55 protein-coding genes and 1 tRNA gene (1 of these 56 only partly in view) are annotated in these 56,442 nt (G+C 56.5%); 25 read left to right on the top strand and 31 right to left on the bottom strand.

The annotated features are described in order from the left end of the window. Window positions 1-2,861, bottom strand: partial view of an ABC transporter transmembrane domain-containing protein gene (locus ACR0JE_RS13240; RefSeq protein ID WP_480864485.1) — the 5' portion only. It extends 247 nt beyond the left edge of the window; 2,861 of the gene's 3,108 nt are visible here — the first part of the coding sequence; the start codon lies at window positions 2,859-2,861; its stop codon lies off the left edge, out of view. A gap of 248 nt (window positions 2,862-3,109) precedes the next feature. Between ACR0JE_RS13240 and ACR0JE_RS13235 the strand changes: the two genes are divergently transcribed. From ACR0JE_RS13235 to ACR0JE_RS13225, 3 genes are all read left to right on the top strand, one after another. Further along, entirely contained in the window at window positions 3,110-3,871 is a 762-nt protein-coding gene (locus tag ACR0JE_RS13235) for a DUF6478 family protein (RefSeq protein WP_480543994.1), read from the top strand. Between the two features lie 11 nt (window positions 3,872-3,882). Then, on the top strand, window positions 3,883-4,242 hold the full coding sequence (locus tag ACR0JE_RS13230) for a hypothetical protein (protein WP_480543993.1): 360 nt from the start codon (window positions 3,883-3,885) through the stop codon (window positions 4,240-4,242). A 78-nt stretch (window positions 4,243-4,320) separates the two neighbouring features. Then, on the top strand, window positions 4,321-5,847 hold the full coding sequence (locus ACR0JE_RS13225) for an MFS transporter (protein WP_480864484.1): 1,527 nt from the start codon (window positions 4,321-4,323) through the stop codon (window positions 5,845-5,847). 48 nt (window positions 5,848-5,895) lie between these two features. Here the strand turns inward: ACR0JE_RS13225 and ACR0JE_RS13220 are convergent, their stop codons facing one another. From ACR0JE_RS13220 to gpmI, 3 genes are read right to left on the bottom strand one after another with little or no spacing between them, the layout of a single operon-like run. Beyond that, window positions 5,896-7,236 carry a S41 family peptidase gene (locus ACR0JE_RS13220; protein ID WP_353011140.1) on the bottom strand — a complete coding sequence of 447 codons (1,341 nt, stop codon included), beginning with the start codon at window positions 7,234-7,236 and terminating at the stop codon, window positions 5,896-5,898. 6 nt (window positions 7,237-7,242) lie between these two features. Then, window positions 7,243-8,370 carry a murein hydrolase activator EnvC family protein gene (locus ACR0JE_RS13215; RefSeq protein ID WP_480864483.1) on the bottom strand — a complete coding sequence of 376 codons (1,128 nt, stop codon included), beginning with the start codon at window positions 8,368-8,370 and terminating at the stop codon, window positions 7,243-7,245. Continuing rightward, a complete protein-coding gene (gene gpmI / locus ACR0JE_RS13210; protein WP_480864482.1) occupies window positions 8,367-9,881 on the bottom strand; it encodes a 2,3-bisphosphoglycerate-independent phosphoglycerate mutase in 1,515 nt (504 codons plus the stop codon). The genes ACR0JE_RS13215 and gpmI overlap by 4 nt, the downstream gene beginning before the upstream one ends. A 182-nt stretch (window positions 9,882-10,063) precedes the next feature. Here gpmI and ACR0JE_RS13205 point away from each other — a divergent pair, with 182 nt between their 5' ends. Together ACR0JE_RS13205 and ACR0JE_RS13200 are read left to right on the top strand one after the other, a co-directional pair. Next, window positions 10,064-11,197 carry a DUF819 family protein gene (locus tag ACR0JE_RS13205; protein ID WP_480864481.1) on the top strand — a complete coding sequence of 378 codons (1,134 nt, stop codon included), beginning with the start codon at window positions 10,064-10,066 and terminating at the stop codon, window positions 11,195-11,197. 3 nt (window positions 11,198-11,200) lie between these two features. After that, entirely contained in the window at window positions 11,201-12,622 is a 1,422-nt protein-coding gene (locus tag ACR0JE_RS13200) for a pyridoxal phosphate-dependent decarboxylase family protein (RefSeq protein ID WP_480864480.1), read from the top strand. Window positions 12,623-12,632: 10 nt separating this feature from the next. On the opposite strand, the gene nqrM is transcribed toward ACR0JE_RS13200, so the two are convergent. The 3 genes from nqrM to ACR0JE_RS13185 all read right to left on the bottom strand — a co-directional run bounded on the left by nqrM (window position 12,633) and on the right by ACR0JE_RS13185 (window position 14,162). Beyond that, window positions 12,633-12,869: a (Na+)-NQR maturation NqrM gene (gene nqrM, locus ACR0JE_RS13195; protein WP_480864479.1), complete on the bottom strand. Its 237-nt coding sequence runs from the start codon at window positions 12,867-12,869 to the stop codon at window positions 12,633-12,635. 15 nt (window positions 12,870-12,884) lie between these two features. Then, window positions 12,885-13,910, bottom strand: a complete 1,026-nt coding sequence (locus ACR0JE_RS13190; protein ID WP_480864478.1) for an FAD:protein FMN transferase — start codon at window positions 13,908-13,910, stop codon at window positions 12,885-12,887. Window positions 13,911-13,976: 66 nt separating this feature from the next. Continuing rightward, window positions 13,977-14,162: a hypothetical protein gene (locus tag ACR0JE_RS13185; RefSeq protein ID WP_480543984.1), complete on the bottom strand. Its 186-nt coding sequence runs from the start codon at window positions 14,160-14,162 to the stop codon at window positions 13,977-13,979. Between the two features lie 122 nt (window positions 14,163-14,284). On the opposite strand from ACR0JE_RS13185, the gene ACR0JE_RS13180 reads away from it, so the two are divergent. After that, window positions 14,285-14,809, top strand: coding sequence for a CBS domain-containing protein (locus ACR0JE_RS13180; RefSeq protein ID WP_170534749.1), 525 nt, complete (start codon window positions 14,285-14,287; stop codon window positions 14,807-14,809). A 6-nt stretch (window positions 14,810-14,815) separates the two neighbouring features. Here the strand turns inward: ACR0JE_RS13180 and ACR0JE_RS13175 are convergent, their stop codons facing one another. Continuing rightward, window positions 14,816-15,577: a metallophosphoesterase gene (locus ACR0JE_RS13175; protein WP_480864477.1), complete on the bottom strand. Its 762-nt coding sequence runs from the start codon at window positions 15,575-15,577 to the stop codon at window positions 14,816-14,818. A gap of 177 nt (window positions 15,578-15,754) precedes the next feature. On the opposite strand from ACR0JE_RS13175, the gene ACR0JE_RS13170 reads away from it, so the two are divergent. Then, window positions 15,755-16,768: an SDR family NAD(P)-dependent oxidoreductase gene (locus tag ACR0JE_RS13170; RefSeq protein WP_480864476.1), complete on the top strand. Its 1,014-nt coding sequence runs from the start codon at window positions 15,755-15,757 to the stop codon at window positions 16,766-16,768. A gap of 14 nt (window positions 16,769-16,782) precedes the next feature. After that, window positions 16,783-18,066 (top strand): Vi polysaccharide biosynthesis UDP-N-acetylglucosamine C-6 dehydrogenase TviB, encoded by a 1,284-nt coding sequence (gene tviB / locus ACR0JE_RS13165; protein ID WP_480543981.1) that lies wholly within the window; start codon window positions 16,783-16,785, stop codon window positions 18,064-18,066. Between the two features lie 52 nt (window positions 18,067-18,118). On the opposite strand, the gene nqrF is transcribed toward tviB, so the two are convergent. Genes nqrF through ACR0JE_RS13135 form a run of 6 tightly spaced genes read right to left on the bottom strand, consistent with a single transcriptional unit; the run spans window position 18,119 to window position 23,979 of the window. After that, complete coding sequence (gene nqrF / locus ACR0JE_RS13160) at window positions 18,119-19,342, bottom strand: NADH:ubiquinone reductase (Na(+)-transporting) subunit F (RefSeq protein ID WP_480864475.1); 1,224 nt, start codon at window positions 19,340-19,342, stop codon at window positions 18,119-18,121. Window positions 19,343-19,352: 10 nt separating this feature from the next. Continuing rightward, window positions 19,353-19,961, bottom strand: coding sequence for an NADH:ubiquinone reductase (Na(+)-transporting) subunit E (nqrE, locus tag ACR0JE_RS13155; protein ID WP_039526851.1), 609 nt, complete (start codon window positions 19,959-19,961; stop codon window positions 19,353-19,355). Beyond that, a complete protein-coding gene (locus tag ACR0JE_RS13150) occupies window positions 19,961-20,614 on the bottom strand; it encodes an NADH:ubiquinone reductase (Na(+)-transporting) subunit D (protein WP_152460184.1) in 654 nt (217 codons plus the stop codon). Before ACR0JE_RS13150 ends, nqrE begins: the two co-directional genes overlap by 1 nt. Continuing rightward, on the bottom strand, window positions 20,614-21,429 hold the full coding sequence (locus tag ACR0JE_RS13145) for a Na(+)-translocating NADH-quinone reductase subunit C (RefSeq protein WP_480864474.1): 816 nt from the start codon (window positions 21,427-21,429) through the stop codon (window positions 20,614-20,616). Before ACR0JE_RS13145 ends, ACR0JE_RS13150 begins: the two co-directional genes overlap by 1 nt. Further along, window positions 21,422-22,630: an NADH:ubiquinone reductase (Na(+)-transporting) subunit B gene (locus ACR0JE_RS13140; protein WP_480864473.1), complete on the bottom strand. Its 1,209-nt coding sequence runs from the start codon at window positions 22,628-22,630 to the stop codon at window positions 21,422-21,424. Before ACR0JE_RS13140 ends, ACR0JE_RS13145 begins: the two co-directional genes overlap by 8 nt. Before the next feature lie 5 nt (window positions 22,631-22,635). Continuing rightward, window positions 22,636-23,979 carry a Na(+)-translocating NADH-quinone reductase subunit A gene (locus ACR0JE_RS13135; RefSeq protein WP_480864472.1) on the bottom strand — a complete coding sequence of 448 codons (1,344 nt, stop codon included), beginning with the start codon at window positions 23,977-23,979 and terminating at the stop codon, window positions 22,636-22,638. A 297-nt stretch (window positions 23,980-24,276) separates the two neighbouring features. Between ACR0JE_RS13135 and ACR0JE_RS13130 the strand changes: the two genes are divergently transcribed. Further along, window positions 24,277-25,392, top strand: coding sequence for a THUMP domain-containing class I SAM-dependent RNA methyltransferase (locus ACR0JE_RS13130; protein WP_480864471.1), 1,116 nt, complete (start codon window positions 24,277-24,279; stop codon window positions 25,390-25,392). Window positions 25,393-25,465: 73 nt separating this feature from the next. Then, window positions 25,466-25,542, top strand: a tRNA-Pro gene (locus ACR0JE_RS13125). Window positions 25,543-26,232: 690 nt separating this feature from the next. Here the strand turns inward: ACR0JE_RS13125 and ACR0JE_RS13120 are convergent. The 4 genes from ACR0JE_RS13120 to ACR0JE_RS13105 form a co-directional block, all read right to left on the bottom strand. After that, the gene (locus ACR0JE_RS13120) at window positions 26,233-27,129 is read right to left on the bottom strand and encodes an EamA family transporter (RefSeq protein WP_480545123.1); all 897 of its coding nucleotides are present in this window, start codon (window positions 27,127-27,129) and stop codon (window positions 26,233-26,235) included. 58 nt (window positions 27,130-27,187) lie between these two features. After that, window positions 27,188-27,811, bottom strand: coding sequence for an NAD(P)H:quinone oxidoreductase (gene wrbA, locus ACR0JE_RS13115; protein WP_480545124.1), 624 nt, complete (start codon window positions 27,809-27,811; stop codon window positions 27,188-27,190). 106 nt (window positions 27,812-27,917) lie between these two features. Beyond that, a complete protein-coding gene (locus tag ACR0JE_RS13110) occupies window positions 27,918-28,805 on the bottom strand; it encodes a LysR family transcriptional regulator (RefSeq protein WP_480864470.1) in 888 nt (295 codons plus the stop codon). 1,841 nt (window positions 28,806-30,646) lie between these two features. Next, the gene (locus ACR0JE_RS13105; RefSeq protein ID WP_170350138.1) at window positions 30,647-31,102 is read right to left on the bottom strand and encodes an Lrp/AsnC family transcriptional regulator; all 456 of its coding nucleotides are present in this window, start codon (window positions 31,100-31,102) and stop codon (window positions 30,647-30,649) included. Window positions 31,103-31,217: 115 nt separating this feature from the next. Here ACR0JE_RS13105 and ACR0JE_RS13100 point away from each other — a divergent pair, with 115 nt between their 5' ends. The 6 genes from ACR0JE_RS13100 to ACR0JE_RS13075 all read left to right on the top strand — a co-directional run bounded on the left by ACR0JE_RS13100 (window position 31,218) and on the right by ACR0JE_RS13075 (window position 39,342). After that, complete coding sequence (locus ACR0JE_RS13100; protein WP_480864469.1) at window positions 31,218-32,417, top strand: methionine gamma-lyase; 1,200 nt, start codon at window positions 31,218-31,220, stop codon at window positions 32,415-32,417. Window positions 32,418-32,431: 14 nt separating this feature from the next. Continuing rightward, window positions 32,432-34,804: a 1-deoxy-D-xylulose-5-phosphate synthase N-terminal domain-containing protein gene (locus ACR0JE_RS13095; protein ID WP_480864468.1), complete on the top strand. Its 2,373-nt coding sequence runs from the start codon at window positions 32,432-32,434 to the stop codon at window positions 34,802-34,804. A gap of 631 nt (window positions 34,805-35,435) precedes the next feature. Continuing rightward, window positions 35,436-36,854 carry a circularly permuted type 2 ATP-grasp protein gene (locus ACR0JE_RS13090; protein WP_480548056.1) on the top strand — a complete coding sequence of 473 codons (1,419 nt, stop codon included), beginning with the start codon at window positions 35,436-35,438 and terminating at the stop codon, window positions 36,852-36,854. Between the two features lie 2 nt (window positions 36,855-36,856). Next, entirely contained in the window at window positions 36,857-37,798 is a 942-nt protein-coding gene (locus tag ACR0JE_RS13085; protein WP_480543940.1) for an alpha-E domain-containing protein, read from the top strand. 3 nt (window positions 37,799-37,801) lie between these two features. Then, complete coding sequence (locus ACR0JE_RS13080; RefSeq protein WP_480864467.1) at window positions 37,802-38,599, top strand: transglutaminase family protein; 798 nt, start codon at window positions 37,802-37,804, stop codon at window positions 38,597-38,599. Window positions 38,600-38,610: 11 nt separating this feature from the next. Next, window positions 38,611-39,342 carry a proteasome-type protease gene (locus ACR0JE_RS13075; RefSeq protein WP_480864466.1) on the top strand — a complete coding sequence of 244 codons (732 nt, stop codon included), beginning with the start codon at window positions 38,611-38,613 and terminating at the stop codon, window positions 39,340-39,342. Window positions 39,343-39,632: 290 nt separating this feature from the next. On the opposite strand, the gene ACR0JE_RS13070 is transcribed toward ACR0JE_RS13075, so the two are convergent. From ACR0JE_RS13070 to ACR0JE_RS13030, 9 genes are all read right to left on the bottom strand, one after another. Beyond that, a complete protein-coding gene (locus tag ACR0JE_RS13070) occupies window positions 39,633-40,025 on the bottom strand; it encodes a hypothetical protein (RefSeq protein WP_480864465.1) in 393 nt (130 codons plus the stop codon). Next, window positions 40,026-40,400: a hypothetical protein gene (locus ACR0JE_RS13065; protein ID WP_480864464.1), complete on the bottom strand. Its 375-nt coding sequence runs from the start codon at window positions 40,398-40,400 to the stop codon at window positions 40,026-40,028. A gap of 13 nt (window positions 40,401-40,413) precedes the next feature. Further along, entirely contained in the window at window positions 40,414-40,848 is a 435-nt protein-coding gene (locus ACR0JE_RS13060; protein WP_480864463.1) for a DUF3995 domain-containing protein, read from the bottom strand. Between the two features lie 476 nt (window positions 40,849-41,324). After that, window positions 41,325-41,615 (bottom strand): putative quinol monooxygenase, encoded by a 291-nt coding sequence (locus ACR0JE_RS13055; RefSeq protein WP_480543934.1) that lies wholly within the window; start codon window positions 41,613-41,615, stop codon window positions 41,325-41,327. Window positions 41,616-41,720: 105 nt separating this feature from the next. Beyond that, complete coding sequence (locus ACR0JE_RS13050) at window positions 41,721-42,617, bottom strand: helix-turn-helix domain-containing protein (RefSeq protein WP_480864462.1); 897 nt, start codon at window positions 42,615-42,617, stop codon at window positions 41,721-41,723. A 326-nt stretch (window positions 42,618-42,943) separates the two neighbouring features. Beyond that, window positions 42,944-43,408 carry a GNAT family N-acetyltransferase gene (locus ACR0JE_RS13045; RefSeq protein ID WP_480864461.1) on the bottom strand — a complete coding sequence of 155 codons (465 nt, stop codon included), beginning with the start codon at window positions 43,406-43,408 and terminating at the stop codon, window positions 42,944-42,946. 710 nt (window positions 43,409-44,118) lie between these two features. Next, window positions 44,119-44,352: a hypothetical protein gene (locus ACR0JE_RS13040; protein WP_480864460.1), complete on the bottom strand. Its 234-nt coding sequence runs from the start codon at window positions 44,350-44,352 to the stop codon at window positions 44,119-44,121. Window positions 44,353-44,363: 11 nt separating this feature from the next. Then, complete coding sequence (locus ACR0JE_RS13035; RefSeq protein ID WP_480864459.1) at window positions 44,364-44,558, bottom strand: hypothetical protein; 195 nt, start codon at window positions 44,556-44,558, stop codon at window positions 44,364-44,366. Between the two features lie 42 nt (window positions 44,559-44,600). Then, window positions 44,601-45,263 (bottom strand): alpha/beta hydrolase, encoded by a 663-nt coding sequence (locus ACR0JE_RS13030; protein ID WP_480864458.1) that lies wholly within the window; start codon window positions 45,261-45,263, stop codon window positions 44,601-44,603. A 102-nt stretch (window positions 45,264-45,365) separates the two neighbouring features. Between ACR0JE_RS13030 and ACR0JE_RS13025 the strand changes: the two genes are divergently transcribed. Then, on the top strand, window positions 45,366-46,268 hold the full coding sequence (locus ACR0JE_RS13025) for a LysR family transcriptional regulator (RefSeq protein ID WP_480864457.1): 903 nt from the start codon (window positions 45,366-45,368) through the stop codon (window positions 46,266-46,268). A 1-nt stretch (window position 46,269) separates the two neighbouring features. Here the strand turns inward: ACR0JE_RS13025 and ACR0JE_RS13020 are convergent, their stop codons facing one another. From ACR0JE_RS13020 to ACR0JE_RS13005, 4 genes are read right to left on the bottom strand one after another with little or no spacing between them, the layout of a single operon-like run. Then, entirely contained in the window at window positions 46,270-47,049 is a 780-nt protein-coding gene (locus ACR0JE_RS13020; protein WP_480864456.1) for a heme ABC transporter ATP-binding protein, read from the bottom strand. A gap of 3 nt (window positions 47,050-47,052) precedes the next feature. Beyond that, the gene (locus ACR0JE_RS13015) at window positions 47,053-48,129 is read right to left on the bottom strand and encodes a FecCD family ABC transporter permease (protein WP_480864455.1); all 1,077 of its coding nucleotides are present in this window, start codon (window positions 48,127-48,129) and stop codon (window positions 47,053-47,055) included. Next, the gene (locus ACR0JE_RS13010; RefSeq protein WP_480864454.1) at window positions 48,126-48,977 is read right to left on the bottom strand and encodes a heme/hemin ABC transporter substrate-binding protein; all 852 of its coding nucleotides are present in this window, start codon (window positions 48,975-48,977) and stop codon (window positions 48,126-48,128) included. Before ACR0JE_RS13010 ends, ACR0JE_RS13015 begins: the two co-directional genes overlap by 4 nt. Beyond that, complete coding sequence (locus tag ACR0JE_RS13005; RefSeq protein ID WP_480864453.1) at window positions 48,974-50,029, bottom strand: hemin-degrading factor; 1,056 nt, start codon at window positions 50,027-50,029, stop codon at window positions 48,974-48,976. Before ACR0JE_RS13005 ends, ACR0JE_RS13010 begins: the two co-directional genes overlap by 4 nt. Window positions 50,030-50,265: 236 nt before the next feature. Here ACR0JE_RS13005 and ACR0JE_RS13000 point away from each other — a divergent pair, with 236 nt between their 5' ends. The 8 genes from ACR0JE_RS13000 to ACR0JE_RS12965 all read left to right on the top strand — a co-directional run bounded on the left by ACR0JE_RS13000 (window position 50,266) and on the right by ACR0JE_RS12965 (window position 56,408). Continuing rightward, entirely contained in the window at window positions 50,266-52,278 is a 2,013-nt protein-coding gene (locus ACR0JE_RS13000; protein WP_480864452.1) for a TonB-dependent receptor domain-containing protein, read from the top strand. A 28-nt stretch (window positions 52,279-52,306) separates the two neighbouring features. Further along, the gene (locus ACR0JE_RS12995; protein ID WP_480864451.1) at window positions 52,307-52,747 is read left to right on the top strand and encodes a hypothetical protein; all 441 of its coding nucleotides are present in this window, start codon (window positions 52,307-52,309) and stop codon (window positions 52,745-52,747) included. A 4-nt stretch (window positions 52,748-52,751) separates the two neighbouring features. Next, the gene (locus ACR0JE_RS12990) at window positions 52,752-53,417 is read left to right on the top strand and encodes a MotA/TolQ/ExbB proton channel family protein (RefSeq protein WP_480548095.1); all 666 of its coding nucleotides are present in this window, start codon (window positions 52,752-52,754) and stop codon (window positions 53,415-53,417) included. Beyond that, on the top strand, window positions 53,407-53,778 hold the full coding sequence (locus ACR0JE_RS12985; RefSeq protein WP_480864450.1) for a biopolymer transporter ExbD: 372 nt from the start codon (window positions 53,407-53,409) through the stop codon (window positions 53,776-53,778). Before ACR0JE_RS12990 ends, ACR0JE_RS12985 begins: the two co-directional genes overlap by 11 nt. After that, window positions 53,775-54,170 (top strand): ExbD/TolR family protein, encoded by a 396-nt coding sequence (locus ACR0JE_RS12980; protein ID WP_480864449.1) that lies wholly within the window; start codon window positions 53,775-53,777, stop codon window positions 54,168-54,170. Before ACR0JE_RS12985 ends, ACR0JE_RS12980 begins: the two co-directional genes overlap by 4 nt. Next, window positions 54,167-54,982: an energy transducer TonB gene (locus tag ACR0JE_RS12975; protein ID WP_480864448.1), complete on the top strand. Its 816-nt coding sequence runs from the start codon at window positions 54,167-54,169 to the stop codon at window positions 54,980-54,982. Before ACR0JE_RS12980 ends, ACR0JE_RS12975 begins: the two co-directional genes overlap by 4 nt. A gap of 105 nt (window positions 54,983-55,087) precedes the next feature. Further along, on the top strand, window positions 55,088-55,303 hold the full coding sequence (locus ACR0JE_RS12970; protein ID WP_170534685.1) for a hypothetical protein: 216 nt from the start codon (window positions 55,088-55,090) through the stop codon (window positions 55,301-55,303). A 91-nt stretch (window positions 55,304-55,394) separates the two neighbouring features. Then, entirely contained in the window at window positions 55,395-56,408 is a 1,014-nt protein-coding gene (locus tag ACR0JE_RS12965; RefSeq protein WP_480864447.1) for an Ldh family oxidoreductase, read from the top strand. Window positions 56,409-56,442 lie beyond the last annotated feature (34 nt).

Raw genomic sequence — 56,442 nt, 5'->3', positions numbered from 1 at the left:
ATGGATAAGTCCCCGATCAGGCGCCCGGATTCAACGACCGAAATGGTACGACTGCCGCCCTCGTCATCGACCCAGTTCAGATTGGCCGTGCCTTTGATGCACAGATAGGCCGCATCAGCGGCCTGCCCGCGCGAGAATATCTGCTGCCCCGCCGCCACATCAAACCATTGCGCGGAAAACGCCAACAGGCGCTGGTTACGCGCATCGATGCCAGAAAACAGCTCGGTCGAAGAGATGATCTCGAGCTTGCGGCTTAGATCCGCCGAGGTGCTTTCTTCATGCTTTGTTTGTGTGCGTGAGACGCCATCAATCCGGCCATCTTTGATCTCGATGAACAGGTCATAGGCTTCGGGATGCGCGAAGTGATCTTCCATGAAGATCATGATCGAGTCGGGCAGCAACTCGCGCAGTTTCAAACGGGTTCGCAGGCGGCTTTCGGAATCGTGGCTGGCCAGCGCCTTGTCGAGGATGAGAACATCCGGCCGCTTGATGCCAGCCCGGGAAAAAGCCGCGCGTTCCTGAAAGACCGTGGCCAGATTGTTGCCGCCCAGACCGGCTGGCAGATCATATATAATCGCAGCAGCACGGCGTCTGAGACCAGCCTCGTTCATGGCTTCTGCAACTACATCCTCAATCTCATCCAGATGCGCGCCCGCCGTTACCGAAACCCGGCCGTATAGCGCATTTACCAACACGGGCAGTATCGGGAAATATGTGTCAGGGGACAGCGGGACAAACATTCCGTTCATCGCCCCACGTAGCTGTTCGGCCTGACCCTGCCGAATTGCAAGAATCTTGTCCTTGTACTCATCCGGGAAATCCGAGCCAATTTGTTCGGCGGTCAACAGGAAGGGAACGGTCAGCAGCAGGGCCTGTTCTTCATCGCTGAGCCCCGCGTCGCCCTTGGCCTTGCGCCGCTCATCTATGTCCAACCAGCGGTGATACATTTCCTTGCTCATACCCAACCGCAGGAACAACGGGTGATCCGTGCCATCCCGGCCGAAGGTCCGGCTGAGCGTATCCAGCACAGCGTTCGATATATTCAGCGCTTCCTCTGCCAGATCATGCGCCCGAAGCATCGACAGAAAATGCCCGTCATTGGCTAGACTTTCGGGTGAAATCTGGCGGGTCGGCGCGGCATAGAGCAGGTTTCCACCCAGCGGAACGGTTGGGTTGAACTGTTCCGGATCAAACCGGTGGACATACTTGTCCAAGCCTTTTTCGCGCAGACGCGTCGCAATCGTATCCCGCAGATTTACAATGTCCTGCGCCAAGTTCGGATGCAGTTTCGGGTCAAAAGACGATCCTAGCGTTCGGCGGAACATGAACTCGTCAATACCCATCGCCTCGACCAGTTGGAACCACCAGTCGCGGATATCGTCGATATCGTCCAGCCCTGCCAAACCGGGATCAATCCACTCATCGCTCAGCAGATCTGTCGGATTGCCCGAGCGCGCAGATTCGATCTGTCGGCGGGTCGGGGCCTTTACACCAGCCTCATCAATCTGCGGATGCGTTCGCAGCGGCATCATCAGGTTGTCGCCCAACGTGCCATCAAACAGATAGGGCCGCGAATAGGCATAGCCGATGCGCGCGGCAATCACCGCCTGATGCAGATTGCGCAGGTCATGCCCGGCCATGATCACCTCACCCTGAACCGGCAGTACCTCTCGCGTCAGCAATTGGCCAAGCGCTGTACGCTCCGCCGAATTGGTCGACTGAATCGCCACGCGCGCGCCTTTCGGGATCTTCAGGTCAAGGTCTTCAAGAACGGTTTTGCCGTCCCCATCCCGCACCGTCACATTGCGCAACTCAATATCGCCATCCAAATGCGGGACCGTCTCGGGTTCACCCTCGAATAGCTCCTCTGGGATCATGTTATCCGGGGCAAATCGCTCAGTCACGATTTCCCAGCGCAGCGACATATCCTGCACCTGGTTGTAATAGGTCAACAGATCCTTCCACGGGCCGCTCAGGTCTTTGTAAGCCCCAAGCGCCGCGACCAGGGCACCTACCGTGATCTCGCCTTTGATCGCCAGATAGCCGCCGACGGAATAAAACAGAAACGGCGTCATCTGAGTGATCAGATTGTTGAGAAACTTCATAAAGAATTTCTTGTTGTAGATCTTGAACCGGATCTCGAACAAGGTGCCCAACCGATGGCTGAATTGCGCCAGACGATAGCGCCAGCCGCCATTGGTCCGCAGATCACTGATCCCCGCGGCACTTTCGCCGATCTCAGAACTCAGGCTGCGCACCTCCTGAATGCGGTCCTTGTTCAGCAGGTTGATCTGGCGTTGCAGCTTGGGGATCAGCCACGCCTGCAACGGGATCAGCGCAATGCTGGCCAGCCCGAACCAGACGCTTTGCATGAACAGGAATGTCACGATGGTCATCATCTGACCAAACTGGAACACGGGCTGGGCAATGGCATCGCCCATCAGTCCGCCCATCGGTTCGGCCTCGGATGTGATCATCGACACCAGCTCTCCCTGGCTGGTGGTCGCGAAATACGATTTGGGAAAGCGCATCGACCTGTTGATCAGAGTGAATCGCAGGCGTCGCAGCATCCGTTCGGCCAGAACCCCCTTCATCGTGTTGATCCGCATTTTCATCACACCGCTGGCGATGACTGTGGCCAGAAAGGCGAAACACAGGATCAGCAGATACTGCACCTGGGTGAATGTGATGCCCCAGACGGCAACCGTATCGCCAGGCGCACCGATGGCATCGTTGATGATCTGCTTGGGCAGCTCAAGCGAAGCATAGAGAAACGGAAAAGACAGAACCGTCAAACCCAACAGCACAAGCTGCTGCTTTTTCGAATATTTCCATATGAATGAAAACAGAGTGGGTTCCATGAACTGGCCTTATCTGTGCTTAATCTGTTGCGCGGAGGTTCCGAGGAAAACCCACCCTCAGCCCGGTGCCAGACGGTAAGCATTGACCCGGCTGATTACAAGAATGCAACGGGTCTTTGTCACGCCGAATTCAGATCCGCACCAACGGGTCTTCAGGATTTTGTGACTATTCACCCCCATACTGCCATTCCGGGTTTGTCCCCTACACCGTCTTTGACTAAAGAGGTGCAACTTGGGACGATAGGACAATGGGCAGGATTCTGGATCGCTACATACACCGCAAGACGTTGCAGCGATGGCGCAAAGTGGCGGAACAGGCGCAAGATGCCCCGCAATCGGCGTTGCGCCTGCAACGCGATCAGGCGCGCGGCTTACGGGCCAGTCTGAACAAGTTGATCCATATTGCAGATAGCCGCCTGACCCGACCTCAGATCGGATCGGCCCAGTTTCCAAAACCCGTTGGCACGGATTGGGCCTGGCGGCCCGATTTGTGGCGTGGACCACTGGCGCAACCCGGGCTTGCCTCAGCTCCGCGCAAGGCGGGTATCGATGGGCAGGTGACCCTGTTTCACGATTGTCCGCGCGCCCAGATCGCCGTGCGCCAAATCCGCAACCGCGACGAAGCCGATCTTGCGCCGTTCAGCCTGTCGGTTGAGGCATTCAGTTTTGCAGGGACCTTCCTGTCCCTGTCGATCGAATTGCCAGCCGACGCCGCGCGCGATCTGACCCTACAGCACCTGCTGCGGCTGGATGCGCTGGTAAACAGCGAGCAGGACACCGGAATTTTCGCGCGACTCAATATCCAGCACGGACCCAACACCGAACAGGTGTTGCGGCAGATCGATCTGTCGAAAACGCCCAGCGCTGTTGATTTTGATCTGGCGCATCTGCCCCTGAATGAACAGCGGATCGAAAAGATCTGGCTGGATGTGATATTTGAAAACCCGCGCATGAACCGCATTCTTCTGCGCGATCTGACCCTGTGCCGCCGCCATCGCGCCGATTTGTGAGACGCCAGACCATGACGCACCCCAGATTGATCCCCCTTCGGTTCGAAAACGGCCTGTGGCAAGGCCATCTTGAGGCCGAAACAAAACCAAATGTTGAGGTGCGCTATCTGGGCAAGCCCCTGCCCCAGGTCACATTGACAGAAGCCCAGGATGGGTGGGCCTTGGCCGTTCCTGTGCCTGCTGCGGCGCTATCCGAAGGCGTACACTGTTTTGTCATCGTTGATACGACGACTACACAAAAACTGGGGAATTTCACCGTGATCGCAGGCGAACCAGCCGCGGATGATCTGCGGACCGAGGTCGAGCTGCTGCGCGCTGAGCTGGAGATGCTCAAACGCGCTTTTCGCCAGATTTGCCGGGGCGACGACTGACCGCCAATAGTCCGTCAACCTATCTTTTTGGCTTCATTCATGCATCATTGACCCATTTGGATCACGAAGGATGCGGATATGGATCGCAGCAGCATTGTAAAAGTTGCCGCATTGATGGTGACGGGATTTGGCATCGGTATCGATTTCACCGGCGCCCTAATGCTGGTGCCCGCAATCGAAAACAGTTTCGACGCTGACATTACCAGCACCCAATGGGTGCTAAACATCTACGCGCTGTTTTTTGCCATGACCATGGTCGCCGGGGGCCGCCTGGGTGATATGTATGGTCATCGAAAGATCATGATCATCGGCCTCACGATCTTTCTGTTTGCATCCGTGGTGTGCTTTGTTGCCCCCAGCCTGGACTTTCTGATTGGCGCGCGGGCCCTGCAGGGGATCGGCGCGGGCTGTGTCTGGCCTTGCACACTGGCGTTTGGGGCCACCAAAGTCTCACGCCCGGAACACCGTGCCCTTGTGATGGGCCTGATCCTGGCCGGCGTAACCACGGGCAATGTCTTTGGCCCCATGATCAGCGGGCTGGCGGTTAGCTTCGGAGAATGGCGGTATTTCTTTCTGGCGAACATCGTCTTTTCCTGCATCTCCATGGCAACCGCGCTGCTGCTGATGCAACGCGAGACCCAGCACAAACAGGGTGAACATATCGACTACGCAGGCATGGCTATCTTGTCTTTTGCCGTGCTGCTGTTGCTATACGGGTTGGATGTTGGTGCCGATTGGGGCTGGACCTCAGTCCCCCTGCTGCTTTTGTTCTTCGTCAGCGCGGTTTTGTTCTTTCTCTTCCCCAAGGTCGAAAAACGCGTGGTCGAACCGCTGCTGCTGCCTCAGATGATGCAGAACAAACAGTTTCGGATCACGCTGGGGCTGAACATGTTCAATGTGTCTGCCGCCTTTGTCGGCCTGCTGTATTTCCCGCAATACATGCAAAAGGTTTTGGGGTGGTCGACCTTTGAATCTGCGCTGGGGCTGGCACCGCTTACCCTGTTGCTGGCTGTTGGGTCAGTGGTCTCGGGCACGCTCTACAATGATTTCGGCCCCAAACGGCTGCTGTTCTGGGGCTATTTGATCGCCACGATTGGCGCGGCCAGTATCGTGGTTCTTCCCGCCAGTTTCGGATATTTTCAAATCCTGCCCGGCATGGCGATGATCGGGCTGGGTGCAACGCTAACGGTTGGCCCATCGGGCACCGCTGCGGTCTGTGCCGTTAAACCCGAACGCGCCGGACTTGTGGGCGGGCTAAGCTTTATGACCCATCTCGTGTATGGCGCCATCTCGGTCGCCTGCGCTACAGCGATCATGTATGTGGTGTCTTTGTCCAGCCTGCGCGACAAGCTGGCGGCGGCCAACATCCCCCTGACTGACGCCGATCAGCGGGCCATCAACGGCGGAACGCTCAACACCGAATCCGCCCACGCCGTATTGGCCAAACTGAATACCGATCAAGTCGAAACCCTGAAATCCGCGATTGCCAGCGCGTTTGACAGCGGAATGAACATGGCCTTTATCTTTTCCACAGTCTCGGTATCCGTGGGCATCCTGCTGGCGTTGATGCTGGACGAAAGCAAGCTGCATAAGATCGAGGAATAAAAAAAGGGTCGCGCCCTGCGCGACCCTCGTTTCCTTTGGGCAAGCGCCTTACTGAGACGGCCCGTTCGGATTGAAGGCGGACAGGCCCTTGAGGATATCGATGGCATAGGCCAGCTGATAGTCCTCTTCCCGCAGCTCGGCTGTTTCTTCGGCCTTGGCGCGATCTTCTTCAATCTGGCGGATTTCATCCTCGCTCAGGCTGTCATTGTCCAGGCTGCCGCGCAGCTGGGCCTCGGACCGAGTGAAGGGGTTCTCCTCGTCCTCCTCGGCTTCGGGCTGCGGGCGCGGTTGTTCCACGATGATGTCCGGGCTGACGCCCAGCGCCTGGATCGAACGACCCGAAGGCGTGTAATAGCGCGATGTGGTCAGTCGCATCGCCCCGTCGCCACGCAACGGCATCACGGTCTGGACCGAGCCTTTGCCAAAGCTCTTGGTGCCCACAACGATCGCACGACGATGATCCTGCAAGGCACCCGCAACGATTTCCGAGGCCGAGGCCGAACCACCATTGATCAGCACCACGATTGGCTTGCCTTCGGCCAGATCGCCGGGGGTGGCGTTGAACCGCTCACCATCTTGTGGATCACGGCCGCGGGTCGAGACGATCTCGCCTTCGTTCAGGAACGCATCCGACACTCGGATCGCTTGAGTGAGCAAACCGCCAGGGTTGTTGCGCAGGTCCAGCACCACGCCGTTGACCTTATCGATCCCGCCCGCTTCGGCGATCTGTTCCTCAAGACCCGCTTGCAGGTTCGGGAAGGTCTGATCATTGAACGTGGTTACACGCAACACGACACTGGTGCCTTCGGTACGAGCACGCACAGCAGTCAGTTTAATCGTGTCACGGATTATGGTGACATCAAAAGGCTCAGGCTCACCTTCGCGAACAACCGTGATGATGATTTCGGAGCCCACAGGCCCGCGCATCAAGTCAACCGCCTTATCCAGCGTCAGGCCCAGAATGCTTTCACCATCCACATGGGTGATGAAATCCCCGGCTTCGATCCCGGCTGCCGCGGCAGGCGTATCATCGATGGGCGAGACGACTTTGACAAAGCCTTCCTCTTGCGTCACCTCGATGCCGAGGCCGCCAAACTCACCCCGTGTCTGCACGCGCATCTGCTCAGCGTCGTCGGGCGACAAATAGCTGGAATGCGGATCAAGCGATGTGAGCATGCCGTCAATCGCAGCCTCGATCAGCTCCTCGGGCTCAACCTCTTCGACATATTGCGCGCGAATGCGTTCGAAAATGTCACCGAACAGGTCCAGTTGCTGATACACATCGGCCTTCTTTTCGGCTTCCTGCGCCAGTAGCGGGCCTGCAATCTGGGTGGTTGCGATAATCCCTGCCACGGTTCCGGCCAGACCGGCCATCACAAATCTCTTCATACTCGTCTATCCATCCTTGTTGGTCCGAAACCACGATTCCGGGTCCACGGGGCTATTGTCTTCTCTTACCTCTATATAGAGCGTTTCTGACCGGTCAGTTCCAGTGCCATCACCACTTGTTGACAAAATAGCGCCGATTTCGGGCGCCGCACCGGGCATTAGCCCAACTGGTGTGCCTTCGGGGATCACCTGTCCGATGTCTCCGTATACCTCCTGCAATCCAGAAAAAACGAACAGAAGTCCGGGCTGGGGTTCCAGAATGATCAGGTTCCCAAGCTCAAGCAAAGGTCCGCGATAGCGGATCGTTGCTGCGGTGGGCGCGGTGACCAAGGCGCGGGGCCGTGTGCCCAAAACCAGTCCGGGGCGGGTCACCCCCGCCGCATCGGTTTCCCCCGCACGGTGCAGCAAGATACCCTGTACCGGAAGCTGTACATCCCCCTTGCGGCTGGCCACGCTTGCGTCGGTCGCGGCAATTTCACCTTCCGAGATTTCGGACAACCCGCTGGCGAACCCATCCAGTGTTTCGGTAGATGAGATCAGGATTGCCGTCTTGATCGGGTCTTCGACGAAACGCATTGGTAGGTCAGTTCGATCAGCAATCGCCTCGCTTAGGCGGGTTCGGGCGGATTGGACGCCGCTCAGGCCCTCGGTCAGGGTCTCAGCAGCATCCTGTTGCAACAGGCGCAGGGTTCGAACCTCTTGCAGATCACGCGCCAGATCTTCTGCCTTGGCGTTCAGGCCCGGCGTGACTTCGGACAGCATCATGCCCGTCCGCGCCGCGCCCAGCGGGCCTGAAGGATGCAGCATCAGAACCGGCGGTGCCGTGGTTTCGATGGTTTGCAAAACCCCCAAGAGCTGCGCCACATCCTTTTCCCGTGTTCGTAATTCTGCCGATAGCTGAGCCTCACGGGTTGCGGCCATGCGCAGGCCATCGCGCATCGCAGACAGGCCCGCCTCATAGGCCTGAATGGTCTGGGTCAAAGCCCGTACCCGATCCCGCGCGCTGTCCGCTTCGGTCAGCGAGATCGAGGCCTGCTCCAGCATCTCCGCTGCGTCAAGCGCCGCCCGCGACGGGTTCTGTGCTATAGCCTGACCTGCCAAAGACAGTGCTATGGCAGCTGCCATTACCCTCATGAGATCAAGCTTTCGCCAGTCATTTCAGGCGGCTTTGGCAGGTTCATGAGATCCAGCAGGGTTGGTGCCAGATCGGACAAGCGCCCGCTACGCAGCACGGCCCCTTCGAGACCCCCAACCAAGGCCACCGGAACCGGGTTCAGCGTATGCGCGGTATGCGGCCCGCCGGTTTCCGGATCGACCATCACCTCGCAATTGCCGTGATCGGCTGTGACGATCATCGCGCCACCGACGGTGTTCAACGCCTCAACTACTTGCGCCAAGCCCTGATCCACCGCCTCACAGGCTTTGATCGCGGCCTGCAGGTCGCCAGTGTGACCCACCATATCCGGATTGGCATAGTTGGTGACGATCAGATCATACCCGGCTTCGATGGCCTCAACGAATTTTGCCGTCACTTCGGGCGAGGACATTTCGGGCTGCAAATCATAGGTCGCGACTTTGGGCGATTTGGGCATGTAACGGTCCTCACCTTCCTCGGGCGCCTCTTTGCCGCCATTAAGGAAGAAGGTCACATGTGGGTATTTCTCAGTCTCGGCAAGCCGGAACTGACGCAAGCCCTGTTTGGCCACCCATTCGCCCAGAGTGTTGACGATTGCGCGTTTCGGGAACACGGTGGTCATATAGGCGGTATGGCTATCCGAGTACTCGACCATCCCCAACAACGCCGACAAAACCGGGCGCGGACCTGTATCGAAATCAGCAAAGCCCGGCTCGCCAATGGCGCGCAGGATTTCCCGCGCGCGGTCGGCACGGAAGTTCAGGCAAAAGAACCCGTCGCCCTCTTTGACACCCTCATACCCATCCAGAACCGTCGGGGTGATGAATTCGTCCGTTTCAGATTGGGTATAGGCCTCATCCACCGCCCCATGCGCCGAGTTAGCCGCACGGCCCTGACCCTTGATCATGGCATCATACGCCTGTGATACCCGCTCCCACCGATTATCGCGGTCCATGGCAAAATACCGCCCGCATATGGTGACAATACGGGCCCCTTCGGGCAAGCGATCTTCAAGCTCGGCGACATAGGTCAAGGCCGACTTCGGGGCTACATCTCGCCCGTCGGTCACAGCGTGCAGCGCGACCGGAACACCGGCATCAGTGATCGCCTTGGCCGCCGCAACGATATGGTTCACATGCCCATGCACGCCGCCGTCCGAGGCCAGACCCATCAGATGAGCCGTGCCGCCTGCGGCTTTCACCTTGGCGATAAACGACCGCAGCTCGTCATTATCAAAAAATGATCCATCCTCGATCGCCAAATCGATCTGCCCCAGATCCATCGCCACAACACGACCAGCACCAATATTTGTGTGTCCGACCTCGGAATTGCCCATTTGCCCGCTGGGCAGACCCACATCCGGGCCGTGGGTGATCAGCGTGGCATGGGGACCTCTCATAATCGCGTCAAAGGTCGGCGTCTCAGCCAAATAAGGGGCATTCGCCTGCGTGTCTTCGGACAACCCCCAACCATCCAGGATGCACAAGACTACGGGTTTGGGCGTGGCCATTTCGATCTCCGGTAACTGCTCTTGCCCCATCTTCTAGCCTCTGGCCGCCGGGGGGTGAACCGCCTTTACAGGAATTGGTGCAGATTTAATCAAACCGTCGGCGCATAAGAACCTTACGTCAGGTCCTCTTGTGTGATCAGGGCCGGGCCGCCTAGTCTTTGGACCTGAGGAAGAGGACAGTCATGCAAACAGGACTTTCGGGTTTTGCCCTGATCTATGTTTTGGCGCCAGCTGCACTGATGTTATTGGCGCGGCACTGGGCGTTGGCTGGGCGTATCGGGCCGATTGTTTTGTGTTACATAGCCGGGCTAGCTTTGGGGGTTTCTGGGCTACAACCCGAAGCCGCACAGCAACTTAGGGAAACCGTGATCGAGGCGAGCCTGGGGCTTGCCCTGCCCTTGCTGTTGTTTGGCGTCAACCTGCGGGCATGGGGCCGCGTGGCCGGGTTCGCTTTGCTGTCCATGGCACTGGCTGTTCTTGCGGTTGGGCTTGTCGCCACAGGGCTGTTCTTTGCCTTCAGCGCCACGGGCACCGAACAAGCCGAGCAGCTTTCGGGCATGGCAGTCGGTATGTATACCGGCGGTTTGGCGAACATGGGCGCGATCAAACTGGCGCTGGATATCCCCGAGGGCCGCTATCTGCTGTTTGCAACCGTCGACACGGTCGTCGGCGCGGCTTATCTGTTGTTTGTGCTGACCCTTGCGCCTGCGTTCTTTGGCTTGTTCCTGAAACCCTTTACGGGCGACCGTGACGCAGACCTCCCGCCCGAGGGCGAGGCGACAAAGCCAAACCTGTTTCTGCACGGCATCATCGCCTTCCTTGCAGCGTCGCTTTGTGTTGCGACCGCGTTGATCTTTGCGCCGACCTTCAGCTTTGCCGCTCAGCCCGTGGTCATCGTGATCTTGCTGACAACACTGGGTCTTTTGGGATCACTGACGCCATCGCTGCACCAAAACAGAGCCGCGCCTGAAATGGGTATGTTCCTGCTTTATATATTCTCATTCAGTGTTGCCGCTTCGATGGATTTGGCCAAGTTGCAGGATATGGATCTGGCTGTACTGGGATTTGTCCTGATCGCCACATTCGGCAGTTTCGCCCTGCACGCGCTGTTCGCCCGGATCGCGGGAATTGACCGGGACACATTCCTGATCACCTCGGTCGCCGCCGTCATGTCGCCCGCCTTTGTCCCGATGATCTCGCGCAGTTTGCGCAACCCCGCGATCTTGATGTCGGGCATGGCAACCGGCATTCTGGGATTTGCAATCGGGAACTATCTGGGCATTTCACTGGCGCTGCTGCTGACCAGAGGGGGATAGGATATGGATCATCAGAAACTGCCTGCGGCGGGTCGCCCCGAAGATGAGATACTGGATCAGCTCAAATCCTTTGCCGAGGATGACCCGAACTATCGTGAGGGCCGCACGTGGAGCCTTGTCTACCACCTGGATGACGCGCACGACGCCTTCACCGCCAAGGCCTACAGTGCGTTTTCTTCGGCCAACGGCCTGAACCCTGCCGCGTTTCAAAGCCTGAAACGGATGGAGACCCAGATCATCTCGACCATGGCAGGGTTGCTGCACGGCGGGCCGGACACGTGCGGCGTTGTGACGGCAGGCGGGACGGAAAGCTGCCTGATGGCGGTTAAAACCTACCGCGATATGGCGCGCAAACAGCGCAAGGTGACACGGCCCAACATGATCCTGCCAAAGACCGCTCATGTGGCATGGTTCAAGGCTGCTGAGTATTTCGGGGTCAAACCGCGCCTGCTGCCGATGACACCGGATCATGCGACAGACATTTCCCGGCTGAAACGCATGATCAACGCGGGCACGGTGATGATCCTAGGGTCAGCCCCCGAGTACCCGCACGGCACGATCGACCCGATTACCCAAATGGGGGCGATTGCGCAGTCCAAAGGCATTCCTCTGCATATCGACGCTTGCGTCGGCGGGCTGATCCTGCCGTTTATGGAACGCAACGGCGTTGACCTGCCCGACTGGGATTTCCGCGTTCCGGGGGTCACATCGATCTCTGCCGATCTGCACAAATACGGTTATGCGGCCAAAGGGGCCTCGACCATCCTTTACCGCAATCTCGACCTGCTTAAGCATCAGATGTTCATCTGTCAGGACTGGCCCGGAGGGGTCTTTGCCTCACCTGCCCTGCTGGGCACCCGACCAGGTGGGGCCTATGCTGCCGCCTGGGCGGTCATGCAGAAACTGGGGGTCGAGGGCTATTGCCAGCTGGCCAAAGACACAACCGAAGCCGTCGAAAAGCTGAAATCTGGCATTGCAGCGATTGAGGGCCTGCGCATTCTTGGCAATCCCCAAGGGCCCTTGCTGGCCTATGGCTCCACCGACCCGAAGCTCAACATCTATGCGGTGGCGGATCAGCTGGAACGCGCGGGTTGGAGCATCAATCGCGTCCAGAATCCCGATGGCATCCACTGCATGGTCACAGCCAAACACTTGCATGTAGCGGATGAATATCTGGCTGATCTGGCACAGGCCGTCGCCACCGTGCGGGCAAATCCCGATCTGGCCAAGACCGGCGGCGCCGCGACATATGGCATGATGGCGCATGTCCCGCTACGCGGGATGGTCAAATCCAAAGTGCTGGATGTCTTCGCCGAAATGTATCGCGCAGGGGGCGGGGGTTTGCATCTGCATGATGGCAAGGCGCCAAACCTGCTGGAACGCGGCATGGCGCGTTATGTGCAGTGGAAAGCACGCCGTAGTTAGAGCCTGAGGATCAGGATTGCTGCTCCATCTGCTCCAGCATCTTCTTTGCACGTTTGCATTGCAGCTGATCGCGCAGCGGGCTGTTCGGGTCGACATCTTTCTGGCAAACCACGCATTTATCCGCGCCCGAGATTGCGTTCAGACCACCGCAACTGCCTTTGATGGTCTTGCCCATCAGCATCACACCCAGTGACATGCCAATCATGACAAGTGCCAGAAGAACAAAAGCCAGAATGAAAGTGCTCATCTCGGTTCCTACCCGTCAGTCGGTTCCCAACGCGTCTTTGAAGGCGCTGCTGTGAACCGTAATATAGGCATCTTCGCCGCCTGTCACATCCCGCGAGATGAAATACACGGCAAGTTTATGCTCTTCAGCCAGCGCCAGCCCTTTTTCCTGTCCCAAGGCCAACATCGCCGTCGCCCAGGCATCCGCCATCATCGCGTTTTCTGCCAGAACGGTCACCGAGGTCGTGCGGTGCGTGATCGGACGCCCGGTGGTCGGGTCGATGATATGTGAATAGCGCACGCCATCTTGTTCAAAGAAGTTTTTGTAGTCGCCCGAGCTGGCCATGCCGCGATCGTTCAGCGGCACGATCAGTTGCACGGTTTGCGATCCGGCTTCGGGCTTTTCGATACCGATCTGCCAGGCCTCGCCTTTGTCATTTTGCCCTTTGGCGACCAGATCACCACCAATCTCGACCAGATAATCCTCAATCCCTGCTTCACGCAGGGTTCCAGCCACCGCGTCAATGCCATACCCCTTTGCGATGGCGGACAGGTTGATCCCCACGGCTGGATCGGATTTCGCCAAAGTACCGGCAGCGCCGTCCAATGTCAGCAACCGGGCCTGACCAACACCGCTTAGCGCTGTCTCGATATCCTCGTCCGATGGCACCGGATCTTCGGGTTTCCGTGGGCCAAAGCCCCAAAGCTCAATCAGCGGGCCGAGCGTGACATCAAACGTCCCGCCTGTTTTCGCGTGCACATCGTTGGCCGCGGCCAGTACCAATGCGAACTCTTCCGACACCGCCATAGGGTCCGTGCTGGTCGAGGCCGAGAAAGTTGAAACCTCGGAATTGGGATCCCAGTTCGACATCTTGGCATTGACCTGAGCTAGAGTCTCTTCGACCGCTGTGGCCAGCGCCGCCTCGTCCAAATCCTCACCAATCGCAGTGATGTTGAAGGTTGTGCCCATTGTCTCGCCAGACAGGCGAACAACTTCGGGTTCCTTGTCGAACAGGCAACCGGTCAGAGCGGTCAAAAGGGCCAATGCAGGCAGCAGACGCATGGGGTAGTCTCCGGGAAAATCAGTGCCCGGCATATGCCAGCCACCATTGGCGGAGTCAAACCAGCATCACAGCTTTAGCGGCAAAAAGCCCAGCATCAAAAGGCCAACACCCGCAGGTACGCCAAACAACCAAGCCCGCTTTTGCCATCCTTCGGCCTGTTGTTTCCAAGCCAGGCGAAAATTATGCCCGCAAACGACCACAGCAAAGAAAATCAACGCAGCAACCGGCGGTGTCAGGTAAAGATCGCTCACGTCTTTGGGCTCCTGTTCGGGGTCCGGTTTTTGCCGATCGGGACAATTGGACACTATACAGGTCGTTTAGCTGCGCTAAGGTGAAAGGGAAAGACACACAATACCCCGGAAGGAGAATGCCTATGGCTCCAACCTCGTATCAGTCCCCCTCGCGCGGCGATAAGGCTGACAAGTCGACCTACAGCCAGTCTGCGGAATCGAACCTGTCTCATGCACAGACAACAGTGGCAAAACTGTTGACAGGTAAAGGAGATGATGTGTTTTCCGTGCGCCCGAACGAGACCATTCATTCCGTAGTCAACACGCTCAAGGAAAAGCGGATCGGGGCAGTTCTGGTGACGGATCAGAACGGGGCGCTACAGGGTATTCTATCGGAACGCGACATTGTGCGCCGCATGGCAGATACGCCTGGCCAGACCCTGCCACAATCGGTCGAAGACTTGATGACACGCGATGTCAAAACTTGCTCACCTGACGATTATCTGAATGACGTTCTAAAAACGATGACCGAAGGCAAATTTCGCCATATGCCCGTCTTGCGCGACGGTAATCTGTGCGGCGTGATCACTATTGGCGATGTGGTGCATTTCCGGTTACAGGAACTGGAATACGAAGCGCTGCGCATGAAGCAGATGATCGTAGGCTGATCGCGTTCAGGTCGAGGTGAAGCGCACACCGCCATGAAACACCTCGGCCGCCGTGAGGCGATTGGTGACAAACGCGCCGGTGTCTATTGAGATAACTCCGTTCTCTGCCCGCGCCTGATCAACAATGGTATGGCCGTGCAGGACCCATTGACCATCCTCTCTGGGCTCGCGCGTTAGCATCGGGTGCCCCCACAGGCAGATATCGCGTGGTTGCGCATTAACAGGATGGCGTGGGTCCAGTGCCGCGTGCACAACAGTGATATTGCCGCTGGTCCAGGTCAGGGGACGATCCCTGAGCCAGCTCAATAGGTCTTCCCCCATAACCCGCTGCAATTTTTCAGCAATCTCGACCGCCGGTTCGCCTAAAATGGCCTCGGCCACACCGGTGATGCCAAACGAGGCGAGCGTTTGAACGCCACCGTTTTGCAGCCACAGGCGGCTGACCCGTTTTGGATCGTCAACGAAGCGCAAAAGCATCTCTTCGTGATTGCCCAGCAGGCAGGTGACCCGTCCGCCCGAAGATTCGCTGAGATGCCGCAACTGATGCAAGACTTGAGCGCTGTAGGCACCGCGATCTACATAGTCGCCAACAAAAACCCAAGGGCAATTGTCGTCCAACCGAGGCAGCAAATCCTGCAACAGATCCAGCCGCCCATGAATGTCGCCAATGGCGATGAACGGTTGATCGGGCGCTATCTCGGGCATGATGGGCGACGGCGCTTGCGCGTCGCGTTTGCCGAACAGCCCTTTGATCCAATCCCTAACCATAACGCGCCCTCCCTACCCCGGCTCAGCCTTGGCGACAATCGGCAATTCCCGGCGGCGTTTCGGCGTGTGCCTAATCGACCAGCTTGGCCGAATAGCCGCAAAATGGGAAAATCTGCTTGACCTCGAAGCGGGGAAAGTATCCCTGATGCGCAGAGTTTTATTGTGTTCGAGGGTTTCATGAAACGTGTTTTGATCACCGGGACCGCAGGGTTCATCGGCTTCCATCTGGCAAAACTGCTGCTGTCAGAAGGGTTCCAGGTGCATGGCTATGACGGGATGACGGACTATTACGACGTCACCCTGAAACAGCGCCGCCATCAGATGCTGATGCAGACCCCAGGTTTCACCGCGACCGAGGCGATGCTGGAAGATCACGAACAGCTGATGAAAGTCGCTGATGAGTTTCAGCCCGAGATTATCGTTCACCTCGCAGCACAAGCCGGGGTCCGATACAGCCTGGAAGAGCCGCGCAGCTACATAAACTCCAATGTTGTCGGTACGTTCAACGTGATGGAGGCCGCGCGCATCCACAAGGTCGAACACCTGCTGATGGCTTCGACCTCATCGGTCTACGGTGCCAATGAAGAGATGCCCTTTACAGAGGTCGAAAAGGCCGACACCCAGCTGACCATCTATTCGGCCACCAAAAAGGCCAATGAGGCGATGGGCCACTCCTACGCGCATCTTTGGGACTTGCCGACAACGATGTTCCGGTTTTTCACCGTCTATGGCACCTGGGGACGGCCTGATCTGGCGCTGTACAAATTCGTGGATGCGATTCTGGATGACCGGCCCATCGACATCTACAATCACGGTGACATGTATCGCGATTTCACAAACGTGGACGATCTGGTCCGTGGCATCCGATTGTTGATCGATGTGCCGCCCGTGCGCCCCGAAAGCGCTGACCAGATTGAAGAGGGTGACAGCCTGTCCCCCGTTGCGCCCTATCGCGTGGTCAATATCGGCAATGGCGACAAGGTGCGCCTGATGGATTTTGTCGAAGCCATCGAAGAAGCGATAGGCAAAGAGGCCATCCGAAACTATATGCCCATGCAGATGGGCGACGTCCCCGCCACATGGGCCAATACTGATCTGCTGCAACGGCTAACTGGTTACCGCCCGCAAACCGATTTCAAAGATGGGATCGCCCGGTTTGTCGCGTGGTTCCGGGACTATCACGGCAAATAAAGACTGAGACCTGAATGCTGCAAACGAACCCCGATGCCCGCAAGATCGCTGTCATTGGATTGGGCTATGTGGGCCTGCCTTTGGCGGTGGCCTTTGGCAAGATCAGCCCGGTCATCGGGTTCGACATCAACCCGGCCCGCATCGACGCCCTGCGCGCCGGCCAAGATGCCACGCACGAGGTTGAACCGGAAGATCTAGCCGCCGCAACGGGTCTGACCTTCACCACCGATGTCGCAGATCTTGCGGCCTGTGACACCTATATCGTCACCGTGCCCACCCCGATCACGGCTGGCAAACAGCCTGACCTTTCGCCTCTGCTTGCGGCATCAGAAACAGTCGGCGGTGTTCTGAAACCCGGCGATCTGGTGATTTACGAATCCACGGTCTATCCCGGCGCGACCGAGGAAGATTGCGTTCCGGTGCTGGAACGCGCTTCGGACCTGAAATTCAACACGGATTTCTTTGCAGGCTACAGCCCGGAACGCATTAATCCTGGCGACAAGACCCATCGGATTGCGGATATTTGCAAGGTGACCTCTGGCTCGACCTCCGAAGTGGCCGATCTGGTCGATGCGCTATATGCCCGGATCATCACCGCCGGAACCCACAAGGCCGAAAGCATCCGCGTGGCCGAAGCGGCAAAGGTCATCGAAAACACCCAACGCGATCTGAACATCGCGCTGGTCAATGAACTGGCGATGATCTTCGGACGCATGGGCATCGATACCGAGGCCGTCCTGCGCGCCGCAGGCACCAAATGGAATTTCCTGCCCTTCCGCCCCGGCCTGGTCGGTGGTCACTGTATTGGCGTTGATCCGTACTACCTGACCCACAAGGCCGAGGCCGTGGGCCATCATCCCCAGATCATCCTGGCCGGGCGGCGGCTGAACGATCGGATGGGCAGCTATGTGGTATCTCAACTGGTCAAACGCATGACCCGCAACGGCATCAATGTTGGTACGGCACAGGTTCTGGTTCTGGGCCTGACCTTCAAGGAAAACTGCCCCGACCTGCGCAACACCCGCGTCGTTGATATCATTGAGGAATTGCAGAGTTATGGCATCAGCGTTGATGTCCACGATCCCCATGCCGACCCCGCCGCAGCCGAGGCTGAATACGGTCTCTCGCTTTTAGAGGTCCCTCAGGACGAGACTTATGACGCGGTCGTTTTGGCTGTCGCGCATCAGGAATACAAAGACCTCGACCCTGCCACATTCCGCGCCTACGGCAAAGCCAACAGCGTGGTGTACGACATCAAGTCCTGCCTGCCAAGGGACGCAAGCGACTTGAGGCTTTGACTCAGTTCCGCAAATGAAAACCGGCGCGTGTTGCGCCGGTTTTTTTGGTCTCTTACCCGCCGAAATCGTCGAGCATGATGTCTTCGCGGTCCACACCCAGATCCAGCAGCATGTTGATGACCGACTGGTTCATGATTGGAGGACCACACATGTAGAACTCACAATCCTCGGGCGCAGGGTGATTCTTGAGGTATTCTTCGAACAGAACGTTGTGAATGAAGCCGGTATAGCCCGTCCAATCGTCCTCGGGCTGTGCGTCTGACAAGGCCACGTGCCAATCGAAATTGTCGAACTCTTCGGCCAGCTGGTCAAAATCCTCGACAAAGAACATCTCTTTCTTAGACCGCGCACCATACCAAAAACTGATCTTGCGATCGCGGTTTTCCAGACGCTTAAGTTGGTCAAAGATGTGGCTGCGCATCGGCGCCATGCCCGCGCCACCGCCGATGAAGACCATCTCTTTTTGGGTATCGCGGGCGAAGAACTCACCAAACGGACCCGAGATCGTCACCTTGTCACCCGGTTTCAGGTTGAAGATGTAAGACGACATCTGACCCGCCGGAATACCCTCGGACCCCGGAGGCGGTGAGGCAACCCGGACGTTCAGCATGATCATGCCTTTTTCATCCGGATAGTTGGCCATCGAATAGGCGCGTTCAATCGGCTCGTTCACTACCGACTCGTACTGCCACAGATTGAAGCGATCCCAGTCTTCGCGATATTCCTCTTCCACGTCGAAATCGGTGTATTTCAGTGCATGCGCAGGGGCTTCGATCTGGATGTAGCCACCAGCGCGGAAGTTCACGTCCTCACCTTCGGGAAGGTCCAGGGTCAGAGCCTTGATGAAGGTCGCCACGTTCTCGTTCGAACGCACGGTGCATTCCCATTTCTTTACGCCAAAGACCTCTTCGGGGACTTCGATATCCATGTCCTGCTTGACCGCAACCTGACAGGACAGGCGGTCACCACAGGCGGCCTCACGTTTTGTGATATGGCTTTCTTCGGTCGGCAGGATCGAGCCGCCACCAGAATGCACGCGCACACGGCATTGCGCGCAGGTGCCACCGCCGCCACAGGCCGACGGGACGAACAGCTTTTCAGCCGCCAGGGTTTGCAGCAGTTTGCCACCCGCCGGGACTGAAACGGTTTTCTCACCGTTGATGGTGATGTTGACATTGCCGGTCGACACAAGGCGCGACCGTGCTGCCATGATGACGGCCACCAGACCCAGAACGATAACGGTGAAAAGGGCTACACCTAAGCCAAAGGTTTCCATTGCGCCCTCCTTACAGTTTCACGCCCGAGAAGGACATGAAGGCCATCGCCATCAGTCCTGCGGTGATGAAAGTGATGCCCAGACCCTGCAAGCCGTCGGGGATGTCCGAGTATTTCAGCTTTTCCCGAACACCCGCCATCGCGGTGATCGCCAGTGCCCAACCAAAGCCTGAAGACAGGCCATAGGTGGTCGCCTCGGCAAAGTTATAGTCGCGTTCCACCATGAACAGCGAGCCACCCAGAATAGCGCAGTTCACTGTGATCAGCGGCAGGAAGATCCCCAGCGCGTTGTAAAGCGGCGGGAAATATTTATCCAAAACCATCTCAAGGATCTGAACCATCGCCGCGATCACGCCGATATACGAGATCAGACCAAGGAACGTCAGGTCCACATCCGGGAACCCGGCCCAGGCCAGCGCGCCCGGCTTGAGCAGGTAGTTCAGCAGCAGGTTGTTGGCGGGCACGGTGATGGCTTGCACAACCATGACCGAAATACCCAGACCCAGCGCGGTCGAAATCTTCTTCGATACAGCGATGAAGGTACACATCCCCAGAAAGAAGCTGAGCGCAAGGTTTTCGACAAAGATGGCCTTTACAGCCAGTGAGATCAGACCTTCCATCAGTGGGCCTCTACCTGCTGAATTTTGTATTCACGCTCTTCCACCTGGTTCGGCTTCCACGTGCGGAAGGCCCAGATGATCAGACCGATGATGAAGAACGCCGACGGGGGCAGCAGCAGCATGCCGTTGGGCACGTACCAGCCGCCGTTGTTGACGGTCTCCAGAATGGTGACACCGAACAGCGATCCGGCACCGAACAGCTCACGAATGAAGCCCACCAGCAGCAGGATCAGGCCATAGCCCATGCCGTTGCCCATGCCGTCGATGAAGGACGCAACCGGGGGGTTCTTCATCGCAAACGCCTCGGCGCGGCCCATAACGATACAGTTGGTGATGATCAGGCCCACAAAGACCGACAGGGTTTTTGAAATCTCAAATGCGTAGGCTTTCAGGATCTGGTCCACCAGGATCACCAGTGAGGCGATGATCACCATCTGCACGATGATTCGGATCGAGCCGGGAATCTGATTGCGCAGGCATGAGATGAAGAAGGACGAGAATGAGGTCACGAAGATCACCGCCAGCGCCATCACCATCGACACCTGCAGCGACGAGGTCACCGCCAGCGCCGAACAGATGCCCAGCACCTGCAAGGTGATCGGGTTGTTGTCGACAAGCGGGTCGACCAGCATCTCTTTCTTGGTCTGGGACATCAGAGCTCTCCTGCTTGCAGTTTGGCCAGAAACGGTGCGTAACCCGCATCGCCCATCCAGAATTTCACCAGGTTATCGACACCGACCGAGGTCAGGGTCGCCCCAGCAAGCGCGTCGATATAGAAGTCGGGTCCGGCAGCAGGCTGGGATTTCGACACGGTGATTTGCAGATCACCATTGTCATCGCGCAGCTTCTTACCATTCCACAGAGCCTTCCAGCGTGGGTTGTCCACCTCGGCCCCAAGGCCGGGGGTCTCACCGTGCTGATAGAATTGCAGGCCATAGATGTCGTTGCCGTTATTCTCCAGCGCGATGAAGCCATACAACGTGGACCACAGGCCATAGCCGTGCAGCGGCAGGATCACCTTGTCCAACGCACCGGCGTCGTCGCGCAGCAGATAGATTACGCGATACTTCGACTTGCGGCCAATGCCAGCCGGGTCATCGTCCAGCGCAACGCTCAGCTCAGGATCGCTGGCTGCAGCGATGTCATCGAACGTGGCCGGGTCGAACTGATCATCTACGAAATCGCCGGTGGACAGTTCCAGCACATGAGGTTCGAACGCGGCGAAGGCTTCGGTTACGTCGATGCCGGGCTCGAACACCCCTGCGACTTGCAGAACGTTGACCTGCTTGTCCTTCAGACGGTTGGTTTCCTGCACCGGGCGCAGGCTGACGGCTGCGGCGGATACGACCATCGAGGCGACTAGACAGACCGCGACTGCGATAAAGATCGTCTTGCCAACTGAGTCTGGCGAAGCAGCCAGGAACCGGGCAATCGCGCCTTTGGGTTCTTGAGGTTGCGGATCAGACATGGCGACGCGCCCTCCGTTTGATGTTGGCTTGCACGACGAAATAGTCGATCAGCGGAGCAAAGACATTGCCGAACAGGATGGCGAGCATCATGCCTTCGGGGAAGGCCGGGTTGATGACACGGATCATTACAACCATGACACCGATCAGAGCACCGTAAATGTAGCGACCCATGTTGGTGTGGCTGGCGGAAACAGGCTCGGTCACCATGAAGGCCAAACCGAAGGCATACCCACCAATGACCACATGCCAGTACCAAGGCATCGCGAACATCGGGTTGGTGTCCGACCCGATCAGGTTCAACAGCAGGGTAAAGCCGATGGTCCCTGCCAGACAGCCCACGATAAGCCGGTAGTTGGCGATCCGCGTAGCCAACAGGAAGGCCAGACCGATCATACAAGCAAGCGTCGAGGTCTCGCCAAAGCTGCCCTGGATCGAGCCGAAGAACGCGTTCCACCAGGTGATGCCATCAGCTGCCAGCGCCTGAAAGCCCTGCGACGCGGAGACGGACAGCGCGGTTGCGCCCGAGAAGCCATCAACCGGTGTCCAGACCGTGTCACCGGACATGCTGGCCGGATAGGCGAAATACAGGAACGCACGACCAACCAAAGCCGGGTTCAGGAAGTTCTTGCCGGTGCCACCAAATACTTCTTTCCCGATCACGACGCCGAAGATGATGCCCAAGGCCACCTGCCACAACGGCGCAGTTGCCGGCATAATCAGCGTGTAAAGCATAGAGGTCACAAGGAAACCCTCGTTTACTTCATGGCCTCGCACGGTGGCAAAGATGACCTCGAAGATACCGCCTGCAACCAGCGTCACGATGTAGATCGGCAGGAAATACATCAGCCCGTGCATCACATTGGCAAAGATGCTGTTGGGGTCCAGCGAAATCCCAAACATCTGCAACAGCGCAATCCGCCAACCGGTCGCCGAGTCAGGCCCCAATGTGGCGATGGCCGAGTTCGCCTGATAACCGGTGTTATACATCCCCCACAGGATACAAGGGATCGTCGCGATCACGACGTAGGTCATGATCCGCTTCATATCGATATAGGACCGTGCATGCGGTGCGACGGTGGTTACAGTTTTCGGAGTGTAGATGAAGCTTTCCACCATCTCGTAGATGGGGAAATACTTCTCGTACTTGCCGCCCTTGGTAAAGTTTGGCTCAATCCGATCAAAGAAGCTGCGCAAACCCATGTGGCTCAGCCCTCCTTTTCAATCTTTGCAAGGCAGTCGCGCAGCGCCAGCCCGTATTCATATTTTGCCGGACAGGCAAAGCCCACAAGGCCCAGATCCTCTTCGTCCAGCTCCAAGGCGCCCAGTGCCTGAGCGGTGTCGGTGTCCATCACCAGCAAGGCCCGCAGCAACTGCGTCGGCAGGTAGTCCTGCGGCATCAGCCGTTCGAACACTCCAGTCGGCACCATCGCGCGACGGCCCCCATTCAGGTTCGATGTCAGCGGAAACAGCTTTTTCGACAAGGCCGAACCCAGAACAGGCTGGACCGAGTATTTCGAAGGCATCGGACGAATCCATCCCAGCGGAATCTGATCGTGGTCTTCGCGAATGATCGAAACCTGCCGCGCAAACCGCCCCAGATAGGCAGTCGGCCCCTCGGCCTGTGCCCCCGACAGGATCGAGCCCGAGATAATCCGAGGCGAACCCTCGACATTGACCTCGTCGCGGGTCAGATCGTCAGTAGATGCCCCCATCACGGTGCGGATCAGTCGCGGCTGCCGCGCACCGGGACCGCTGAGCGCAATGACGATATTCGGATCCAGATGACCGGTCTGCACCAGACGACCGATGGCGATCACGTCCTGATACCCGATGGTCCAGACCTGTTTGTCGCCTGCCAGCGGCTCCAGGAAATGAATATGTGTACCGGCCAGACCTGCCGGGTGCGGGCCTGCAAAAGCGGCCGCTTCGACACCGGCTACATCCGCACCGGGAACGCTGTCACCTTCCTTGTGGCACAGATATGTCTTGCCCTCGGTCAGCTTTGCTATGGCTGCAAGACCCGCAGCAAACGCATCCCCTGCATCCGCAATAACCACTGCGGCATCTGCGGCCAGAGGCTCGGACTCCATCGCCGTGACAAAGATCGCGGCGGGCTTGGTGCCCGGCGCGGGCATCTTGGAATAGGGTCGCGTACGGAACGCTGTCCACAAACCGGCGGCACACAGCTTCTCGGTCACGCCTTCTGCGCTGTCGGCATTGCCAATGCCCGAGAAATCGACGCCCGTATCATTCGCGTCCGAGACCTCGATCACCACGCTCTGCAGTACGCGCCGCGCACCCCGGTTAATGGCCACAACCTTGCCGGTCAGCGGGGCCACCATCATCGCCTCAGGCGCATCCTTGTGACAGAACAAGGCCGTGCCGCGTTGAACCGCATCGCCTTCCTGTACCAGCATCTTTGGCTTGAGGCCCAGATAGTCTGCGCCCAGCGCGGCCACGGTTTTGAACTCCGGCCCTGGATGGATTTTCTGCTCAGGTGCACCCTGAACCGGCAATTCCATCCCTTTTTTCAGTTTGAAAGTTTGCATGTCGCTACGGTCTTCCAAGCCTCTTTTCCTGCGCCGACTATCCTGCCCGCTCGTTCGGAGCCAAGATAACACGAACCACATCACCTGAGGGAGAACGATTGCGCCAAATCCCCAATGCAATCCGCCAGCGTGCTTTCGATCAGGGACCCTTTACGCGCGCCGCGCACGAAACGCAAACCTGTTACCGCCGAAAAACCCGACAACCGCTTCACTTTCTGCTCAGTCCACCAATTCAAAGGCGATCTAGCACAAAAAAACCGTGTCGCGCCCGATTTGTATCCGGTGTAAGCAACCCCCATGAAAACACCCGGTATGTTCGAAATTTTCCTAGTGGCCACCCCAGGCCTGGAGGCACCGCTTTGCGAAGAAGCGGTCGAGAACGGATTCGAGAATGCCCATCGCGTTGCGGGTGGTGTCAGCTGCAGTGGAGACTGGGCCGAGGTCTGGCGCGCCAATCTTTCCTTACGCGGGGCCAACAAGGTTCTGGTGCGCATCGGCAGTTTCCCAGCGGTTCATCTTGCACAGCTAGACAAACGGGCACGCAAATTTCCCTGGGCTGATTTCCTGCGTCCCGACATCCCCGTGAAGGTCGAGGCCACCAGCCGAAAGTCTCGTATCTATCACGCCGGGGCCGCGCGCCAACGGATCGAACGCGCAATCACCGAGACATTGGGCGCACCCGTCGCCTCGGACGCTGATCTACGCGTCATGCTACGGATCGAGAAAGATGTTTGCACCCTGTCACTGGACACCTCCGGAGAGCCTTTGCACAAACGCGGGCACAAACCCGCAATCGCCAAGGCTCCGATGCGCGAAACCATGGCCGCAATGTTTCTGCGATCCTGCGGTTTTGACGGGTCCGAACCAGTGTTGGACCCGATGTGCGGTTCGGGCACGTTTGTGATCGAAGCGGCAGAAATCGCCCTTGGTTTGCAGCCCGGTCGATCTCGGCGGTTCGCATTCGAATATCTGGTAGGCTTTGATGCCGCTGCATTTGAAGCGCTGCGTCAAGGCGGCCCAACCACCGAGACATCTCTGATCTTTCGCGGCTCGGACCGCAATGCCGGCGCGGTTGAGGCTGCCAGTGCCAACGCGGCTCAGGCAGGGGTCTCAGATGTCACTCGGTTCGCCCACCGCACTGTCAGCGACATAAAGCCCATCGGCGATCAGCCCGGCCTTGTGATCGTAAACCCACCTTACGGTGCCCGCATAGGTGATGAGAAACGCCTGCGCGCGCTTCACGGCAGCCTGGGCAAAACCCTGATGTCCCGCTTTCAGGGCTGGCGCGTCGGGATCGTCACCAGCAACCCCTCTCTTGCTCGCGCTACACGCCTGCCCGAGTTGTCAGCCGGCCCCGTGGTCGATCATGGCGGCACCAAAGTGAAGCTCTACCAAACCGGTCCCCTGCCCTGAGCGCATGTCCTGTGCAAGGCTCACAATGCCCCTTGCACATCCACCTCACCGCGTATAGACCCCGCGCCACGGTCGGAGTGTAGCTCAGCCTGGTAGAGCACTGTCTTCGGGAGGCAGGGGTCGGAGGTTCGAATCCTCTCACTCCGACCAATAAAACAAGGCGCCCATACGACTGGCGGCAACCACTTGGGGCGCCCGATGCTTTCCAACGGGGAGCGATCCAAAGTGATCTTTCCTGCACCTTCCAGATAGGTGACTCGCTGCCCGGTCATTTTCCCGGCGCAAGCGTTTCTTGTTGGTCTGGTATGAGGTGTCAAAGAACATAGGCATCGAAGCGCGTTGTTCTTGGCTGACTGCTTGCTGCTTTGTGCTGCTGTAACGGCCTCTTACAAACACCAAAATTCAGCTTCGCCCACAAAGCGATTTCCAGGGCGAAATGCACTTTTATCTTGAGCGCGAGAGTTTTGCGTTTGGCACACGGGGCCAGTAGATTTGTATAGAACACGCGTGCAATGCCGTGGTCTCCTATGCACATCAACAGGCCGGCTGGGACGTTCACTGGCAGCGTCCAACGCAGTTTCCGACGCAAGACAGCACTGATGTTATAACGCACGCTCTGAGCGCCCTCAGCACTTAGCGAGTTCGACCACAATGTTACCATTGCTACAGGAGGTTAGGACCGTCCGGATGCTGCGGACCCAGAACCCATCCCCTTAATCATCCGTGGGGAAACCTAGGGCTTCGATATTCTAGGGATCTGGCGAACGGGCTTGAGCGAGGCGCTGAGCCATTCCTCGCCCGCTTGCGTGATTGGACCCATTGTTTGCGACTCAACGCCCCTCAGACAGATCCAGCTGTTGCTGGTCTCAAATTTTTCAAACCCGAATTGTCTCTTCGACTCACGCTCTGGCCAACCACAACAGAGCCAAAAACTATGGCTGCTCCAATGGACTGGGTGAGGCTAAGCGTTTGCCCCAAGTATACCCAGCCGAGCGCAACAGCTGTAACAGGACTCATCATACCTAGCATCGAAACTGCACTGGGATCCAAGCGCGCTATGCCGCGAAACCAAAGAGCATAGGTTGCTGCAGCACCAATCAACCCGAGCCAAATAAGGCCGGCGACATTTGTCGCGCTGAGCGCAGGGAGAGGCGGCTCAAGAAACAGTGCGACTGGCAGCAGTATCAAACCACCGGCTGTTAATTGCCACGCTGTGAAACTCAGTGCCGAGACCGGAGGTTGCCATTTCCGGCTGAGAACAGTGCCAGCAGCCATTGACGCGGCTCCTCCCAAACCCGCTGCTATACCAATCCAATCAAGTTGTGCTTCTGGTCCGATCAGCAGCAGAGACACACCCATTACGCCAGTCGCGGCGGCGCCAAGTGCACCAAGTCGGATTGGGGTTCCCAGCCATCCCCACGCCATCAAAATCACGATCGTTGCTTGCAACGATCCTAGGGTGGCGGCCACACCACCAGGTAACCTATACGCAGCAACGAAGAGGAGCACCCAGAACAGAGCGAAATTGAGGCTGCCCAAGACGAAAACTCGACCGAACCAATCGCGTGGTGGAACGCAACGCGTCACTGCAAGCAACAACAACCCAGCAGGCAGAGCTCGTAACGCAGCCAGAGTAATCGGGTAGCCAGCCGGGAGCGCTTCGGTCGTTACCAGATAAGTGCTTCCCCATACCGCTGGGGCGAGCGAAGTGAGAAGAATATCGGTTGAGCGTGACATGGTATGTCTCCCAGCTGAGGCGTTTGAGAATTTGAGTGAGACGTCAGAGGCGCGCGGGTTACGCTGCTTCCGCTTGGAGGTTTGATCCAGCGAGGCACGCTGCAATCCTTGCAACATGAGCACCCTGGAACCGCGCTCCGGCCAGGTCAGTTTCGGTAGGCGTGCGGGAACCATCGGCACCAGCGATGGTTCCCGCACCATATGGTGCACCACCAATAATTTCGTCTGATGTAGTCTGGCCAGCAAATGTGTAGGGCATTCCGGCAATCAGCATCCCAAAGTGTTGAAGCGGGACTTGCGTTGTCAGAAGGGTCGCCTCGTGCCCGCCATGTTGCGAACCCGTAGACGCAAAGACCGCCCCGACTTTACCAACCAGTGCATTCCTGGCCCAAAGCCCGCCAGCCTGGTCAAGGAAGGACTTCATTTGGCCAGCCATCATGCCAAATCGGGTCGGTGTTCCAATGATGATTGCATCATAGTTTTCGAGATCTGTCGGCAAGGCGATAGGCGTGTCATCCACGACATAGCCAGCCTGCTGGCGGACTTCCTCAGGGACAGTTTCGGGCACACGCCGAACGTCAACTTCGGTGCCGGGAACACTTCTTGCGCCTTCAGCTTCGGCATCGGCCAATGTGCGGACGTGGCCATAGCTTGAATAGTAGAGAACGAGAATACGTGACATAGGATACCTCTCAGGGCTGTGATTTGTTCCCTGAGAGAATGGAATTTGTTGCACCGCCAATTAAGCTGCGCTCTTTGACATCACTCTTTACCTGTATTGAATAATGTCACGACCTGAGAGCCAGGCGCAGATGATCAAGAAAGGCTGTAACCTTTGCGTCCATTCCCAAGCGAGATGCTGTAACTGCGAATACTTCTGGCGCGGGCAATTCGTGGTCAGGAAGAACTCTCACCAAAGCTCCACTAGCTTCAGGAGCATCAGAAACGAACTCAGGCAGGGTTCCAATACCTTGCCCCGCTATCAGCAGATCGCGCAAAACGAGGCTATTGCCAACCCGCACGCGCGGATCAAGCTCTAATGTTGTGACACCGTTGGCGGCCGAGAGCTTCCAACTCGTCAAATGATCAGCAAGCAAAAAGCCGATGATCGCGTGGTTTTTCAGATCCGCTGGCTGAGTCGGCGTCCCACATCGCTCCAAATAGTCAGGAGACGCAAAAATCCGCTGTCGCATCACCCCGATCCGTCGCGCAACAAGGGTCGAATCCGGCATCGCGGCTCGGATTCGTATCGACAGATCGAACCCGCCCTCGACCATATCGATCACCTTGTCGTCCATCGAAAGAGTAAATCGCAGATCTGGATAGGTTTCCAAGAACTCTGGAAGCATCGGTGCAATAACGGTTTGTCCGAAGGAACTTGACGCATTCACCCGAAGGTGCCCGCGCATCGCTTTTGAACCATCCCTGATGGTTTGTTCCGTTTTTTCAACCGCATCGAGGATTCCAATTGCATCCTGGTAATAAAGGCTGCCGGTGTCAGTCAGTGACATCGATCGGGTCGTTCTGGTGAGGAGGACGGTTCCCAGGCTCTCTTCCAGAAGCTTGATTTCTCTGCTGAGAAGCGCAGGAGAAACACCAAGGTCTTCCGCCGCACGGGCAAAGCTACCGCGTTCAACGATACGGCAAAAAGCTTGCATGACTGACAGTTTGTCCAACTCCAGGCCCCCGATCAGTTTTTTGAGCCGCCCAGTTGGGCGTAACGAACTGCAAGTTATACGACCGCGCCACTGGTGCGAAGGGGCGGCACGTCTGAGTTGCTGGTGTTGATTTCCGAGCGGTTGCCAGAAAACAACCATCGCTCTATTTTCGGCGAGGCTAGGAGTAAGGCACAATGGCAAAATCTAAGAATCCGCTTACGCCGAAAAGTGTTCCAAGCCGGTCGAGCAATGAAAACTCGGATCGCCCCGTCAATAGCAAAGCTAGACCAGTGAGCGACGCCGCTAGTGAGCCAACTCGGCAGGAAAGACTCAGGGCGATTGCAGAAGATGCGGAAAGACGTCTCAAGGGTTCAATGAAGCTTCTCTCTTGAAGTCGCCATACGAACTTCCAAAGAAATTACAGCACATACAATCAAAGTGCAGCCGTCTTTACGCTCCAAGGCGAGTCACCGGTTAACCAATGAGCACTCAGAAGCAACGGAGCATACAAAAGTTCTGGTAAACATAAGCGCAAATCGGGTGCCGCCCCTGAGCGCTCTTCCCTACGATCACCTTTCCTCTCTAGTACCCAGTTACCTTGACACCTCTTACACTTGGTTGTCGCTCTCTAGGGCGCTGTTGCGTGTTGGTGCTATCTATCGTGATTGCGATCTAGGTGCATCTATTCCCTGTCTATGAGCAATCGTCGATTTCTTCTCTCGGGAGTAGCTCGATACGCTGCCTGACATAGACCTGTGCTTACGCTCTCTATCTCGCTCTCTCAGTAGCTCTCCATACTGGCCTGAGCTACGTCCGTTCTCTTACATGTGTCTGGTGTCGTCTGGCCTGTGTTTCGCTCTTCTGTTAGCTTTTCTGGCATGTCTTCTGATATGTGTTTTCCAAGAACCGTTGTTTTTATGGGTTTGTCTGGTTCAAAGGTTTACATTTTGGTCTGAAAAACTAGTTTTGAGCCGAAATCTGTCAATTTAGTGTAAACCTTTTGGCCTGATTTGAGTTGTTTTTAGGTCGAAAGGTTTACATTCCGTCGATCCCGGGAAGGCGGATGTAAACTTTTGTCAACCTTGTGCAACCTCAGTTCAATCAGCGAGGGACCCGGCGAGGCAGGGTTCACCAGCCATTCCTCGCCGCTATCTCGAAAACCCATTCCATTTTTCTTTGTGTGGTCGACAAAGGCGCCTCAATAGCTGCACTCGCCGTAAGGTAGGCTCAGGATCATTTCCGTTGCTCACGTCCCGGAGGAACTGCAACCAGGCGCGCTCACTCAGTGTTAGGTCGTCTTTCAAGTCATGCAAGGCACCTACCTCCCGAAGATGGTCTTGATCGCCGTCTCTGACCGACTGGTCAGCCGGGGATCAGTGTTATTAGAGGCCTTGCGAATTGCTTTTAGCCAGCCAAGTTCATTCGACGTGACATGTTCTCCGAATACCTCGACAACTGCCTTAGCTGCAGTCAGGCTGATCGACTGCTCAATTGCGAGGCGCATAAGGTAGGCAGCGTCGCATTCCAAAGCGTTCGCCAAGCCGGGACGCGATCCAATGCCACCTTGGAACTACCCTGCTTGATCATCGTGATCATGTTCGGGTCGACGTATCCCACCTACGCCGCGATCTCGGCTTGGCTCTTGGTAGGTTTCAGTTCGAGCACCCTCCGTTCGAAATACGTCGCCATCCGGGTGTCTCCATACGGTTTATTTGTCATCGCTATCCTCTCAGAAGTGATGCAGCACGCGCTGCATGTCTTTGATATAGCGACGGAGAGAATGGGAAATTGCGGAGGGAAAAAATCAATAAACTAAAATGTTTAGCCGATCGACAACAACTCATTCTAACTGGGTCCATCTATCCGGGCGGAAAAACAGAAGTCTTTTTTACTGTTCCATAGACGAAGCTGGTATCGATCGAGGCAATCCCACCGATCGGATGAATTCGGTGACGAATAAATTCCTCGTAGGCCTCTAGATCCGATACTAAAACCCGCAATTGGTAGTCCATTGCCCCGGTCAGCACGTGGCATTCAAGAACTTCATCGATCATCCGAACACGTTTCTCGAAGTTCTGAACGTCCGTTTCGTTGTGTCGCTCCAATCTGATACGCACGAAGACAGTAATGGCCATCCCATAGGCGGCAGCGTCGACGTCGGCGCTGTATCCCTTTATCACTCCATTGGCTTCTAGGTTTTTGACCCTGCGCAAACACGGTGAGGGAGACAGGTTCACTTCGTCGGCAAGATCCTGGTTCGTCATGCGCCCGTCGCGCTGCAGCGCTCGAATGATCTGCCTGTCCTTAGCGTCCATTTCATCCTCTTTTTTGGCATAGTATGCCAATATTAAAGCTAAAGTTGGCATTTTTAGCAACCATTGGCCCAAAGTAAAGGCGCAAACTGGCTCCAACATGTATCAGGAGCTTGCAATGACCCCTTCAACCGGATTTGCCACCCGCGCCATTCACCACGCTTATGACCCTCTGGAAAATGACGGCGCGCTTACGCCACCCCTGCATTTGACGTCCACGTTTACCTTTGAAACCGCAGAAGCAGGTGGCGAGATGTTCGCAGGTGAGCGTGAAGGTCATATCTACAGCCGCATTTCGAACCCAACATGCGACCTTCTTGAACAACGCATTGCCGTGCTTGAGGGGGCCGAGGCCGGGCTAGCTCTCTCAAGCGGTATGGGGGCGGTCACGGCAGTGCTCTGGACCCTGCTGTCGCCAGGTGACGAAGTCATCGTGGACAAAACGCTCTATGGCTGCACCTTCGCCTTTATGCGCCACGGTTTGGCAAAATGGGGTGTCACGATCACACATGTCGACATGACAGACCCGGAGAACCTGAGAGCGGCCATTTCTGACAAAACCCGCGTTGTCTATTTCGAAACTCCGGCCAATCCGAACATGCGCTTGGTGGACATCGCCGCAAGCGCCGCAATTGCGCATTCGGTCGGAGCAACGGTCGTCGTCGATAACACTTATGCCAGCCCGTATCTGACCCGCCCGATCGAGCATGGTGCAGATATCGTTCTGCACTCTGCTACCAAATATCTCGGCGGACACGGGGATGTGGTGGCCGGTCTGGTGGTAGGAACCGCCGAACAGATTGCTGAAATCCGCCTTGTTGGAATGAAGGACATGACAGGCGCGGTAATGGCGCCTTTCAACGCGATGCTAGTCCTGCGTGGTCTGAAAACACTGAATCTGCGTGTGGATCGTCATTGTGAATCTGCCAAAGTCGTCGCGGACTTCCTCGAAGCGCACCCCGCCGTCGGTGAGGTTTATTTCCCTGGTCTTAAGAGTTTCGTTCAGCACGATGTGGCGCAGCGACAGATGTCCCAACCCGGTGCTATGATAGCGTTCGAGATCAAGTCCGGCCTGTCCGGTGGGATTGATTTCATGAACCGCCTGAACATGATCCAGCGTGCGGTGTCCTTGGGCGACGCGGAAACACTGATCCAACACCCAGCGTCCATGACTCATTCGACGTATACGCCGGAAGAACGTGCCGAGCATGGGATCAGCGATGGCCTGATCCGCCTGTCGGTCGGACTGGAGGATGTCGAAGATATCCTTGCAGACCTGGAGCAAGCTTTGCCTTACCCTGCTCGCAGCGCCGACTGAACCCGGAGACCGCCATGCACATTGATCCCACCCAACTGAAGACCGTCGAACAGCGCCTGCTGTGGTTGTCTCATTGGATGATCCACCATGCTAACCATGTCCGACCAAAGGTGGATGGGATCAAGATCGGTGGCCATCAGGCGTCGTCTGCCTCGATGGTATCGATAATGACCGCGCTCTACTTTTCGGCCTTGCGCCCTGAGGACCGGGTTGCAGTCAAACCCCATGCGTCGCCGGTGTTTCATGCGATGCAGTATCTCATGGGTAATCAGACCCGCGAGAAGATGGAGAATTTCCGCGGATTTGGCGGTGTGCAAAGTTATCCCAGCCGGACCAAGGACATTGACGATGTTGATTTCTCAACCGGGTCTGTGGGTTTAGGTGTCGCGATCACCTCATTTGCCTCGATCATTCAGGACTACATCAAGGCCAAAAGCTGGGGCTCAGACGCGCCAATGGGTCGTATGGTAGCCCTGGTAGGCGACGCCGAACTGGATGAAGGCAATGTCTATGAGGCATTACAAGAAGGCTGGAAAAACGACCTGCGAAACACGTGGTGGATCATCGATTACAACCGACAGTCGCTGGACGGTATCGTCCGAGAAGGACTGTTCGAACGGATCGAGAAAATCTTCGATGCATTCAGTTGGGATGTCGTGCGCGTAAAATACGGAGTTCTTCAACGCGCGGCCTTTGAAGAGCCCGGCGGCAACCGCCTGCGTGATTGGATCGACGCTTGCCCCAACCAGGACTACTCGGCGTTGACTTTCATGGGTGGTGCGAATTGGCGGCAGCGTCTCATGGACGATCTGGGGGATCAGGGGGATGTGACCGCTCTGATCGAGCGGCGCACGGATGCAGAGCTTGCAGCCCTTATGGAAAACCTCGGCGGCAACTGCGTCGAGACCATGGCCCAAAATTTTGCTGACATCGATCATGATCGCCCGACATGCTTCTTGGCCTACACAGTAAAAGGATGGGGCACCCCTATTGCAGGCCACAAGGACAATCACGGCGGGCTGATGAACAATAGTCAGTTTGCCGCGTGGCAGTCGCATATGGGTGTGCCAGAAGGCAAAGAATGGGAACCGCTAGCGACGGTGCAAGACCCTGACGCGCTCAAGGATTTTCTGGCCAGCACACCGTTCTTTGCCAAAGGTCCGCGCCGCTATTTTGATGACAAGCTGGATGTGCCGACCATCGAGATCGATACCAGTCGCGAAATCTCGACCCAGCTGGCCTTTGGCAAGGTCCTTGACGACCTGTCAAAAGGCGACAGCCCCATGGCCGAACGCATAGTGACTACCTCCCCAGATGTAACAGGCACGACAAGCCTTGGTCCTTGGGTAAACCGCCGCAAGCTATTTGCCCGGTCCGAACAATCCGATGCTTTCATCGAACACCGGATCCCTTCGACCGCAAAATGGGAGTTCAAACCGGACGGACAGCATATCGAACTTGGTATCGCCGAAATGAACCTCATGTTGCTTCTGGGAGCGGCGGGTCTGTCGCATTCCCTGTTCGGTAAGAGGTTGATCCCAATTGGCACCGTCTATGATCCATTTGTCAGCCGCGGCCTCGATGCGCTGAATTACGCCTGTTATCAGGACGCGCGTTTCATGCTGGTTGGCACACCTTCGGGCGTGACACTCGCCCCCGAAGGTGGAGCACACCAATCCGTTGGAACACCGCTCATCGGGATGAGCCAAGACGGTTTGGCCGCTTTTGAACCGGCCTTTGCCGACGAGCTAGCGGTGATTATGGAATGGGCCTTCGACTACCTGCAGCGCGACGGCGAAGGGCAACCGGATGAGCGCACATGGCTGCGCGATGAAACCGGAGGGTCTGTCTACCTGCGCCTGACCACCAACCCGATTGAACAGCCCGGAAAGCGTGTCGACGATGAGTTCCGCCAAGGTGCCATCGATGGGGCTTATTGGTTAAGAAAACCGGGACCCAATTGCGAAGTTGTAATCGCCTATCAAGGAGCAGTCGCGCCGGTGGCAATCAAGGCCGCCGGTATGATTGGTGAAGGCCGTCGCGACATAGGTGTATTGGCCGTGACATCCGCAGATCGCCTGAATGCTGGATGGACCGCCGCTCAACGAGCGCGTTCTCGCGGCAACCAAGCGGCACGCTCTCACATCGAGACCCTGATGTCCGACCTTCCGCCACACTGCAAGCTTGTCACTGTTATCGATGGTCATCCTGCAACTCTATCCTGGCTCGGGGCAGTGCTTGGGCATCAGACTATTCCCATGGGCGTCGAGCATTTTGGTCAGACCGGAACGATCGGCGATCTATATCGCCATCACTGCATTGACGCAGACGCTATCCTGGAAAAAGTGAGTGGCCTGACCCATGGCAGGACTCTTCACCGTGCATAAGTGGGCTGGATCTGGGCAATAATGCAGAGACCAAACTAGCACTGAACATAAGGTGCTGGATGAACTGCTGAAAAACAAGAGCTTACCAACATACTACAGGGGCCGGGGTTACTCGCAATGAAACCGCAACGTTATCGCAGCGCTATCTGCCACTGAAGTGCAATGGTTGGCATTCAAAGCCCTTATTTTGTTTACGTTCACCCCGGGAACTCGCCTTCGGGAGGCAGGGGTCGGAGGTTCGAATCCTCTCACTCCGACCAATGAAACTAGATCGTTACCCTGCTATCTGAGTGATGTTATCCTCACTTTACCATCAGTTTTTGGTTCGCAGTAGGCGGCGAAACAGTGAGCCCGATATTCGAGTTGTTCTTCGACCTTGATCAGCCTCATGTAAGCGGAAACGCCTAAATTCGACACAAGGTGAAACACAGCTTGCCCAGCGATCCGTCTTAGATGGCTCCGAGCTCAAAAGGTTCGGAGATTTCCGATTGCCCCAAGCGCTTCTGAATACTGCGTTTCTATGAACTTCACATCATTCAACCAGCCCGAAAATTAGACGCTCCTATTAAGCGTTCCAATCAAACGCGTGCGAAGAGCTTGAACATTCTGGCTAGATCGTGAAACTTCTCTCATGAGTGAATATTTTGATGAGATGTTCAACGGCGACGGATCGCTGAGAGGTCCGTATGAAGAAATCGGCCGTTGGTTCAACGCTGAAGACGCATCAAGATTGCGGGCTAAACAGCGCGAAGCCGAAGAAGTTTTCAGGCTGACAGGGATTACTTTTAACGTTTACGGCAAAGCCGAAGCCGAGGAACGGTTAATCCCATTTGATATTGTGCCACGGGTCATTTCTGCGCGGGAATGGCAGCGACTGGAGCGCGGCATCGAACAGCGGGTACGGGCGATCAACGCATTTCTCCACGACATTTACCACCGTCAGGAAATTGTCCGGGCCGGGCGTGTACCGGCTGAGATGATTGCCGGAAACGAGGCGTTCCTGCCGCAGATGCTGGGCGTCTCACCACCCGGTCAGGTCTATACGCATATTGTTGGTGTCGATTTGGTGCGAACCGGTCCGGATGAGTTCTTCGTGCTGGAAGACAACGCGCGCACCCCGTCCGGGGTGAGCTACATGCTCGAGAACCGGGAAACGATGCTGAAGATGTTTCCCGAGCTCTTTAGCGCCACAAATGTTCGGAACGTTTCCGACTATCCACGCAGTCTCAGGCGGTCTTTGGCGGCCTGCGCTCCAACCTGCGCAGAGGGTGAACCCACTGTCGCTGTCCTGACACCCGGCATATATAACTCGGCCTATTACGAGCACGCGTTTCTCGCGGATCAGATGGCTGTCGAGTTGGTCGAAGGGCATGACCTGCGCGTTGTCGACGGGCGCGTCTGTATGCGCACTACGAAAGGCTACAAGCCTATCGACGTTCTCTATCGTAGGGTCGATGACGATTTCTTGGATCCACTGAACTTTAACCCCGATAGCGCCTTGGGCGTGCCGGGTATTCTGGACGTTTATCGCGCAGGCGGTATCACAATCGCCAACGCGCCCGGAACAGGCATTGCCGATGATAAGGCGATCTATTCCTACATGCCCGAGATCGTAGAGTTCTACACAGGCGAAAAGCCTCTGCTTCAAAATGTTCCCACCTGGCGCTGCAGCGAGCCCCAGTCTCTGTCCTACGTGCTAGACAATCTGTCCGATTTGGTCGTGAAAGAAGTGCACGGGTCTGGCGGCTACGGAATGTTGATCGGTCCAACGGCCAGCAAAAAAGAGATTTCGGCTTTCCGTGACAAACTCAAATCGCGGCCAGCAAACTATATCGCCCAACCGACATTGTCGCTTTCGACGGTTCCGATTTTCGCACGCTCTGGGCTGGCGCCCAGACATGTCGATCTGCGACCGTTCGTCTTAGTGTCTCCCGAGGGGATCAAGATAACGCCTGGCGGTTTGACCCGCGTGGCGCTCAAGAAGGGATCGTTGGTCGTGAACTCAAGCCAGGGCGGCGGGACCAAAGACACCTGGGTTCTGGAGGACTGACCATGCTGGGAAAAACTGCCGGTGGGCTGTTCTGGATGGCTCGATATCTGGAGCGTGCTGAAAATACGGCCAGACTGCTTGAAACAGGGCAAAGGATGGCTTTGACCCGCACCAAGAACTCAGCCGAGGAATGGGGCTCGGTTCTGAAAACAGCCGGAGTTCTGGATGGGTACCATGCGAAATACGAAGACATCTCAAAAGACAATGCTGTGGATTGGATGCTACGCGATGCGGATAACCCATCTTCGATCAAGTCGGTGATTAAACAGGCACGGAATAATGCACGCCTCGTTCGAACTGCCCTGACACATGATGTCTGGAGTGCGGTAAACTCGACCTGGATGCAATTGGATGAGGCTATGAAGCGGCGCGTGAATGAAAGGGATTTGCCTGCGACGCTGGAACTTATTCGGCATCAGGCGGCCTTGGTCCGCGGGGCAATACTGGGGACTATGTTGCGCAACGACATGTTCGACTTCGTTCGCCTCGGAACGTTTGTCGAGCGCGCCGATAACACAGGGCGCATTCTGGATGTGAAGTATTACGTACTTCTGCCTACCGCCTTCTCGGTCGGTTCATCACTGGACAACATCCAATGGGAAAGCATCTTGCGCTCGGTAGGTGCTGGCGGCGGGTACCGAATGACCCATGGCGACAAAACACGGCCTTCTGATATAGCGCAGTTTCTGATCCTGGACCAACGTATGCCACGCAGCCTTCATTTTTGTTGCAGGAAACTGCAAGAGAACCTGTCCTATCTGAAGAAGGACTATGGCTTTGCCGGACCTTCGTGTGAGGCATCAAATGCTCTCTACGAAAAATACCTAGATCAGAAAATCTCCGATATCTTTGAGCTTGGCCTCCATGAGTACATTCAAGATTTTCTTAACGATCTCGTTGGCTTAAGCCGTCAGATCGAGATTGATTACCGGTTTTACGAGTAGCCAATGAAACTGCACATTCGACACGAGACACGATACGATTTTGACGCGCCAGTTCCCTTTGGTCTGCAACAGCTGAGGAAGACACCAAAGTCATTCCGAAATCAGAACATTGAAAGCTGGAACACCGAAATCACAGGCGGGCGCAAAGAACTGACATTTGAAGATTGCCACCGCAACACTGTGGAATTGATCAGCTTCGAAGCCAATACCCAAAGCATTTCGTTGATTTCCGAAGGCGTTGTCGAGGTGGAAGACACCCATGGCGTGCTGGGGCGTCACGAAGGATCCACTCCATTGTGGCTTTTCGAAAGAAGCACCCCGCAGACGACGCCAGGCAAAGGCGTTACCGACTTGATCAGAGCGTTGCCCGAAGGTGAACCGCTAGAACAGATGCATACCCTGTCTGAAGGAATTCGAACTCGGGTCGCGTACGAGATTGGCAGCTCGCATCCGGGCTGGAGCGCTGAGGATGCCCTCGATGCCGGACGCGGTGTGTGTCAGGATCACACGCATATCTTCATTACCTGCGCGCGACAGATCGGTCTGCCAGCACGGTATGTATCAGGCTACCTGATGATGAACGAGACGGAACTGCAGGACGCGACCCACGCCTGGGCCGAAGTGTATCTGAACGGGCTGGGTTGGGTCGGGTTTGACGTTTCAAACGGAATATCCCCTGATGATCGTTACGTACGTGTCGCAACCGGTCTGGACTATGCACAAGCCGCACCGGTAATAGGGAACAGAATTGGGACAGCAGGCGAGCAATTGACAGTGCAATTGCAAGTCGCACAGCAGTAACGGAGAAATTGATGACCTATGCTGTGGGCATGCGGCTGAATCGCGGGCTGGTGTTCATGTCCGACACACGCACGAATGCAGGCGTCGACAATGTTTCCACCTTCAACAAGATGTTCAACTGGACAGTCGAAGGGGACCGGTCGATCACAATTCTGACGGCCGGAAACCTGGCGACCACTCAGGCGACCATAAGCCTGCTGGAAGAACGCACAAAAGCACCAGCAGATCGTTCACCGTCGATCCTGGAAGCACCGACAATGTTCCAAGTCGCGCAATTGGTGGCCGCCACGCTGAACGACGTTATCGAAGAGCACGCCCGATCCGGTCAGGAAGCCGACAGTGCCTTTCACGCGACACTCATCCTTGGAGGACAGATCAACGGCGGCCCGTCTCGCCTGTTTCTAATTTACCCTGAAGGTAACTTTATCGAGGCCGGAGAAGACACCCCGTTCTTCCAGATCGGAGAGACAAAGTATGGTCGCCCAATTCTGGTACGCGCCTATGATCCAGAAATGAACTTTCCAGAAGCTGTTAAACTCTTGCTTGTAAGTTTCGACTCTACGATCAAGGCAAACCTATCTGTTGGGGCTCCGCTTGACCTGCTTCTCTACGATGAAGACAGCCTTGAAGGTGGTACGCGATCCAGGTTCGAACCAGACGATCACTACTTTCGCACAATTTCCGAGGGATGGGGTGACGCGCTGAAATCTGCGTTATCTAAACTGCCTGAATACGACTCGTAAGCAATCTGAACGATTGAATGTCTGATCCGCACAGTGAGCGATAAGGTTCAGTTTGATGATGTACGCGTTTAGGTTGCATCTTGTTCTGGTCCCAACAATCGAACTGGCCCAATCAGATGAGGCGGCCCGCTAAGGCCGCCTAACAATTGCTACTTTAGCTTAAGCCCAATTTATGCCCGGATGAGGTCCGAACAAGGTTCTGAATCCAGATGTTGAAAGCCGCATGATCAATTCGAGGCAACCCGATTGTGGGGCGTGATGTTGTGCAACAGAGCAAGAAACACCTTGGTTCAGGGTTCCCATTTTCTCGCATTCTCGGCGCGCCAAAGAAGCAGCGCCACCAAAGTTTCCGTGGTTATCGCCAACCACACCCCAGGACCAATCTCTCCTCGTGCGAACTCGATAGCACCAAGAATAGCCAGGCCAATCAGCAGGAATACAATCGCCAACACGATGCTTCGTCGTGTCGGGCTTGGTGGATGTGTTGCGATTACCAGCATCAGGAAGGCTAAGCCTCCAAACATGATGCCAGCGCGCCGAGCGATCACCTCTGACCCTTGTGAAACGCCAAGTTCAAACAATTCAAGAACAACGCCTGGTGCAAAGATGAGTGCCAAACTCAGCGCTGTGAATAAGACCCCGCAAATCTTGCATTGATGCGTGAACGAAAGCGCCTGGATCATTTAGGTCAAACCTTGATAGGCCGCGCAGAATAGCCCTCCTATCGTCAGGAAGAACACCCACGACAGGTGGCGCCCCCGCCCGGCGATAAGGGCGATCAAACCAATCAGCACAAATAGCCCAGCGCCACCCATCAGGAAGGCGGGAATAAACAGCTCGGGCCTTGTCTCAAGCAAAACCAACAAAACGGCAAGTGCGAGCCAAAACAGCGACAAGGCATGCCACCCAAACTGCAATGTTAGAACGGTGTTTCGGCGGCTGCCCAAGATGATTGGCAGATCACTGCGGCGGCAGATTGGGTTGATCAAGCTGATCCCACCCAGCACCGAGTGCATCAGCGAAACACCAACAAGAAGTACGGCTGCGATAACAAGCATCTAAAGCCTCACGTCATAGAAACAGGATCAACGCGCATATGGCCCCCAAAGTCAGGATCAGAGGGCTATAGTAGCGGCGGTTGTTGGTGCGAAATGGCTCATAGATGCCGGCGGGTGCGAGATCTGTATACCCAAGAGCTCCGCGAAGTAGAAACACGATGGTTTGCAAGACCAGAAGCCAGAAAGTGATCGGGGCAGGAAAGGGCGAAGGTAGCACTTCGGTTTGCGCTAAAGGCAAGAGCCCAGCCGCCGCGATAGCAGCGGCTGCCAGGATAGTGATGACAAATTTTGCACCCTGACTGATCTTCGGATCCAATGCTGGGCCGCCTACCGCGCGCGCGAGCTGATCTTCGGTTGCGAAGGGCCATGGCTTACCGAAAGCCCAAACCAAGTGTAAACCCGCGATCGGAAAAAGGATTCCCGCAACGGCAAGAGCCAATAGTGTCATAGCATCATGCTCCCGCAGCTACATTCAGCCTGCGTTTTGCCCGTAATCTTGATTTGTCGCTGGATTTCAGGTGCCACACGCCAAGGGTAGCGCACAGGTACGCTACAGCCGCGACCAAAGGGAATGACATATGGCATCCGATCAGAACTCAAGCCTTGTGTATACATTCGCTGCGGGCTTTGGCTCGGACGCTCGCCAGAAACGTGCGCTTGCCTCTTTTGAAACCCATTGCTGAAAGACAGAGACTCCTCCATCGGTTTGCTGAAGAACGTCCACCTTCATACAACCCGGTGTCTGACGAAGTTTGCCGACAAGATCTGCGGCTTGTAGCGCAGTACGAACCTGTACGATTTGCAAAACTGGCACAGCCAAGACGCTTGTGGCGGGGCCCGGCCATGCGGCAAGCTGATTTGCCAGACACAAAGCCGGAACCGCGGCAATCACAGAACGCCGTGTCACAGAAACAGTTTCCGCCATTACATCACCATGCGGTCATAGTAAGTGACCTTAGGCGAGCCTTCCATGAACCCCAGCAAGGCAGCCATCACACCGCGTTCTTCGATGAATGCGATATATGCCTGATGATGATCCCGGCTCATCCACTCTTCGTGAATTAAGAAAGCGCGCGAGGCGGGATCGTAATAAAGTGTAACGCTTAGCGCGCCATCAAAGCCGCGCACGTTCGGCAAGTTTTCCGCAAGGAATGAAGACAGTAAGTCAAACTCACCTTCTTTCACTGTCATTTCTAGCGTGACCCAGGTTGTCATAGTTGATCTCCTTCAATGATGCGGAGATGCTGACACCAAACCCCTTAGCCGCGATAGAAAACGCGCCAAGGAAATCGGGATTACAGGTCAATTTCGACGACTGGATCACGCGATATGCAGTCGATGCTGTTTGGGTGTTTCGTGAAACAGGCCTTTGTACGCTTTGATAAAATGCGAGGTATCCGAAAACCCCGCCTGCAGAGCGATATCTGCTATCGTATCCCGGCTGTTGACAACTTTGTCACGGGCATGCTCAAGCCGTGCACGTCTAAGCCAGACACTTGGAGTTTCACCAAACTCACGCTTGAAATCCCGCTGAAAGGTCGAAACCGAACGTCCCGACAAAGTCGCGTAGTCTGCAATCGACAAATCGGTCAACGCATGCGCGCGCATGATCTGCTTGATATTGCGGCGGGCACGATTGGCATTCTCATGTACCAGAAAGCTATAAAGCTGCCCATCATCATGCAAATGCAGCAGCAAAAGTAGCTCCAGAAGCTTTGCCTTTATAAGCGCGGGTGGGACAGTCAGATCATCATATACTTTTGGTAACGCATCCACATATCCCTGCAGCGAAGGCGAACCTGCAAATAGTGCTGTCTTGCTTTTGGGCGCGGGTGTCAGGCCTTTGGACGTTGCCGCGAGATAGTCGGCAATCACCGCGTCGCTAAAGAAAAATAGATAAGCTTCCAACGGGCCATGCGCATCTGAGAAGTCTGAAATCATATGATGATGCCTGGGAACCAATAACGTGTCTCCAGGTTTGACCGTCGTCTCCTCGCCATCCGGGTCAAAGAACGTCTCTTGCCCCCTCAGCACATAGGCAAGGCAGGGTGCGTTCGAAAAAAATTCTGTACCGAAGGCATTTTGGTGCAGAAGCTTATGAAAGATTCCAGCCCGACCGCTTGCCATAACGGTCTGCGCGCCTGCGAATTGATACAAGCCTTCGGGGATAAGAAGGACATCACTGTTTGATGTCGCGATCGAATTCAGTTGAGCCATTAAGAAGTGCCTCTGCGCGCGGGTGAGCGTAACCTTCGCTGTGTTTTGAGGCAACGGAACACGCGGCGACAGATGGGCGCAGGTGAAAAAGTGAGGAAGCGGCCGTAGGCGCTCAACCGACCACAGCTTTCTTGCCGGATTACATCACGCGTCTCGACCTTGCCTGAGAAACACCGAAAGTCAGAGGTATGCGCACCCTTCCTACGTATGAAAGCAGCAAACCATCCATCAGTTGAACCAAATGCTGTGCACGGGGCGTTGAAAAACCCCGTGCACTGTTTTCAACCACCAGCGATCCTATGCTGGCGGATGCTAGGGGTATTGTTTCAAAGCGCCTTTCTGAAGATCACTTTGTCGTCCCCTTCAGCCCAGAAATCGCGTATCCGCGCCTCCTTCTCGTAGCCATTTTTTGCGTAGAACCTGCGCGTGGCTGCGAAGTCATCGGTTCCCGAGGTTTCGACGATCAGAATACGTTGTTCCATATAGATCAAATGCTGCTCTGCGGCTTTGACCAGATGGGTGCCCAACTGATGGCCCTGATGCTGCGGATGCACCGCCAAGGCAAGCATGTTCCATGTACCGTCCGCAAGTTCTTCGGGGACGGTATAGCATAGACCAACAGCCTTGCCATTCAGGTGACAGGTCAACCAGAAAGCGCCGGTTTGTTGTGCTAGAAAAGGGGCCAGCATGTCGGGCAGCAGTTCAGCTGGGAACAGCTCTGTTGCGTCCAACACCTGTTGAAGCGCCGGGATCTCTTCGCCTTGTGTTTCTTTGATGACTACATTTTCCATTGTGTGTTTGTCCTATCGATTATCATGGTCAGAACACAGACCACTGGCAGCGTCTCGGTGTGCTGCGGTGTCTGTTTCCGGATGTGTTGAGTGATTGTCTCTCGCCTAGACCTGCAGGGCGAATTGCCGTTCGGTATATCCCCAGACTGGATCGCTCCACCTAAGGTCCGAACAGGCAAAACACGCTGCGGGTGTTTTGAGGTTCTCAACAAAGTCTCTCTTGAGTTTATGGCAACACAAAAGGCTTCCAGCATCGCGCCTGGAAGTCCTTTGGTTCAAATTGGTCCAACCCAGTGGACCTTAGCGGCGGACCGCAATCGTAGACATAAAATCTCCATCACCCGTCGATGCTTGCGGGTGTATCTCTCACCTAGCGCCGTAAACCCAATCAAGCAAGTAGATGCGCGCAAAACTTCAGAAACTGATCACGCCTACCAGTTAATGTTCTTTCGATCCCGAAAGAACCCACCTGTCGGGCCACCTTCAGGTAGTGTGGCAAGCCAAATTGCCGTATCTGCGCCTTCCTCGGGAGATCGGTTTGCACCGGCTCCACCCATTCGCGTCCGCACCCGGCCAGGACACATAACATCGTTTAAGCGCGCACTTTATCTCGGGCGTCCAAGAGGTCACCAACGAGATGTGAGACCAGCTTGAGCAAAGATCAGTTCTGATTGCTTGCAACGCGTTCCGCCGCAAGTGCAGGCAGGTTCTCATTTCCCAGTTGTGCACGCAGATTCGCGCGCATGAACGTGATCGAAGAAAGGCAGCAACCCTGCCCAGGCCTCTGTCAGCGCTTCTGGTGCTACGTCCGATGCCGGTCCTCCGCCATAAGTCGAATAGTCGACATGAAATGGATCGGTCATCAGCTCTTGCACTGCGGTCCAATCACAACAGTCGACCGCAGCAAAGAACCACGAAACGGTATTGGCAATATCCGTCATCATTGCTCTACCCTTCATGCTTTGAAGAAATCTGCCACGGCATCTGCCGAAGCGTTGACCACATCAGCGCGGTCGTAGAAGTCGAACTGGGTGACGTCCTCGGCCAACCAAAGCTTCTCTAACGGTGCCTTCGTGCGTGCCTCATAGGTTGCGGCACCGGCAGGCAGTGCGATTGAAGGCGAGCCAACCATGAGGATCGGCTTGGTCAATCGATCTGCCGAGGTCTGAGCATCATAAGTCAGCCAAGGTTTCTAGCTGAGGGCAGAAAACTTGTTGTCGTAAGCGGGGATCAGGCCACGATCTTCTTCGGTATAGTATGGCGCCTGATACATCACTGCGGTCTCATCGGTCGAGCTGGCACCCAACAAATTGGTGTCGGCTGCATCCGCCGCCTCACTGGCAGAAATCAGCGCCATGGCCGCATCTGCGCCACCATAGATACCCTCGGCCATTTTGGGATCGTGCAGCCAAGGCGCGACCAGAGCGAGTTTCGAAAGCCGAGTATCGTCGGCGACCGCCTCGGCCATGTAGCCAGACGACGCACAAATTCCTAAGCCCGAAACGCTGCCGATGTCATCCCGACTGGCCATGAACGTGACCGCGGCTTTGATATCGGCTGTCTTTACCACCGGATCTTCGACATAGCGCGGCGCGCCTTCGCTTTCGCCCCAACCGGTAAAGTCGAACGCCAGCGCCGCGACGCCGCGTGCTGCCAATTCACGGGCATAGGTGCCCGGCATCTGTTCCTTCACCGTGGTCCAGGCCCCCGTAACGATCGCCCCGGGTAGCGCGCCCGCCTTTTCAGCGGGTTGGTACAAAGTGCCTCTAAGCGTCGCACCATTGCTGTCAAAGCTGACTGCTTGGGATGTCACGCCTTTTCGATCAGGTTGGTTTTGCAGGTTGATCGTCGCCATCGGGTCTCTCCATCAAGGCCGTTGTTGATGAGAGATGTAACTGTTCACATGAACTGTGATAATATAGCTATCAACCACCACTATAGTGTATGAAATCGAATAATGAGACTGCCTCTTCCGACCTTGGAAATCTTTGATGCCATCGCCCGCGAAGGCTCGTTCAAGGGCGCGGCCAACCGGCTTGGGCTGCAACCTTCGACGGTCAGCCATCAGCTCAAAACGCTCGAAGCGCAGCTGGGTACAGCGCTGATAATCCGCACCACGCGGTCGCTAAGCCTGACAGAAGCTGGCCGGGCCTTGCTGCGCGGCGCTGGCCCGGCGTTTGATCAATTGGCGGACGCGGTCGAAACGGCCCGCTCTGTTGGTCATGCCCCGCGCGGTGCATTGCGCCTGGCGATGACCGATTTTGTCTACGAGCTCTATGTCAGCAACGCATTGGAAAGCTTTCGAAGCACCTATCCTGACATCGAAATCGAGATGGCGTTTACCGACGCTCTGACCGATCTATTGTCAGAAGAACTGCATGCGGGTTTCCGTTTAGGAGACCGCATCGCCCCCGACATGGTCGCGGTCCGGCTCAGCCAGTCTGAACCGCTCGCCGTTTTGGCCAGTCCGACATATCTAGAGCGATGCGGAATTCCAAATACACCAGCCGAACTGCTCAGCCATGATTGCATTCGCTATCGTTTTCCCACCTCGCGTCAAATCGCACCCTGGACATTCATTGACCAATCTCAGGACTACACAGTCGAGGTCACAGGGCCGTTGATCGTCAATACACTACCAGCAGTCGTTGATCTGGCGCTGAAGGGTCATGGGCTGATATTCACCTTCAGGGATTATTGTGCAGATCAGATCAAACAAGGGACATTGGTGCCCGTGTTGCAGGATCACTTGGGCAATACGCCCGGCACCTACATTTATTTCCCCCGAGAATACCGCAACATGGTTCCGCTACGATTGTTCATCGATCACCTGAAATCTTCGGTTCTGGACCGGCCATAGATCAGCCCGATAGCGCCTGCGGTAACACGAAAGGAATATCTGTTGGCGGCAGAGTGTTGATGGGTAGATCGATGCCATAGACCTGCTTCATGGTTTCAGTGTTCAGAACCTCAGACACTGTGCCCGACATCCACATGTGACCTTCGGACAAGATATAAACCAGATCGGCAAACAGCGCCGTCAGGTTAAGATCGTGCATTACAACAACAACGCCGCCGCCTTTGGCCGCGAAGTCGCGCGCGATACCCAGGACGGTGAACTGATGCGCGATGTCCAGGCTGGCGACAGGTTCGTCTAACAGCAACCAACGGGGTTGGTCCTGATCCGTTGCCTCCCAGACCTGGGTCAACACGCGGGCCAGTTGGACACGCTGCTGCTCGCCGCCCGACAAGTTCTGATAGGATCGGTTTTCAAACCCGGCAAGATCGACATGTGCCAAGGCCTGCGATGGCAAATCCTCTTCCGCAGCGGCCAAGCCATTGGACAGCCCAAGCCGCACAATTTCGTGTACGGTAAAAGGGAAAGCCACCGTCGTTTGCTGCGGCAGCACACCCCGCATCGCCGCCAACTCCCAAGGGCGTAGCTCTGCAATGTCGTGGCCATTCAGCAAAACGGTTCCAGTGCCCACCAGCTCACCGCTCAGTGTCTTCAGCAGGGTTGATTTGCCCGACCCATTCGGACCGATGATTGCGGTGACCTGCCCGGGTTGGGCTGTAAATTCCACGCCGTGCAGAACCTCTTTGCGTCCCAGACAGACACGAATGTTCTTCGCCTTCATCATGGTTTACATCCCCATCTGCCCGTGGCGTCGCAACAAAATCCAGAAAAAGACCGGCGCGCCCAGTATCGCCGTGACGATTCCGATGGGCAGCTCTGCCGGGGCGACGATAACCCGACTGATCATGTCGGCACATAGCAGCAGCGTTGCCCCCAACAGAGCCGAGTTCATCAATAGCCGGTGGTGATCAGGCCCGGTGCTGAGCCGCAACAGATGCGGCACAACAATACCGATAAACCCAATACCGCCTGACACAGCAACCGCAGCCCCAGTGGCCCCCGCAACCGTAAGAACAGCGATGTTTTTGCTGCGCTGCACCGGGATACCCATGTGATGGGCAATCGCCTCACCCATCGCCAGACCATTCAACGCCCGCGCCAAGAACTGCGTGCAAATGACGGATGCCAGTATGATCGGGGCTGCCGTTGCAACCTTGGCCCAAGTTGCCCCGGCAAGCGACCCCATACCCCAGAAGGTCAGATCCCTTAGTTGCTGATCATCAGCCAGAAAAACCATGACGCCGGTCACCGCTCCGAACAATGCAGCCAGCGCGATCCCCGCCAGCAGCATTGTTGCGACCGAAGTCTGCCCCTGCCGGGTTGAAACACGGTATAGGATCAGGACAGACGCCCAACCGCCCAAGAACGCGGCAAGTGCGATCAGCCCGTCCCCGACCCAGGCCAGCAATGTGACAGGAAGCAAGCCGCCAAAGACAATGGCTGTGATCGCACCCAGCCCAGCCCCCGCGCTGACACCTACGATACCAGGGTCCGCCAGCGGGTTGCGAAACAAACCCTGCATCACCACCCCGGAGACAGCCAGCGCCGCTCCGACCAGAACGCCCATTGCGAGGCGTGGCAGGCGCACATCCCACAGTACGACCCTGTTGAGATCGGATAGGGGACGCCCCTGGATCAAATCCGCCACGGCCGTGATCAAAGAGGCTTGGGATGCGCCGACAGAAACACTGATCGCACTGGTCGCGATCAGCACCGCTATCAGACCCAGGGTGATACGTCTGGCGCGAACACGGCGATCCTGAAACTCGATGCGCGACGGTGCGCCGTCCAGCGCCAAGGTCATGATCCGTTCACATCCTGCAACGCCGCCGAAAGGTCAGCGATTGCCTCCGCCGTGCGTGGACCAAAGCCCAGCAGATACGCTCCCGGCATCCGGATCAAAGAGGTGGATCGACCTGCCGGTGTCAACTGGATCGCAGGCAGGGAAAACAGGTCTTCGTCCGAAACCGCATGATTTCCCTGACGCTCCATCATCAGGATCACATCCGGGGCGGTGACGGCAAGCGCCTCGGGCGTAATGGGTTTGAACCCCTCAACCGCGGCGGCGGCATTGATACCACCGGCCATCTTTATGATGCTGTCCGCCTGCGTGCCTGCACCGCCGACAGTTATGTCTCCGTCGCGTGCGTTCAATATGAACAGGACACGTTGCCGATCCTGCCCGGCCAGGTTCTGCGCATTGTTTTCCGCCAATGCCATCTGCTTAGACGCTTGGGCGGCCAGCGCCTCGGCCTTGACCTCAACCCCCAATGCGGCGCCAATGGTCAGGATTTTCTCGACAACCCCATCACGCGAAAAGGTGTCGGCTACGGTGACATAGTCCACCCCTGCCTCTTGCACGACTTTGATCGCATCCGGCGGGCCGGACCCCTCCAGCGCCAAGATCAGATCGGGCTCAACCGACAGCACGCCTTCGGGCGACAAAGCCCGGCGATAGCCCACGTCCGGCAATTCAAGCGCGGCTTTCGGATAGGTTGAGGTTCGATCACGGCCGACAAGCCTGTCTTGCTGGCCCAGCGCATAGATGATTTCCGTCACCGAGCTGCCAATGGCGATAATGCGTTGGTCCTCGGCCAGTGTGGTACCGGCAGACAGGATCAGCGCCGCGATAAAGGCGATCAGGGTTCTCATTTCGTGACCTCTTGTTCCGACAAAGTAGGCAGCCCATCAACCAAAGCGTTCCAGGCCGGGCGGTGATCGGTTTCACCCGAGCGACGCCCGAAGATCTGGAAGATGAGCCCGCCTTCGGCATCGAACACCTCGACCGATACGGCCGGGCCACGCTGCGTGGGCTTGTTCACGGCCCAAACCTCGGCAATATGGTCGGTGCGCAGGTGTAGATTGAACTGCGGATCAAGCACGTTGAACCACGGACCCATCTGTTTCAGCGTTTCAACCGGACCACCGTGAATTTCGATGCATCCCCGATTGCCGACAAAAACCATCACCTCAAGACCCTGATCGCGCACCTGCTCGAACATCCCGGCGACAATATCGGTTTGAAGCGGTCGTGTCAGAGGCGCGCCTGCGATCCGATAGGCCCCCAGCCGATTCATCTTAAGCTTTGAGGTCAGGCGCATGAACTGATGTGTATCCGTCATCTTGGCCCATTCGCTGCGCAGGATATCAGCTTTCTCGGGGTTGGCCTTAGGTGTCTCGGTCGCTTTGCGCGGCTCAACCGATAGAGTTTGCGATTGATCCTCTGACGCCAGCGCCCGCGTCAAATGGGCCCAGTGACCCAAATCCGATCCTTCAAGCAGAAAAATCTTGTGCACGGCATCGCCCGCCGCATCAAACACCTGGATCGAGCGAAGCGTTCCGGCGTCGGTCTCGCGCTCAACCGCAAAGGCATGTTTCCAGTGGCTGGGGAACATCCGCAGATCGATCGCTTCGGTTAGAACCATCGCAGCATGAGAACCCGAATGGTAGTTGTCGTATTGACCAACTTTTTCAATGACACAAGACGGGTTTCGCGTTAGCGCCATGACCTCGCCCAAACCGTTCAACTGACCAAACAGATCGTCCAGATTGGCCGATATCCGGGTCGCCCCCTGCCCCACAAACGCTGCAACCAGCTGTCCTTCTGTCAAGCCTAGCGATTCCGCCAAGTCCCGATCCCGCTTGCCCGCCTTATTGACATAGGCCTCGCGGATATCCTGAGGGGCCATAAGCACCTGTTCCATAGTCGGTTTCCCATCTTTTGGTGGTTTTGAAGATGCTGGCCCGGTCACTGACGCCGTCAGTGACCCGCTGGCAGAGACTGTTTAAACAGTCACGAAATTTGTTGACTGTTTTAGTAAGCTTTATTAACGAGCACAAGTCATCGCCGAATGACGATTCTGAAAGACACCAAAAAAGACTGACTAAGCCAGCGGCTTGCAAGCATTTCCAGTCCTTACACATGCATAGGGGGACAGATATGCGTGCACAAATCCATATGGCAGGCCTACTGGGCACTGCCTCTTGCCTCAGTTTGATGACAGCCGCCGCTTGGGCGCAGGAACAGGATGATGGTTTCCTGGGCACGCTGGAGCTGGGCGAAAGCAAACGGGAGATACAGACCGACACGGCAGTGCCGATCACCAATATCGATCAGGAAGAGATCAATGACCGTCAGGCCAACACCGTCGCCGAACTGATCGACACCGTACCCGGCGTGACGCTGGTCAACGGCTCGACCCCGCAAGGGTCTGGTATCAATATCCGAGGCTTTGGGGCCAACGGAACCTTCGGCACCGATCAGAAAGTTCTGATCCTGGTCGACGGCGCCACCACCGGCGCGGAAGAGCTGTATCGGATCGGCAACCAGTTGTTCACCGATCCACAGCTTTACAAAAGCGTATCCGTGATCCGCGGCACTGTTGGTTCCTTCGAGTTCGGTTCCGGCGTTGTCGGCGGTGTGGTTCAGCTGGAAACCAAGGATGCATCCGACTTCACAGGCGGCATTCCCGGCGTCAAACTACGCCAACTGCTCGAAGCGTCTACGAACGGAAATGGTTTTGTCTCGTCGTCGATCCTGGCCTGGCAACCCAATGAACAAACCGAGTTCCTGTTGAGCTACACCTATCGGGATCAGGACGATCAGGAAGATGGAAACGGCGATACCATCGGCAATAGTGAATTCACGCTTCCGTCCTATCTGATCAAAGGCAAGTACAGTTTTGGCGACAATCTGGAACACTCGATCACCGCGTCCTGGAACAACTCGACCTCGGACGAGAAAGACGTGCCTTACGACTCGTTCAGCGTCACGGCAGACGCCTTTGGCAATGTGGATCGACGGATTGAAAACCGGGTTGCCATACTGCGGTATCAATATCAACCGGCTGGAAATGATCTGGTCGATCTGGATGTGAACCTTAGCTATTCCGACCAGAGGATCGACAACACCTACATCGCGGGTTCATCCCCTCTGGAAGGGTCTCCGTTTTTCCCATCGCTTCTGGACCTTGCCGAGGCCGAACAGCGGTACGAGACAACAAAGCTGACAATCAAGAACACGGCCTATTTCCAAACCGGTATCGCGTCACATGATCTGCGCGCCGGGATCGAGTTCATTGATCGCGATCGCTTGGATGGCGGTGATGCTGCCCCCGGCGGGACAGATCGTCGTTTCGCACTGTTTGCGGTTGATGACATCAATATCGGCGACAGCCTGACCCTCACGCCGGCGATCCGTTACGAGAAGCAGGATATCTCGGGCGATTCAGATGCGACACCACCGCTGAGCGCAAGCTATGACAACGATGCACTGATGGGTGGCCTGTCTGCGCGGTATGAGTTCAGCAATGGCTTTGCGATCTTTGGCGGCGGAGCCTACACAGAAAACCTTCCGATCATCGATGACCTTGGCACGCCGTTGCTGATGAAGCAGCCCGAAAAGTCGCGGACATGGGAAGCGGGCTTTTCTTATAATGCGGGTGATGTCTTTGCCGCGGGCGATGTCATGCGCGCCAAGGTAAATGCCTATGAGACGACCTTGTGGGACATCACATCCTACCGCGACGTGGACAATGTCAAAGCTCGCGGCGTGGAAGTTGAGGCCTCATACGCAAATGCCGGTGGTTTCTACATGGATTTCAATACCAACATCGTCCACGCGACCGAGTCGGATGCCGGTGTCGAAACCCGGTGGAGGAACGAACCTGCCGACACGGCTCGTCTGACTGTCGGCCAGCGCTTTGGTGAAACGCTGGATGTCAGCTGGGAAATCCTTGGATCCCGTGCCGGGTTCGATTCGTCAGGCGATCCTTTGGGTGGGTTCGGCGTGAACACGCTCCGCGCCAGCTACTTCCCGCAAGAAGGGGCTTTCAAAGGCTTTGAATTCTATGCCGGGATCGAAAACATCCTGGACAAAGATTATCAGGGCAGCCTTTCGTCGCGCCGCGCACCCGGCCGGAACTTCAAGTTCACCGTCGCCAAAACCTTCTGATCTGACAAACGAAAGGACCATCATGAAAATGGCATCATATAGAAATGCTCGGCTGGTCCTGCTGACCCTGCTCCCAATTCTGGGGGCAGGGTTTGCCAGTGCTGAAGAGCCGGAAAAGCCCAAGGGCATTTCGATCGAGCTCAGCTCGGCCGAAGACAAGGACCAAAGCTGCATGGTCAGCTTTCTGGTCGAAAACTCCTACGACATAGATATCGACGGCGCGGTCTATGAGACTGTGCTGTTCGGTGCTGACGGCAAAGTCGCCTTGCTGACCCTTTTGGATTTCCAAGACCTGCCCGCCGGTCGCCCGCGCGTGCGTCAGTTTCAGTTTGCTGGAATGGCCTGCGACCAGATCAGCCGCGTTCTGATCAACGGGGCGCAGGACTGCACCCATCAGGGAGATATGCCAGACGCCTGTATGTCGGGCCTGATGCTAAAAAGCCGCCTCGAAACCGAGATGATTGGATAGGCAAATGGATGCGATCTTGCAGAACCTGAAAGGTATTCTGGCACTCGGCGGACCCGTTGTTGCGATCTTGATCGTCACATCAATCGCGACGCTGTCGTTGATCCTCTACAAGCTATGGCAATATCGGGCAGCCGGGGTGGGCCGACATATCGAACTGTCCCGCGCCATTCTGGCCTGGGATCGTCAGGATCGTGCCAACGCGATGGCGCATCTGAATAAAAGCCGCAGCTATCTGGCCCCGGTGATTGCCATGTCTCTCGGCGGCGATGGAACCGCCTTGTCGGATCGCGTCGATGCCGAGTCTGAGGCGCGGTTTGCCCAGCTTGAACGGGGCTTAAACGTGCTAGACATGGTCGCGCAACTTGCGCCACTTCTGGGCCTGTTCGGCACTGTCCTGGGCATGATCGAGGCGTTCCAAACGTTGCAAGGCGCAGGCAATGCGGTTGATCCCGCGCTTTTGGCGGGTGGGATCTGGGTGGCCTTGCTGACCACCGCCGCAGGGCTTGCAGTCGCGATGCCAACCTCGCTTGTGCTCACCTGGTTCGAAGCGCGGATGACCCGTGAACGCATCTTTGCCAATCAGGCCTTGCGCACGGTCTTTGCCCCTGGCCATGCAGCCCAGGAACATACCGGCACCCTGCCTGAGGTCACCGCAGCGCATGTCGCTTGAGACCCGCCGAAAACGGCGCAGACGCCTGTCGATGACATCCCTGATTGATGTCATTTTCCTGCTGTTGTTGTTCTTCATGCTCACCTCAACCTTCTCAAAATTCGGAGAGATTGAGTTCGCAACCGCCTCGGCTGGCGGACCGGTTGCGGACATGCCGATGCGATTTGTGAAACTGGTAGGGGATCGTGTTCTAGTCGATGGAACCGAGGTTCCGTTGGACACGGTTGCTGCACTTTTAGACGGCGATGCCGAGCAGCTTGCCCTGATCAGCCTTGGTCAGGACGCAACAGCGCAGCAATTGATCGATCTTCTGACAGCGCTGCGCCCCGTTGCGCAGCTACGCACGCAGGTCATCGGATGATGCGACTGAAACCCAAAGCCCGGCGAACTCGCGAACCAACGATTGCCCTGATCAACGTCGTCTTTCTGATGCTGGTTTTCTTCATGATCGCGGGAACGCTCGCCCCACCGCTGAGCGGTTCGGTTCAGCTGGTTGAAACAGAGGATCTTGAGGGGCGAGAGCCGCCGGATGCTCTGGTCATTCGCGCAGATGGGGTGCTTGAATATCGCGGGGCCGAGCTGACAGATGCCGAGGCCTATGTTGAACGCGCCTCCATCGACTTTCCGCTCGATGACGTGCGCCTCGTGCCCGACAGATCGGTCCTTGCAATCCGGTTGAAAGAGGTCAGCGATGCCCTGCGCACCTTGGGAGCCACGAAAATCTATGTCGTGACAGAGCGAGGTTTGCCATGATCCCCAGATCCCGCGCCATTGCCGCGCTCGCAATCCTGTTGGCCGCCGCTACGCATAGCCTTGCGCTGCATGAGTTTCGCACGGACGAGCCCGTTTTGGTAGAAGGCGGTGGATCTGTTGAAACAGCCGCGCTTGGATCCTCCTTCAAGGATTTCGTCGCCGGAACCGCCCCCTCGGCATCGGCTGAGACGCAGCAACAATCGGTCGAGCCAGACCGGCAAGCTCAAAAAGCAGTGCCTGAGACGCTATCTGTAAGCAGCGCGGCACCATCCGTCACAGGGGCAGTTCCGGCTAAGCCGAACCTAGCAATTGCACAAACCCCACGCTCTCTCGAGAAACCTTTGGTCCAGAAGCCCATCGCCGAACCAGTGACAGCCCCGAAAACGCCACCCGTCCAAAAGCCTGAACCTGAGAAAACAAAAACCGCCGAAACTCCAGCGAAGGCTGGATACGCCGAGCAAGACCGGAAGAAGGGAGCGGCAACGGGCAAGACAGCAAAGGGTGCAGCTACGGCGCAAAGCGCAACGCGACCCACCTCGATCCAGGGCAATGCAGAGGCCAGCAACTACGCCGGTCAGGTCAAGCGCAGAATCCTCCGGGCGCGACGCAAAAGCGTGAACATCAAAGGATCGGTCCTGATCACGTTCCACATTGCAGACAACGGTACGCTTCAATCCGCGCAGGTTTCGCGCAGTTCGGGGTCAAAAAAGCTCGATCAGGTCGCATTAGCCCAAATCCGTGCTGCGGCCCCGTTCCCGGTTCCGCCACCTTCGGCACGACGCCAATACACCTTGGAGATCAAGGGAAAATAGCGGTGCAAGGTGTCGGAAAGCCCCATCATTTTTCCAACGGCTTGATATTGAAGCTTGGCATGCGCCCACCAAAAAGTGTTCAATCGGGGCAGCAAGGGGATCGGCATGCACAAACCGGAGCGTTTCGAAAAGTTCTATTTCGCCAAGGTGGGCATGGGTGAGGCCTGTGGCTGCGCCGAGCGTGTTATCGACGTCTATGAGTTCAATCGCAAAGGTGGAACCCAGTCGAAGCAAGCCCTGAAGAAAGACAAGCGCAAACGTCGGTCATTTCGATCATGGGCCGTGAAATACGGGTTGCTCAGCCGGAAACCACGGGCATAAACCTTCACCAGATCAATCAAGTGCAAGGCCGGTCGATACCTCAATAGATGGGGCCTGATCACTTTGCGCAACAGACCAAAAGGACATGCCCGTGACAGACCCGTCCATGCAAACCCTCTCGTTGGCCGATGTGCGGTCGCTTGCAAAATCGACGCTGCAAGGGGTGGGTGTGGATGAGGTTGGAAGCGATATTCTGGCCGATATCATCATGCGGTCCGAACGGGACGGACCGCGCAGCCACGGTTTACGCAATCTGCCAGTTTATGCGCAAAGTTTCACCTCCGGCTACGCCAACCCGACCGCCAACCCGGTCATTCGCCGCATTGCCCCCGGCGTTCTGCGTGGGAACGCGGATAATGGTTATTACCAGATCGCCGCCCATGCGGCGCGCGACGAACTGATCGACATGACCCGTGAAAACGGCATCGCCGCCTTCACCTGTGCCAATTGTCACCATTTGGGTGCGCTGCGCTTTGACACCGAACCATTGGCCGAGGCCGGGCTGGTCGCCATCGCCGTTATCAACTCACTTTCACTGGTGGTACCGCAAGGCGGTGTGCGCCCGGTCTTTGGCACCAACCCGATGTCCTTTGCCTGCCCCCGTGAAGGGTCTGCGCCGGTGGTCTGGGATCAGGCCTCGTCCGCCGTTGCATTTATGGACATCAAAATGGCCGCTGCAGAAGGGCATGATTTGCGGCAACCCGCCGGGCTGGATCGCGATGGGACCCCCACAGCAGATCCGGACGCCATTCTGGAAACCCGCAGCCTATTGCCGTTTGGAGGTCACAAAGGTGCGGGAATTGCCCTTTTGGTCGAGGTTCTGGGCGCAGCTTTGGCTGGCGGCACCTTATCCGTCGACGATGCCGAACGTGAAGCACATGGCGCGCTGAACATCAAAGGCGGGGCGACGCTGATTGCCCTGGATCCTGCCCGCTTTGGCAATGACGCCTTCGCCGATTACATCACTCGAATTTGCGCCGAGATCGAAGGCAATGGCGACGCCCGCGTCCCCGGTGATGGACGGCTGAAAAACCGGGCCGAAGCCGAGGCCAAGGGGATCATGGCCAGCCGCGCGGTTTTGGATCAAATCTCAACCCTAAGTTAAGCCGCGCGTTTCCCGTCTGGTCCACCTTGGGCCT

The organism is Ruegeria sp. H3 (genome assembly GCF_056533095.1).
The sequence above is the reverse complement of the archived record's forward strand: the minus strand, read 5'-3'. Positions and strand labels throughout refer to the sequence as shown.

Coding starts and splice junctions, on each gene's coding strand:
- nqrE (WP_039526851.1), bottom strand. CDS start 19,961: ATGGAAGGTCTGATCTCACTGGCTGTAAAGGCCATCTTTGTCGAAAAC.
- ACR0JE_RS13180 (WP_170534749.1), top strand. CDS start 14,285: ATGGCTCCAACCTCGTATCAGTCCCCCTCGCGCGGCGATAAGGCTGAC.
- gpmI (WP_480864482.1), bottom strand. CDS start 9,881: ATGGCCACGCCCAAACCCGTAGTCTTGTGCATCCTGGATGGTTGGGGG.
- ACR0JE_RS13205 (WP_480864481.1), top strand. CDS start 10,064: ATGCAAACAGGACTTTCGGGTTTTGCCCTGATCTATGTTTTGGCGCCA.
- ACR0JE_RS13140 (WP_480864473.1), bottom strand. CDS start 22,630: ATGGGTTTGCGCAGCTTCTTTGATCGGATTGAGCCAAACTTTACCAAG.
- ACR0JE_RS13000 (WP_480864452.1), top strand. CDS start 50,266: ATGCGTGCACAAATCCATATGGCAGGCCTACTGGGCACTGCCTCTTGC.
- ACR0JE_RS12975 (WP_480864448.1), top strand. CDS start 54,167: ATGATCCCCAGATCCCGCGCCATTGCCGCGCTCGCAATCCTGTTGGCC.
- ACR0JE_RS13235 (WP_480543994.1), top strand. CDS start 3,110: ATGGGCAGGATTCTGGATCGCTACATACACCGCAAGACGTTGCAGCGA.
- ACR0JE_RS13145 (WP_480864474.1), bottom strand. CDS start 21,429: ATGTCTGATCCGCAACCTCAAGAACCCAAAGGCGCGATTGCCCGGTTC.
- ACR0JE_RS13025 (WP_480864457.1), top strand. CDS start 45,366: ATGAGACTGCCTCTTCCGACCTTGGAAATCTTTGATGCCATCGCCCGC.
- ACR0JE_RS13130 (WP_480864471.1), top strand. CDS start 24,277: ATGAAAACACCCGGTATGTTCGAAATTTTCCTAGTGGCCACCCCAGGC.
- ACR0JE_RS13085 (WP_480543940.1), top strand. CDS start 36,857: ATGCTGGGAAAAACTGCCGGTGGGCTGTTCTGGATGGCTCGATATCTG.
- ACR0JE_RS12970 (WP_170534685.1), top strand. CDS start 55,088: ATGCACAAACCGGAGCGTTTCGAAAAGTTCTATTTCGCCAAGGTGGGC.
- ACR0JE_RS12990 (WP_480548095.1), top strand. CDS start 52,752: ATGGATGCGATCTTGCAGAACCTGAAAGGTATTCTGGCACTCGGCGGA.
- nqrF (WP_480864475.1), bottom strand. CDS start 19,342: ATGGAAACCTTTGGCTTAGGTGTAGCCCTTTTCACCGTTATCGTTCTG.
- ACR0JE_RS13070 (WP_480864465.1), bottom strand. CDS start 40,025: ATGATCCAGGCGCTTTCGTTCACGCATCAATGCAAGATTTGCGGGGTC.
- ACR0JE_RS13015 (WP_480864455.1), bottom strand. CDS start 48,129: ATGACCTTGGCGCTGGACGGCGCACCGTCGCGCATCGAGTTTCAGGAT.
- ACR0JE_RS13170 (WP_480864476.1), top strand. CDS start 15,755: ATGAAACGTGTTTTGATCACCGGGACCGCAGGGTTCATCGGCTTCCAT.
- ACR0JE_RS13060 (WP_480864463.1), bottom strand. CDS start 40,848: ATGACACTATTGGCTCTTGCCGTTGCGGGAATCCTTTTTCCGATCGCG.
- nqrM (WP_480864479.1), bottom strand. CDS start 12,869: ATGAGCACTTTCATTCTGGCTTTTGTTCTTCTGGCACTTGTCATGATT.
- ACR0JE_RS13090 (WP_480548056.1), top strand. CDS start 35,436: ATGAGTGAATATTTTGATGAGATGTTCAACGGCGACGGATCGCTGAGA.
- ACR0JE_RS13095 (WP_480864468.1), top strand. CDS start 32,432: ATGCACATTGATCCCACCCAACTGAAGACCGTCGAACAGCGCCTGCTG.
- ACR0JE_RS13190 (WP_480864478.1), bottom strand. CDS start 13,910: ATGCGTCTGCTGCCTGCATTGGCCCTTTTGACCGCTCTGACCGGTTGC.
- ACR0JE_RS13150 (WP_152460184.1), bottom strand. CDS start 20,614: ATGTCCCAGACCAAGAAAGAGATGCTGGTCGACCCGCTTGTCGACAAC.
- ACR0JE_RS13050 (WP_480864462.1), bottom strand. CDS start 42,617: ATGGCTCAACTGAATTCGATCGCGACATCAAACAGTGATGTCCTTCTT.
- ACR0JE_RS13055 (WP_480543934.1), bottom strand. CDS start 41,615: ATGACAACCTGGGTCACGCTAGAAATGACAGTGAAAGAAGGTGAGTTT.
- wrbA (WP_480545124.1), bottom strand. CDS start 27,811: ATGTCACGTATTCTCGTTCTCTACTATTCAAGCTATGGCCACGTCCGC.
- ACR0JE_RS13100 (WP_480864469.1), top strand. CDS start 31,218: ATGACCCCTTCAACCGGATTTGCCACCCGCGCCATTCACCACGCTTAT.
- ACR0JE_RS13215 (WP_480864483.1), bottom strand. CDS start 8,370: ATGAGGGTAATGGCAGCTGCCATAGCACTGTCTTTGGCAGGTCAGGCT.
- ACR0JE_RS13030 (WP_480864458.1), bottom strand. CDS start 45,263: ATGGCGACGATCAACCTGCAAAACCAACCTGATCGAAAAGGCGTGACA.
- ACR0JE_RS13020 (WP_480864456.1), bottom strand. CDS start 47,049: ATGATGAAGGCGAAGAACATTCGTGTCTGTCTGGGACGCAAAGAGGTT.
- tviB (WP_480543981.1), top strand. CDS start 16,783: ATGCTGCAAACGAACCCCGATGCCCGCAAGATCGCTGTCATTGGATTG.
- ACR0JE_RS13175 (WP_480864477.1), bottom strand. CDS start 15,577: ATGGTTAGGGATTGGATCAAAGGGCTGTTCGGCAAACGCGACGCGCAA.
- ACR0JE_RS13220 (WP_353011140.1), bottom strand. CDS start 7,236: ATGAAGAGATTTGTGATGGCCGGTCTGGCCGGAACCGTGGCAGGGATT.
- ACR0JE_RS13080 (WP_480864467.1), top strand. CDS start 37,802: ATGAAACTGCACATTCGACACGAGACACGATACGATTTTGACGCGCCA.
- ACR0JE_RS13005 (WP_480864453.1), bottom strand. CDS start 50,029: ATGGAACAGGTGCTTATGGCCCCTCAGGATATCCGCGAGGCCTATGTC.
- ACR0JE_RS13040 (WP_480864460.1), bottom strand. CDS start 44,352: ATGATGACGGATATTGCCAATACCGTTTCGTGGTTCTTTGCTGCGGTC.
- ACR0JE_RS13045 (WP_480864461.1), bottom strand. CDS start 43,408: ATGGAAAATGTAGTCATCAAAGAAACACAAGGCGAAGAGATCCCGGCG.
- ACR0JE_RS13010 (WP_480864454.1), bottom strand. CDS start 48,977: ATGAGAACCCTGATCGCCTTTATCGCGGCGCTGATCCTGTCTGCCGGT.
- ACR0JE_RS13065 (WP_480864464.1), bottom strand. CDS start 40,400: ATGCTTGTTATCGCAGCCGTACTTCTTGTTGGTGTTTCGCTGATGCAC.
- ACR0JE_RS13120 (WP_480545123.1), bottom strand. CDS start 27,129: ATGTCACGCTCAACCGATATTCTTCTCACTTCGCTCGCCCCAGCGGTA.
- ACR0JE_RS12995 (WP_480864451.1), top strand. CDS start 52,307: ATGGCATCATATAGAAATGCTCGGCTGGTCCTGCTGACCCTGCTCCCA.
- ACR0JE_RS12980 (WP_480864449.1), top strand. CDS start 53,775: ATGATGCGACTGAAACCCAAAGCCCGGCGAACTCGCGAACCAACGATT.
- ACR0JE_RS13225 (WP_480864484.1), top strand. CDS start 4,321: ATGGATCGCAGCAGCATTGTAAAAGTTGCCGCATTGATGGTGACGGGA.
- ACR0JE_RS13230 (WP_480543993.1), top strand. CDS start 3,883: ATGACGCACCCCAGATTGATCCCCCTTCGGTTCGAAAACGGCCTGTGG.
- ACR0JE_RS13200 (WP_480864480.1), top strand. CDS start 11,201: ATGGATCATCAGAAACTGCCTGCGGCGGGTCGCCCCGAAGATGAGATA.
- ACR0JE_RS12985 (WP_480864450.1), top strand. CDS start 53,407: ATGTCGCTTGAGACCCGCCGAAAACGGCGCAGACGCCTGTCGATGACA.
- ACR0JE_RS13075 (WP_480864466.1), top strand. CDS start 38,611: ATGACCTATGCTGTGGGCATGCGGCTGAATCGCGGGCTGGTGTTCATG.
- ACR0JE_RS13135 (WP_480864472.1), bottom strand. CDS start 23,979: ATGCAAACTTTCAAACTGAAAAAAGGGATGGAATTGCCGGTTCAGGGT.
- ACR0JE_RS13105 (WP_170350138.1), bottom strand. CDS start 31,102: ATGGACGCTAAGGACAGGCAGATCATTCGAGCGCTGCAGCGCGACGGG.